Source organism: Occallatibacter sp. (assembly GCF_035317045.1).
Lineage (GTDB): Bacteria > Acidobacteriota > Terriglobia > Terriglobales > Acidobacteriaceae > Telmatobacter.
In genome coordinates this window covers 403,699-461,369 of sequence record NZ_DATHHT010000011.1, presented here as the reverse complement: position 1 = coordinate 461,369, position 57,671 = coordinate 403,699, and the positions used below count along the sequence as shown (strand labels likewise).

At 57.1% G+C, this 57,671-nt stretch carries 40 protein-coding genes (1 of these 40 running past the window's edge); 19 read left to right on the top strand and 21 right to left on the bottom strand.

Features of this window, described 5'->3' with window-relative positions:
• Positions 1 to 72: 72 nt before the first annotated feature.
• Positions 73 to 303, bottom strand: coding sequence for a hypothetical protein (locus VK574_RS05075; protein ID WP_472798722.1), 231 nt, complete (start codon positions 301 to 303; stop codon positions 73 to 75).
• A 76-nt stretch (positions 304 to 379) separates the two neighbouring features.
• Here VK574_RS05075 and VK574_RS05070 point away from each other — a divergent pair, with 76 nt between their 5' ends.
• The 8 genes from VK574_RS05070 to VK574_RS05035 all read left to right on the top strand — a co-directional run bounded on the left by VK574_RS05070 (position 380) and on the right by VK574_RS05035 (position 8,429).
• Complete coding sequence (locus VK574_RS05070; RefSeq protein ID WP_472798721.1) at positions 380 to 625, top strand: hypothetical protein; 246 nt, start codon at positions 380 to 382, stop codon at positions 623 to 625.
• Positions 626 to 754: 129 nt separating this feature from the next.
• On the top strand, positions 755 to 1,783 hold the full coding sequence (locus tag VK574_RS05065) for a hypothetical protein (protein ID WP_472798720.1): 1,029 nt from the start codon (positions 755 to 757) through the stop codon (positions 1,781 to 1,783).
• A 12-nt stretch (positions 1,784 to 1,795) separates the two neighbouring features.
• On the top strand, positions 1,796 to 2,101 hold the full coding sequence (locus tag VK574_RS05060; RefSeq protein WP_472798719.1) for a DUF3467 domain-containing protein: 306 nt from the start codon (positions 1,796 to 1,798) through the stop codon (positions 2,099 to 2,101).
• Between the two features lie 86 nt (positions 2,102 to 2,187).
• The gene (locus VK574_RS05055) at positions 2,188 to 3,807 is read left to right on the top strand and encodes an ArnT family glycosyltransferase (protein WP_472798718.1); all 1,620 of its coding nucleotides are present in this window, start codon (positions 2,188 to 2,190) and stop codon (positions 3,805 to 3,807) included.
• A gap of 100 nt (positions 3,808 to 3,907) precedes the next feature.
• On the top strand, positions 3,908 to 5,497 hold the full coding sequence (locus VK574_RS05050) for a tetratricopeptide repeat protein (RefSeq protein ID WP_472798717.1): 1,590 nt from the start codon (positions 3,908 to 3,910) through the stop codon (positions 5,495 to 5,497).
• A gap of 15 nt (positions 5,498 to 5,512) precedes the next feature.
• Complete coding sequence (locus tag VK574_RS05045; RefSeq protein WP_472798716.1) at positions 5,513 to 6,847, top strand: NfeD family protein; 1,335 nt, start codon at positions 5,513 to 5,515, stop codon at positions 6,845 to 6,847.
• A 42-nt stretch (positions 6,848 to 6,889) separates the two neighbouring features.
• Entirely contained in the window at positions 6,890 to 7,675 is a 786-nt protein-coding gene (locus VK574_RS05040) for a slipin family protein (protein WP_472798715.1), read from the top strand.
• A gap of 52 nt (positions 7,676 to 7,727) precedes the next feature.
• The gene (locus VK574_RS05035) at positions 7,728 to 8,429 is read left to right on the top strand and encodes an SPOR domain-containing protein (RefSeq protein WP_472798714.1); all 702 of its coding nucleotides are present in this window, start codon (positions 7,728 to 7,730) and stop codon (positions 8,427 to 8,429) included.
• A 10-nt stretch (positions 8,430 to 8,439) separates the two neighbouring features.
• Here VK574_RS05035 and VK574_RS05030 read toward each other — a convergent pair whose 3' ends face one another.
• The 10 genes from VK574_RS05030 to VK574_RS04985 form a co-directional block, all read right to left on the bottom strand.
• The gene (locus tag VK574_RS05030) at positions 8,440 to 9,150 is read right to left on the bottom strand and encodes a lysophospholipid acyltransferase family protein (RefSeq protein WP_472798713.1); all 711 of its coding nucleotides are present in this window, start codon (positions 9,148 to 9,150) and stop codon (positions 8,440 to 8,442) included.
• Positions 9,151 to 9,165: 15 nt separating this feature from the next.
• Complete coding sequence (mpl, locus tag VK574_RS05025) at positions 9,166 to 10,545, bottom strand: UDP-N-acetylmuramate:L-alanyl-gamma-D-glutamyl-meso-diaminopimelate ligase (protein WP_472798770.1); 1,380 nt, start codon at positions 10,543 to 10,545, stop codon at positions 9,166 to 9,168.
• Positions 10,546 to 10,592: 47 nt separating this feature from the next.
• Complete coding sequence (locus tag VK574_RS05020; protein ID WP_472798712.1) at positions 10,593 to 11,537, bottom strand: S66 peptidase family protein; 945 nt, start codon at positions 11,535 to 11,537, stop codon at positions 10,593 to 10,595.
• Positions 11,534 to 12,358, bottom strand: coding sequence for a diaminopimelate epimerase (dapF, locus tag VK574_RS05015; RefSeq protein ID WP_472798711.1), 825 nt, complete (start codon positions 12,356 to 12,358; stop codon positions 11,534 to 11,536). The genes VK574_RS05020 and dapF overlap by 4 nt, the downstream gene beginning before the upstream one ends.
• Entirely contained in the window at positions 12,355 to 13,074 is a 720-nt protein-coding gene (locus VK574_RS05010) for an MgtC/SapB family protein (protein ID WP_472798710.1), read from the bottom strand. The genes dapF and VK574_RS05010 overlap by 4 nt, the downstream gene beginning before the upstream one ends.
• Positions 13,075 to 13,097: 23 nt before the next feature.
• Positions 13,098 to 14,729 carry a hypothetical protein gene (locus VK574_RS05005; RefSeq protein ID WP_472798709.1) on the bottom strand — a complete coding sequence of 544 codons (1,632 nt, stop codon included), beginning with the start codon at positions 14,727 to 14,729 and terminating at the stop codon, positions 13,098 to 13,100.
• Complete coding sequence (locus VK574_RS05000; protein ID WP_472798708.1) at positions 14,722 to 15,645, bottom strand: PfkB family carbohydrate kinase; 924 nt, start codon at positions 15,643 to 15,645, stop codon at positions 14,722 to 14,724. Before VK574_RS05000 ends, VK574_RS05005 begins: the two co-directional genes overlap by 8 nt.
• A gap of 41 nt (positions 15,646 to 15,686) precedes the next feature.
• Positions 15,687 to 16,553: an S-methyl-5'-thioadenosine phosphorylase gene (mtnP, locus tag VK574_RS04995; protein WP_472798707.1), complete on the bottom strand. Its 867-nt coding sequence runs from the start codon at positions 16,551 to 16,553 to the stop codon at positions 15,687 to 15,689.
• A 117-nt stretch (positions 16,554 to 16,670) separates the two neighbouring features.
• Positions 16,671 to 18,044 (bottom strand): siroheme synthase CysG, encoded by a 1,374-nt coding sequence (gene cysG / locus VK574_RS04990; protein WP_472798706.1) that lies wholly within the window; start codon positions 18,042 to 18,044, stop codon positions 16,671 to 16,673.
• A gap of 7 nt (positions 18,045 to 18,051) precedes the next feature.
• Positions 18,052 to 19,752, bottom strand: a complete 1,701-nt coding sequence (locus tag VK574_RS04985) for a nitrite/sulfite reductase (RefSeq protein WP_472798705.1) — start codon at positions 19,750 to 19,752, stop codon at positions 18,052 to 18,054.
• A 433-nt stretch (positions 19,753 to 20,185) separates the two neighbouring features.
• Here VK574_RS04985 and VK574_RS04980 point away from each other — a divergent pair, with 433 nt between their 5' ends.
• Both VK574_RS04980 and VK574_RS04975 read left to right on the top strand, forming a co-directional pair.
• Positions 20,186 to 21,259 carry a glycosyltransferase family 4 protein gene (locus tag VK574_RS04980; RefSeq protein ID WP_472798704.1) on the top strand — a complete coding sequence of 358 codons (1,074 nt, stop codon included), beginning with the start codon at positions 20,186 to 20,188 and terminating at the stop codon, positions 21,257 to 21,259.
• An 18-nt stretch (positions 21,260 to 21,277) separates the two neighbouring features.
• Positions 21,278 to 23,473 (top strand): amylo-alpha-1,6-glucosidase, encoded by a 2,196-nt coding sequence (locus VK574_RS04975; protein ID WP_472798703.1) that lies wholly within the window; start codon positions 21,278 to 21,280, stop codon positions 23,471 to 23,473.
• Positions 23,474 to 23,546: 73 nt separating this feature from the next.
• On the opposite strand, the gene VK574_RS04970 is transcribed toward VK574_RS04975, so the two are convergent.
• The gene (locus VK574_RS04970) at positions 23,547 to 25,499 is read right to left on the bottom strand and encodes a beta-N-acetylhexosaminidase (protein WP_472798702.1); all 1,953 of its coding nucleotides are present in this window, start codon (positions 25,497 to 25,499) and stop codon (positions 23,547 to 23,549) included.
• Between the two features lie 519 nt (positions 25,500 to 26,018).
• Between VK574_RS04970 and VK574_RS04965 the strand changes: the two genes are divergently transcribed.
• Both VK574_RS04965 and VK574_RS04960 read left to right on the top strand, forming a co-directional pair.
• Positions 26,019 to 26,804, top strand: a complete 786-nt coding sequence (locus VK574_RS04965) for a DeoR/GlpR family DNA-binding transcription regulator (protein ID WP_472798701.1) — start codon at positions 26,019 to 26,021, stop codon at positions 26,802 to 26,804.
• An 819-nt stretch (positions 26,805 to 27,623) separates the two neighbouring features.
• Positions 27,624 to 30,998: an outer membrane beta-barrel protein gene (locus VK574_RS04960; RefSeq protein ID WP_472798700.1), complete on the top strand. Its 3,375-nt coding sequence runs from the start codon at positions 27,624 to 27,626 to the stop codon at positions 30,996 to 30,998.
• A 459-nt stretch (positions 30,999 to 31,457) separates the two neighbouring features.
• Here the strand turns inward: VK574_RS04960 and VK574_RS04955 are convergent, their stop codons facing one another.
• The 3 genes from VK574_RS04955 to VK574_RS04945 all read right to left on the bottom strand — a co-directional run bounded on the left by VK574_RS04955 (position 31,458) and on the right by VK574_RS04945 (position 38,329).
• Positions 31,458 to 32,606, bottom strand: a complete 1,149-nt coding sequence (locus VK574_RS04955; protein WP_472798699.1) for a tetratricopeptide repeat protein — start codon at positions 32,604 to 32,606, stop codon at positions 31,458 to 31,460.
• 135 nt (positions 32,607 to 32,741) lie between these two features.
• Positions 32,742 to 35,630 carry a WD40/YVTN/BNR-like repeat-containing protein gene (locus tag VK574_RS04950; protein ID WP_472798698.1) on the bottom strand — a complete coding sequence of 963 codons (2,889 nt, stop codon included), beginning with the start codon at positions 35,628 to 35,630 and terminating at the stop codon, positions 32,742 to 32,744.
• 134 nt (positions 35,631 to 35,764) lie between these two features.
• Positions 35,765 to 38,329 (bottom strand): M1 family metallopeptidase, encoded by a 2,565-nt coding sequence (locus VK574_RS04945; protein ID WP_472798697.1) that lies wholly within the window; start codon positions 38,327 to 38,329, stop codon positions 35,765 to 35,767.
• Between the two features lie 350 nt (positions 38,330 to 38,679).
• On the opposite strand from VK574_RS04945, the gene VK574_RS04940 reads away from it, so the two are divergent.
• Positions 38,680 to 39,846 (top strand): VWA domain-containing protein, encoded by a 1,167-nt coding sequence (locus tag VK574_RS04940; protein WP_472798696.1) that lies wholly within the window; start codon positions 38,680 to 38,682, stop codon positions 39,844 to 39,846.
• A gap of 341 nt (positions 39,847 to 40,187) precedes the next feature.
• On the opposite strand, the gene VK574_RS04935 is transcribed toward VK574_RS04940, so the two are convergent.
• The 3 genes from VK574_RS04935 to VK574_RS04925 all read right to left on the bottom strand — a co-directional run bounded on the left by VK574_RS04935 (position 40,188) and on the right by VK574_RS04925 (position 43,685).
• The gene (locus VK574_RS04935) at positions 40,188 to 40,898 is read right to left on the bottom strand and encodes an energy transducer TonB (protein ID WP_472798695.1); all 711 of its coding nucleotides are present in this window, start codon (positions 40,896 to 40,898) and stop codon (positions 40,188 to 40,190) included.
• Positions 40,899 to 41,355: 457 nt separating this feature from the next.
• The gene (locus VK574_RS04930; RefSeq protein WP_472798694.1) at positions 41,356 to 42,471 is read right to left on the bottom strand and encodes a hypothetical protein; all 1,116 of its coding nucleotides are present in this window, start codon (positions 42,469 to 42,471) and stop codon (positions 41,356 to 41,358) included.
• A gap of 14 nt (positions 42,472 to 42,485) precedes the next feature.
• Positions 42,486 to 43,685, bottom strand: coding sequence for a tetratricopeptide repeat protein (locus tag VK574_RS04925; RefSeq protein WP_472798693.1), 1,200 nt, complete (start codon positions 43,683 to 43,685; stop codon positions 42,486 to 42,488).
• Between the two features lie 199 nt (positions 43,686 to 43,884).
• On the opposite strand from VK574_RS04925, the gene VK574_RS04920 reads away from it, so the two are divergent.
• Entirely contained in the window at positions 43,885 to 44,757 is an 873-nt protein-coding gene (locus tag VK574_RS04920) for a hypothetical protein (RefSeq protein ID WP_472798692.1), read from the top strand.
• Positions 44,758 to 44,789: 32 nt separating this feature from the next.
• Here the strand turns inward: VK574_RS04920 and VK574_RS04915 are convergent, their stop codons facing one another.
• From VK574_RS04915 to VK574_RS04905, 3 genes are all read right to left on the bottom strand, one after another.
• Positions 44,790 to 46,916, bottom strand: a complete 2,127-nt coding sequence (locus VK574_RS04915; protein WP_472798691.1) for an alkaline phosphatase family protein — start codon at positions 46,914 to 46,916, stop codon at positions 44,790 to 44,792.
• 369 nt (positions 46,917 to 47,285) lie between these two features.
• Positions 47,286 to 48,716, bottom strand: coding sequence for a glycosyltransferase (locus VK574_RS04910; protein WP_472798690.1), 1,431 nt, complete (start codon positions 48,714 to 48,716; stop codon positions 47,286 to 47,288).
• Between the two features lie 12 nt (positions 48,717 to 48,728).
• On the bottom strand, positions 48,729 to 52,925 hold the full coding sequence (locus tag VK574_RS04905; protein WP_472798689.1) for a tetratricopeptide repeat protein: 4,197 nt from the start codon (positions 52,923 to 52,925) through the stop codon (positions 48,729 to 48,731).
• A gap of 390 nt (positions 52,926 to 53,315) precedes the next feature.
• Here VK574_RS04905 and VK574_RS04900 point away from each other — a divergent pair, with 390 nt between their 5' ends.
• From VK574_RS04900 to VK574_RS04880, 5 genes are all read left to right on the top strand, one after another.
• Entirely contained in the window at positions 53,316 to 54,995 is a 1,680-nt protein-coding gene (locus tag VK574_RS04900) for a hypothetical protein (protein WP_472798688.1), read from the top strand.
• Positions 54,992 to 56,119 (top strand): hypothetical protein, encoded by a 1,128-nt coding sequence (locus tag VK574_RS04895; RefSeq protein WP_472798687.1) that lies wholly within the window; start codon positions 54,992 to 54,994, stop codon positions 56,117 to 56,119. The genes VK574_RS04900 and VK574_RS04895 overlap by 4 nt, the downstream gene beginning before the upstream one ends.
• Positions 56,116 to 56,982 (top strand): hypothetical protein, encoded by an 867-nt coding sequence (locus tag VK574_RS04890; RefSeq protein WP_472798686.1) that lies wholly within the window; start codon positions 56,116 to 56,118, stop codon positions 56,980 to 56,982. The genes VK574_RS04895 and VK574_RS04890 overlap by 4 nt, the downstream gene beginning before the upstream one ends.
• Positions 56,979 to 57,482, top strand: a complete 504-nt coding sequence (locus VK574_RS04885) for a hypothetical protein (protein ID WP_472798685.1) — start codon at positions 56,979 to 56,981, stop codon at positions 57,480 to 57,482. The genes VK574_RS04890 and VK574_RS04885 overlap by 4 nt, the downstream gene beginning before the upstream one ends.
• A 130-nt stretch (positions 57,483 to 57,612) precedes the next feature.
• Positions 57,613 to 57,671 carry the beginning of a glycosyltransferase family 2 protein gene (locus VK574_RS04880; protein ID WP_472798684.1) on the top strand. The gene runs 967 nt beyond the window's last position, so only the first 59 of its 1,026 coding nucleotides appear in the window; it begins with the start codon at positions 57,613 to 57,615; its stop codon lies beyond the right edge, outside the window.

The window sequence follows — 57,671 nt, the reverse complement described above, 5'->3', positions numbered from 1 at the left end:
ATGCTTTGCCGCGGAACCGTGTACTTTGCCTACGGGCCTGGCAATGTCCAGGTGATCGTCGAAAAGACATACCTAATCCAGTTCCCTGGATACTTTCTTTTCAATCGAACAGCCGGAATAGAACGGAATGGCGAGAAGATAAGCCGGCCAGCCTGCCGCCACACCGGTGGGCACCGAACTGGACGGCGTCAATGCCGAGGAGGTTTGAACATCGAATGGGCCAGCCGTCGACGAGACCCGGAGACCGCTCTCCAGCCTCGCCGCCGTCTGGCCAGTTCTGGGATTCGCTGTCAGCAAGGCCATTCGTGAGCGCGCGGATTGGAGAGTTAGGGCACTGGCGCTCTGGATAGTTCCGGGGTCGCTGTTTTTTGTGCTGGTGATGATCACCGATCCTGTTTATCTGAACTTTCTCACCCCGGCAATCCTGCTTCTGGCCGTGAGCGCGCAGCGTGCCATGATCCTCACCGCGGTGTGGAACCTGATCCTCTTCGCAGCGCTCAGTCCGATTCCATCTTCAAACGTCGTCGTGGATGTGGCTGATAGTTACGTGCTGCAGTACACCAGGTACGGAGTGCAGCACCATACTTTGCTGCGTCTGCCCGAGTTGCTGAAGGTGAGAAAATAAAGAACCGGCAAGTCACCGGAGGCGAAACTCGCAGCCGATTTAGGCTGGATTGGTGATGGTTTCTGATCGATATTTGTGCCTCAACTGTGTTCCAAAAAACAAAACCGCAAGTCCTGAAGGAGATATATTGTGGGCCCTGCGCTCAGGCATCGAGTCACACTCTGGGCGCTGTTCTTCCTCATTTGTATAGGCCTGGGATACCCCACCCTCAATCGCTACGACCCGCGAAGCGCTCCCGGAGTTACGGATTCCGAAGGATATTACTCGATCGTGCTCGGCGGCACGGATGCCGGTGACGAATCGCACCGAGTGCTTGTCCCGTACCTGGCAAAACCAATCTATTGGATAGTTAACCATCACCTCCACACTTGGAATCCTGTTTTCTTTGCGCTCCTGGTAGTCAACTCTTTCCTCATCGCAACCAGCGCATCCCTGTTGGTCGTTGTCGGTTATCGGGTCGTCGGTGACAATGCCACAGCCATGCTGGCCGCGTTCATTTACCTTGCGGACTTCGCGGTCTCGAACTTTAATCTCTCAGGGATGGTGGACTCCGCCGTCAACTGTCTGCTCATGGCGATTGTCTGGGCATTGCTGACAGAGCGCTGGTGGCTTCTGCCGGTATTGGGCATTCTGGGTACGCTTGCGAAGGAGACTTTCGTTCCTCTTTCGTTCGTGCTTGCATTCGGCTGGTGGCTTGCAGTTTCTCGGCGTGGTGCAGTACGACGATCGCAACTGGCATGGATAGCAGCAATTCCGCTGTTTGGATTCGTTGCGTTGAAGTTCCTGATGTCTATGGGCCCGAATCCGTATTCTCCCTTGAGCTTCGCCGCTTCGCGATGGGCCAGGTCTGGTTCCAGCTTTCTCTATCTGCCGGGTCTTTATCGGTGTCTCATCGCCCGGGAGTTCATCTATACATTTGCCTGGCTGTTTCCGTTAGGGATATGGCGGCTGGGGTACCTGCCCAGGGCATGGGTAATTGGGTCGACTTGCGCGGCGCTGGCTGCCCTTGCCATGGGAGCCTATGACGATGCGGGAGGAAATGCGACCAGGGCGGTCTTCAGCGCCGCCGGTCCACTCCTCAGCTTGTCCGTTGCGATCTTCCTCGTCGAGACCGCATGGCAGGACCCGACGACGCGGATAACCGCCCGGACAGGTTAATCTGAAGAAACTATGAGCCCAACTCCGCAACAGCCCCAGATGAATGTCGTTCAGACTCCGGACTACCGCGAGTCCTACGCCAACAGCGTGCAGGTGCGCGTAAGCGTGTGGGACTTCTCGCTGGTCTTCGGCCTTGCCTCAAGCGAAAGCCCCGACCAGGTCACAATCCGCAACCACCAAGCCATCTTTCTCAGTCCGCAACAAGCGAAGGCCCTCTGGAACGTGCTGGGGCAAAACCTTTCGCAGTACGAACAGGCCTTCGGCGCGCTCAATCTCGAACCACAGAATATGAACTTCCCGCAGGGGCCGGTCAATTAGCGATGTCGGAGTGTAGCGGCGGCGCTCTCCGAGCGTGCCGCGAATGGGACGCCGGCAGCAAACGCCAGCGCTCAGAAGCCAAATTCATGAGCAAGCGATTGCGTCTGAGAACGATCCTCGAGCCACGCATAGACGCGCCATTCGCGCTCTGGCTGGTGTTTCCCGTTATCTTTGCAGCGCTTTACGTCAGTCACTTTTCGTTGTTGCGCCTGCCCTACTATTGGGACGAGGCCGGCTATTACATTCCCGCTGCGTGGGACTTTTTCCGCACCGGTTCGCTGATCCCCTCCACCACAATGTCGAATGCGCATCCACCGCTTCCCAGCGTGTACCTTGCGCTGTGGTGGAAACTTTCCGGGTTCTACCCGGAGGTGACGCGGCAAGCCGTATTGATGATTGCCTCCATCGGCCTTCTCGCGGTGTGGAGACTCGCGCATCGAATCGCTGGCTCTGGCCAAGTCGCCTTCTGGACAGTGGTGCTGACGGCGTTGTACCCCATCTGGTTTGCACAGAGCACTCTCGCCCAGGCCGACATCTTTGCTGCCGCCTTCGCCCTGTGGGGGTTGGTTTATGCACTGCCCGACGGCAATCGGCGATCATGGGTCGCCGCCTTGTGGTTTACCGCTGCCGTGCTTTCAAAAGAGAGCGCCATCGTGATTCCGATGACTCTGGCGGTGATGGCACTGGTGGATGGATTTCGTTCAGGGCCGCCGGATAGGAAGAAGCGCTGGGCTGATGCCGGCTGGTTCGCAAGTTGCGTTGTTCCGCTCATCGCATGGTATGGCTGGCACTTCGCCAAAACCGGATTTGTCTTCGGCAATCCCGCATTTCTCAAGTACAACGCCCAGGCCAACTTCGAACCGGCACGTTTTCTGGCGGCATTCGGTCACCGCCTTCTCCATCTTACGGCGCACATGAATATGTTTGTGCCGTCGCTGCTGACCATCGCCGCTTTGATGCTGAGCCCACGCCCTGATGTTGAAGTTCGCGAGCGGCCTCGCGTCAGTGCTGCGGTTTTGTGGCGAATCTTTTTTATCCTCGTCGCGAACGCCGCGTTTTTCAGCATTCTCGGAGGCGCTCTTCTCACTCGCTACCTGCTGCCGATGTATCCGCTGGTCTTGCTCGTCGCCGTCTCTACATTCTCGCGACGCGTACCGTTTTGGCAGGCGCTGGCACTTTTCTCGGCTTCGGCATTTGTCGCAGGCCTCTTTATCAACCCGCCCTACCGCTTTGCACCCGAGGACAACCTGGAATATGCTCGCGTAATTCGCTTGCATATGGCCGGCATCGCGCAGCTCAACAAGCGCTACGCCGGATCCACCGTTCTCTCCGCGTGGCCCGTTACCGATGAACTCACCAAGCCGGAACTGGGCTACGTAAAGACGCCCTACCAGGTCTATCGCCTCGAGGACTTCACCTCAGAACAGATCGATCGCGCCGCGGATGACCCCGGCGGCTACTCGACAGCCCTGGTTTTTTCGACCAAATACGATCCTCCCTCGCTGCTATTGAGCCTCGGACCGAAGAGCGAAGCCCTCGACGAGAAGTACTTTGGCTTGCATCACGACCTGCCGCCCGAAGAAATTGCCATGCGCCTGCATGGGACGTTGAACTGGGAGCGCCAGGACCACGCCCAGTGGATCGCACTGATCCGATTCAATCGACAGTTCGAAGCCAGCGTCGAGTTGCCGCGCCCCGCACGCTGACCGCACGACACCTTCGAGATACTGCGGTGAACAAGCCAAAACACCTATAATCAAGCCTATTGTGGTCATTCTGATTCGATTTCGCGGATGGATGCGGCCGATGCTTCGATGCGCCGGATTGCTGTCGCTCGCGGGCCTGATGTTGAATGCCAACGCAAATGCCCAGGCGGCCGCAGCTGACGCCGGAAACGCCGGGAAAAACCGGATTCTGCTGGTCTTGCCTTTCGACAATGGAACAGGGCAGCCGAACCTCGAATGGATTCGCGAAGCTGCACCCGAGATTCTGGATGCGCGGTTTGCGTCCGCCGGCTTCGCTCCGATGCGTCGCGAGGACCGCATGTACGCGCTCGACCATCTTGGCCTGCCACAGCAGTTTCAGCCCTCGCGGGCCAGTGCCCTCAAGCTGTCGCAGACGCTGGATGTCGACTCCATCATCGTGGGAAGCTATCGCATGGAGGGGACCGGCATCGTGGCCGAAGCGCGCGTTCTTGACGTTCCCCATCTGCGCATGAGCGACGCGGTGATGGCGCGTGGTGAGATGCGCGACCTGATTGCTGTATTTGATTCGCTCGCGTGGCGCTTGACCCGCATCATGGATCCGGGATTCAGCGTTGCGCAGGATACATTTCTTGCCGCTGGAGCCGCGCTCCGTCTCGACTCGTTCGAACAGTACATTCGCGGTATCTCAGAGCCGGACCAGCAGGAGCGCGAGCGTCACTTGAAGCAGGCCGTTACGCTCAGCCCTAATTTCAGCCCGGCATGGATAGCGCTTGGACGCGAGGACTTCAACGGACAGCAATATGATGAAGCTGCCTCATCGTTTGCAAAGGTGAGTCCTAACGACCCGGATGTTCTGGAAGCAGGCTTCTACCGTGGGCTTTCCCTGCTCTATTCTGGTTCTTATAAGCAGGCAGAGGATGCCTTTGCGGGGGTGGCGCGCGAGTTGCCGCTTGGCGAAGTGCTGAACAACGAGGGTGTCGCTGTTAGCCGCCAGGATCACGACGGCACCGGCTTATTTGTGCAGGCTGCCGCTGCTGACCCGAATAATGCCGACTACCACTTCAACCTCGCTGTGAGCCTCAAGCACCACGGTTCCGACGCCAGTGCTTTGAACGAGCTGAACCAGTGTCTGAAGCTTCGGCCAAGCGACACAGAGGCTCAACAAGTGCTTGGGGCGTGGAAGGCCCCCAAGTCGGCGGATGGCGATGATCCGGGTGAACCGCTCGAGCGCATCGTGCGTACCTTCGATGCGGTTGCATTCAAGCAGGCGGCGATGGTGATGGACCAAATGGAGGCAACCCGGCTGGCAGCGCTTCCAGCTCACGACCGGGCTGTGAAACTGGCCGCCCGTGCCAAAGACTATTTCAATCGCGGGCTGCTGCTCGAAGCCGAGCGGTTGTATCAGACAGCGGAGACGGACGATGGCTCGCTCGCCGAAGCTCATGCCGGGTTGGCAGCAGTTCGGGAGCGCACCGGAGACTTGAATGCTGCGCGCAAAGAAGCGAATGAGGCATTGAAGATCTCGCCCTCGCTGGATGCGTACCTGGTGCTGGGAAGGCTCGATTTGGCGGCAAATCACATGGACGAGGCAAGCCGCGATGTTGGAGAGGCTCTGAAAATGGATCCCGGCAGCGCAGTAGCAAAGGAACTAAACCGGGAAATCGAGGCGAGGTCCGGAAAGAAACCGTAGCGATTGGAGCAAGCCATGCTTCGGCACGTGGGTGGATTCAAGTTCCGCGAACTCTTCAGCCTGATCGCAATGATCGGGCTGGCATGCGCGGGAGCGGTGCGCGCACAGCAGCCGGTGGTTGACAAACTTGTTCTCGACGACACCATTCAGTCAGTGAGCGCCGGCCTGCTGGAGCGCGCCATCGCGCACGCGAATAGCCAGGGGGCCGCCGCTCTGCTGATCGAGATCAATACGCCTGGGGGCCTGGTCGATTCCATGCGAAGTATGGCAGGCGCGATCCTCAGTTCCCGCGTACCTGTCATTGTCTATGTTGCTCCTGCAGGCGCGCGCGCCGGCTCTGCGGGATTCTTTCTGTTGGAGGCGGCCGATATCGCCGCGATGGCGCCTGGAACCAATGCGGGCGCAGCGCACGTCGTCTTCGAGGGTGGAAAGCCCGATGAGGTTCTGAGCCAGAAGGTGGAGAACGACGCAGAAGCATTTCTGCGGTCGTACGTCACTAAACACAATCGCAACAGCGAAGCTGCGATCGCCGCGGTTGCATCATCGCACTCGTACACTGCGGAAGAGGCGCTGGACAAGCACCTGATCGACGTGATCGCGCCCAATGACGGGCAACTGCTCGATACGATCGACGGGCGGCAGATTACGCTGATGGACGGCTCGAAGCTGACCCTCCATACGAAAAACGCACAAATCGAAGTTGTGCAGCCCACCATGCGCGAGAATCTCCTCGGTTGGCTAGTAAACCCCAACATCGCGCTTCTGCTGCTGGTGGGTGGAGCCCTGCTGATTTATCTCGAATTCAACACGCCGGGAACGATCGTACCGGGAGCCCTGGGAACGTTGATGGTGCTGCTGGGGGTCTTCGCTCTCGACCTGCTGCCTATTCGATTTACGGCAGTTTTATTGCTGATTGCGGCATTTGCCCTGATGTTTCTGGAAGCGAAGTTTGGCGGCCACGGCGCGCTCGCATTGACGGGGATTGTGTGTCTGACATTTGGGATGCTGACCCTGATTGCCGCGCCGATCCCGGAGCTGCAGATTCGCCCATGGGTTGCGATTGCCGTGAGTGTCGGGTTTGGGGGCATCACCGTCTTTCTGGTGCGCCTGGCGTGGCGTGCACGTCGACTGAAAGCTCGTCTGGGAGCCGATGCACTGATAGGGAGCACGGCCTCGGCGATGGAAGCGCTTGCACCGGAAGGGCACGTACTGGTGGAAGGCGAGATCTGGAACGCGGTGGCGAGCGAACCGGTTCCCGTTGGTTCACGATTGCGCGTGGTGGGGCACGAACAATACATGTTGAGGGTTGCACCCCTCGAACAGCCCAAACCCCCGCAAACCGCTGCGTAGAGCACGCGAGAGTACAATCCGTGCTGAGTGAGGGAAGTGGAAATGCTAACTCCGATTCTGATTGTCGTCGCGATTTTTGCCTTGTATCTCGTCAATTCAATCAAGATTCTCCGCGACTATGAACGCGCGGTTATTTTTCGCTTTGGTCGAGCTTTGACGCCTCCGAAAGGCCCGGGAATCATTGCGGTTTTCCGGCCCATGGATCAGATGGTGCGCATTTCGCTAAGGCAGGAAGTGCTGGAAGTTCCAGCCCAGGATGTAATCACGCGCGACAACGTGACGCTCAAGGTGAATGCGGTCGTGACCTTGTACGTCGTCGACCCCAATGCTGCAGCCATCAAGGTGGCGAACTACGTCTACCAGACCTCGCAATTTGCGCAGACAACGCTGCGTTCGGTCCTGGGCGAAGTGGAATTGGACGAGCTTCTCAGTCATCGCGACAAGCTGAATTTGAAGATCCAGACCATCATCGATCAGCGCACGGAGCCGTTCGGGGTCAAGGTGATCTCAGTCGAAGTCAAGCAGGTGGATCTGCCGGAGCAGATGCTGCGCGCCATGGCCAAGCAGGCTGAGGCAGCGCGCGAAGCCCGCGCGAAGGTTCTTCACTCACAGGGCGAGTTCGACGCAGCGCAGAAACTCGTGGACGCGGCCGCCCTGCTGGCGACACAGCCTCTTACGCTACAGCTTCGCTATCTGCAGACGCTCACCGAAATCGGCGTCGAAAAGAACACAACGATCGTGTTCCCGTTGCCTATTGAACTGATGCAAATGCTGAACAAGCTGACACCGGCCTCAATGCCTCCGAAGTCCGCGAGTGACAACTCGTAGAACCGAGTTCGCGAGAACTTATCCAGTGATTTCCTGATTCCAAGGGCGAAGAATGATTCGAGACTTCAGCAAGGATGAACTGGAAGCTGCAGAGAAAGGCCAGGACGCCGAACTCACCATTGGGGGCGGCATGTTCTTCGCTCTCTGCTGCGGTCTTCTGGTTCTCTGCACTGTCTGTTTCAGCATCGGATACTTTGTTGGCCATCGATCTTCGTCGGAGTCGGCGGCAGTGTCTTCGCCATCCCGAGACTCCAAGCCTCTCCCAGCTCCAACGGGCTCGGGTTCCAAGCCCGGAGCGGCAGGGCAGCCACCGGCGCGGCCACAGGCGATTGCAAGGGCTGATAGCTCTACCGATACATCGGGCAGCGTTAGACCGCCAATCGCGACACAGACCGCTGTCGTGGCAGGGAATCCAGGCACGCCGCAGGCTCAGGTAAGGCCGGCAATTGATTCCCAGGTGCATCCTGCGCTTGTGGGGCAAACCAACGGGTCGCAACCCGCTTCTGTTCTTCAGGTGCAACCGGCGATGACGCAGGTCCAGGGCTGGATGGTGCAGATTGCAGCGGTGTCGCATCCCGAGGATGCGGAAGTGCTTGTGAATGCGCTGCGCAAGCGGGGCTACGCAGCTACAGCCCGCCGCGAAGTCGGCGACAACCTTATCCACGTGCAGACCGGTCCATTTGCGAATCGCAACGACGCAAATGCGACGCGCCAAAAGTTGCTGAACGACGGCTATAACGCCATCGTCGAATAGCGTGAGGAATCTAGGTACGCATCCACTCGGGCAGGCCTGAAGCGATTGCAGTGCGTACGGCAGCCATCAGGTCTTCTCTTGATGCATAATCGGCCGGAAAAATGGGCGGATGAAACGTGACGTGCGCGGTGCCGGGGCGAATCCGCATGCTGCCCTTCGACATCATCGTTTCGGTTCCCCAGATGGAAACCGGGATGCAAGGCGCCCCGGTCTCCTGCGCAAGGTAGAAGGGGCCCTTCTTGAAGGGGAGCATGCGGCCATCCTTTGACCGTGTTCCTTCCACAAACGTCGTGATGTGCACACCTTTCGAAAGTACTAGACGCGCAGCGGCGATGCTCTCTTGGGCGCTTTCCTTGCGGCCGTCGCGATCGACGGGGATGAACTCGCCTTGCCGAAATCCCCAGCCAAGCACCGGAACGTGCATGAGCGAGCGTTTGAGAAACGCGGACGTGCGTCCAGGAATATTTGGAATCAGCGCAGGCGGGTCGAGGTTCGAAACGTGGTTTGCCATGAAGATGCAGGCAGTGTTTGCCGGGACGTTTTCGCGGCCCTTCACCTCGATATGGATGCGCGCAAGAAAGTATCCGCTCCTGACAATCATCTGCGTCGCGTTGTATAGCGGCAGAACATTGCCGGTGATGATGGACCATGGAATGAAAATGATTGCGGTGGGAATTCCCAGAATGACGAACGTGATGAGGAGGAGCAGTGAAGCGATCATGGCGGGCTTTCGCGATCAGTCCTGACGAGTTCTGAGTCGCGCAGGAAGTTTCTCATAGATGTCGTCGAAGCCGCCATTGGAGAGGATGGCGACCACATCGCCGGATTGCAGTCGAGGTGCGATACTCGCGATGATCTCGGTTGCATCCGGATGCAGTTCGGCCGGCGTTCCCGCAGCACTCAGCGCGTCGACAACGTCCTCGGGATGAAGCCGCTCCGCGTCCGGAATGCGCTGCTGCTGATAGACACCTGTCATCATTACGCGATCTGCCAGGCGCAGGCTCTCAATCAGATCGTTCTCCAGCACCTTGCGCCGCAGCGTGTTTGAGCGCGGTTCCAGAACCGCCCAAATGCGCGCATCTGGGTACACCGATCGCAGCGCGCGCAGGGTTTCACGAATCGCAGTGGGATGATGCGCGAAATCATCGATGATGGTAATGCCGCGGATAACATCGCGAACTTCGAGCCGTCGCTTTACACTTTTGAAGCTTGCCAGGGCTGAGCGGATTGCGTCTTTGCGAATGCCCTGACCGGAAGCCAATGCGACCGCCGCTGTGGCATTCAGCGCATTGTGTTCGCCTGCAAGTTGCATTGCGAGTTCTGACCAAAGCCCGCCATGGTGCCAAACTTCCCATTTTGTTTTGCCGTCTGCGTAGCGCAGGTTGCGAATCTGCCAGTCGGATTCAGCTTTGAATCCATAGCGCTCCACGCGACAGAAGGCCTTGCTGATGCACTCGTCAACATTCGGGCTGCCGTCAAACGCAACCAGCAGGCCACGACGCGGCACAAGGTTCACGAGCCGCTTGAATGCGATCTTCACCGCTTCGAGATCGGCGTAAATGTCTGCGTGGTCAAACTCCACGTGCGTGAGGATGAGCGCGTCAGGGAAGTAGTGGAGAAACTTGGGCCCCTTGTCGAAGAACGCTGTATCGTATTCGTCGCCTTCAATGATGAAGGTGTGCGTGGGGCGAAGCTGAAAACTGGTTCCGAAGTTTTCTGCGACGCCGCCGATCAGGAATGACGGCTCGAGCGCGGCGTTTTCATGCGATGCGGCCTGATAAATCCATGACAACATGCTCGTCGTCGTCGTTTTGCCATGTGTTCCGGCCACGACTAGCGATTCGCGTCCTTTCAGGAATTCCTCGCGCACCAGTGCCGCCATGGAGGTGAAGGGCATTCGCTCATCTAGCACGCGTTCTACTTCGGGATTGCCGCGGGAAAGCGCGTTTCCAATGACGACGAGGTCAGGCGCAGGATCGAGGTTCGATTCGGAATACGGTTCGAGTATCGGAATTCCAAGTGAATGCAACAAATCGCTCATGGGCGGATAAGCGGCTTTGTCTGAACCCGAAATGCGATGACCCTCGAGTTGAAGAAGGCCGGCCAGCGAGGCCATTGCCGTGCCGCAGATGCCGGTGAGATGAATGTGCTTGCGTGTCGGAGTCAAGATCGCACCGCCGGTTCAACTAGCGTGAGTTGAGCCTCGTCGTCGGCGTGTAGTTCGGCCTCGATGCCGAAGATCAATGTGACGTTCTGACGCGAGACGTGTCCGCTGCGTAACCCGAATGCGATGGGGACCTCGATTCCGTTGAGCGCGGAGAGGATCGCGTCGTCCAGCAGATTCTCAGGCGCGCCTGGCGAGGTGCAATTGAGCATTTCCCCGAAGACGATGCCACGCACGTCGTCGAGCTTTCCTGCCTGACGCAATTGCCAGAGCATGCGGTCAACCTGGTACGGCTTTGCCCCAACATCCTCGATAAACAGAAGCTTGTTTTCCGTTGCCGGCTCCCAGGGTGTTCCAATCAAGGCGGCCAAAATGCTGAGGCATCCGCCGTAGAGCGTGCCGCGCGCTGAACCAGGCTTGAGAGTGCGCATTCCTTCCGTGGTTCCGACAGAATAGGGCCGGCCCGCGAGCGCTGCCTGAAAGCTTTCGAGATGCACGCCATCCTCAACGTAGAAATCTGCAGCAACCATCGGGCCGTGAAATGCAGGAAGCCCAAGTTTGTCCAGGAGCCAAAGCTGCAGGCCGGTCATGTCGCTGTAGGCAAAGAAAGGCTTCGGATGATCGGCGATGAGCTTAAGATCCACTGCTTCCAGCAAGTAGCCCGACCCGTAGCCGCCCCGGACGGCTGCTACGAAACTCGTTTCAGGATCAGCAAATGCCGCGTGCATGTCTGCGATGCGCTCTTCCGAGGTTCCGGCGAAGAACAGCGGGCCGCGCGCCTGCGTATTTGGTCCAAGACGCGGCGCGTATCCGAGCTTCTGAAGCCGTTCCATGCCGAGGTCGACCCGTGCCGGAATTGCGAACGACGCGGGCGAGATGACATTGACGCCGGCGCCGGATTGAATCGGGCCGAGGGGCATGAGCGGCTTTGATCCGGTCGTCATCCGCACCAAGCCTCGCCGCGCGCAATCAAGGTTGCGGGCCCGGTCAGTTCCAATTCGCTACCCACCCCTCGCCAACTCACCGTCTGCGCTCCTCCCAGCGAAACGACGCGCAAGGGAGAGGTGCAGGCATGAAATGCAATCGCAGCGGTTGCAGAGGCGGAAGTCCCGGTTCCCGAAGAAGTCGTGGGGCCAACGCCGCGCTCGAAGATGCGGATTTCAATTTCTCCCGGACCTATGATGCGCATAAATTCAACATTGGTCTGGTGCAGAAAATCAGAGTGGGCGCAAATCTCTGCGCCAATTGCCTGCCACGCATTCCCGGCGACTGCGAAGTCCGGGTTATCGACGGCGATCACAAAATGTGGATTGCCAGTGGAGACCGCGATTCCTTCCACGGGACGGCCGTTCGCCAGCGTCACAATCTTGCGCGCGGCACTGGGAATTCCCATGCCTGTCGTGACTTCGACCGCGTAGCCGTCCTCTGCGAGCACGTTGTTGATCCGGCAGATGCGAAGGCCGGCATCCGTCTCAATGCGCAACTCGTCGCCAGCCTTTGCGCCGATCATCGCGCTCATCCAGGCGGCAACGCAACGGGTTCCGTTACCGCTGATCTCCGCAATCGAGCCGTCTGCGTTGTGAAGCCGGACTCGTCCGGACTTGGAGCCAGTCCAGGCAAAGAACTCGATACCGTCCGCGCCGACACCTGTGTTGCGCGCGCAGAGGTGACGCGTCAGTTCTGCCCAGTCGCGCCTGGCTGCTGAATCTTCGGTCACAATCAGAAAATCATTGCCGCACGCGTGTGCCTTGGCGAAGGGAATCAATCTTCCTCCGGATCGCGGAAATTGAGCAGCTCGTTGATCGCCGCCTCCGAGAGAAGCCTGCCGTGCAGACGTTCATGCTGTTTCTTGGTAGCGGTTATGGTGAAGGTCACGCGCTGCAGATCGCCTATCGCATTTGTCGCAAAGTCGGCCAACCGCTCGCCGGCTTTATCCATCGCGTCGAGAATCGAGCGAAGCATAGCCGTCTGATCGTCTCCGCGGGCTTCATAGATGAGCGAATAGATTTTGATGCTGGCCCGGCGCTCAAGAAAGCCGACCAATTCGAGAGCGACTACCACGATTACGGTGGCCACAGCAGCGGCGGCGAGCAAACCCGCGCCACACGCCATGCCGATGGATGCGACTACCCAGACGCTGGCGGCACTGGTCAGTCCGCTGATGCGGCTGCGGTTGTGAATGATCAATCCCGCGCCAAGGAATCCAATGCCTTGAACGATGTTTGACGCTACCTGACCTTTGTTTGGGCTTCCATCTCCCGCCAGCACTGCCGAGAGCAGCGTGAAGAATGCCGCGCCGAGACAGATAAGAAGGTTCGTGCGCACACCGGCAGATCGGCGCTTGTACTCGCGCTCCAGACCGATGAGAGCGCCCAACAGTGACGCAACGATCAGCCGCGGAATGGCGCCGTTGAAAACGTCGACCTGCTGCAGCCAGCTGAAGCCGAAAGGCGTCGAAATGTTGGCCAATGTCGTGCACATGGCTGCCACCTTGGCTGATGCTATCACCGCTCCGCAGCTTTCGTGACTGGCGGGGTATCGGAGACGTAAACTGTGCCGGATTTCTGCCCGTGACAATTAAAACGCCGCACAAATCTGAGCCCATCAGGATGAGCCTTTACCGCGCGATCGATATCGTCGTCATCGAACGCAACCACGATTGCGGCATGCGTGGCGGGAGCAGCCAGCGCATCGGAGAAATACTCCTTGTCACTCTCGTTGATCGTCTGTCGCAACGGGATCCCGGTAAACGCCACCAGATTCGGATATACCGACGTCCCCATCAGAACCGGCGCATCAGGCCGCGTCGCCAGCAGCGCGCGTAACACGGGGGGTATTTCGACTTCGAAGGCGCGGCGCGACTCAATGTTCTTGGTGCCTTCAACGTAGGTCAAAGGATGATCGCGAAGAACTGCCCACGCATTGACGCCTACGATCGCGTAGATTGCGGTGGCGGCGAAGGGTACCAAGCTTCGCTTGAATTCGCGGAAAACCGCAATCACGAATTGCGCCACAAACCCCAATCCGAGAGCGAAGGCCGGGAGCATTTCCATCCCATAGCGCGTGTTGTACCAGGAGTGCGGCCACCATACGGGAAGAAAGATCGGCACAGAACCAAATGCGATCGAATACGCGTAGAAGGGAATTGGCAGCCACAGGAACAGCGTCCACTGGAATGCCCGTCGACGCGTCGTAAGCCATCCCCACGCGGCGCCAAGAAGCGCAAGCGTCAGCGTGAAGTTGCCCCATGATTCCGGCGCGACGTCCATCTTGGCGCACTTGACGAAAAATAGGAGCGATACCCACGGGTTGTGCCAACCCGGATGCGGGGGGCCTGATCCGGGTGTTGCGGTGCGTATTTCGATTGCTGCCGCAGAGTACGGACCGCGCGCGAAGTCGAGCCAGTCTCCGAAGACGACTGCGTTGTACGTGAACCAAACCAATGGAGCCGCAACCACGACAGCACTCGCGATCCAGAAGGTTCGCGAGCGGAGGGTGCTGATGCGAAGCTGCACGATACCGACGGAAGTCCACGCCAGAAGGGCCAGGATCCAGCCGTCATACCGTGTAAAAACTGCCGCCACGAGAACCAGCGCGATGCCGCATAATAAGCGCGCCGCGCGAGGTGGATCGTTATTGAGGGCTCCGCGCCACTCCACCAGCCACACTGCGAGCCAGATCATTTCGCAGAGAAATAATGGCTCCGTCATGGCCGTGGTCTGGAGGTAAAGCAGGTTCGCGTTCAGCGCGAAAAAAGCGAGAGCCACAATTGCCGCGGATGGGCGCAGCCAGTGACGCGCAAGACGATACACCCCTGCGCATCCGGCAATATAGGCCAGTGCCGAAGGGATCATCCCCGCAATTCCGTTGGCCCACCACGCATAGACCGCAACAAAGGGGATCATCAGCAGATGCGGCAGTGGAAGCCAGACTGAGCCAAGTTGCGACAGGCCGGGCCGATGCGAATCAATGACGCGTCGTGCAATGTGCAGGTGCGCTACGGCGTCTCCATAATTGAGCATCGCGCCGTGACGCCAACTCCACAGGCTTGCAAGCGCAGACATGATCGCCGTAGACGCCACCACCACCAGCCACTCATTGCGGCTGATGGGGCGGCGAATCGGCTCTTCAGTCAAGGTGCGTCAACTCGCGGAACAGGTTGAAGCGGTGGTCGATCTCTTCGCGCGTCAATTGCTGCAGGCGCTCGGTTCCAAATCGCTCCACGGTGAACGAGCCCATGACAGAGCCATAGAACATGGCGCGCCGGAAGACGCCGGGCGTGAGTTCGCGCTGCGAGGCGAGATAGCCGAAGAATCCGCCGCCGAAGCTGTCGCCCGCGCCCGTGGGGTCAGTGACTTGCTCAAGAGGGAAGGCGGGAGTTTTGAAGGTGCGTGAATCGGGGGCGCCGGGAATTGCCTTGTGGAAGAGCGTTGCACCGTATTCTCCATGCTTGACAACGAGCATGCGCGGGCCCATCTCCATCACGGCGCGCGCTGCGAGGACGAGATTGCTGTTGCCGGCGAGCATGCGTGTTTCGGTGTCGTTGATGAGGAGGATGTCGAGGCCTTTGAGCACTTCGAGCAGTGCGGGCTTGTGGTCCTTGATCCAGTAATTCATTGTGTCGCCGGCAACCAATTTCGCGTGGGGCGTGGCCTCACGAACACGGCGTTGAAGAACAGGATCGATGTTTGCGAGGAAGAGGAACTGCGAATCGCGATACGCGTCGGGGATTTTGGGTTCGAAGCCGGCAAAGACATTGAGATCGGTTTGGAGCGTCCGGGCCTCGTTGAGATTCTCAAGATACGAGCCTTGCCAGAAGAAGGTTTTGCCGGGCGCATGCTGGATGCCTGTGGTGTCGATCTCGCGGGCATCGAAGACGGCTTGCTCGCTCGCGCCGAAATCTTCGCCGACGACTGCGATGACGCGGACATCCGTGAAAAAGCTTGCGGCGAGGGAAAAGTAAGTGGCGGCGCCGGCGAGGCAGCGCTCTTTGCGTCCCGACGGTGTCTCGACAGTGTCAAAGGCGACGCTGCCTACAACAGTAATTGCCATGCAAAATCCTCTCTGGGTTTGATGAATAGATGAATCTGGTGCTACCAGCCGTGATACTTGCCGAAAAGTAGTTTCAGCCGCTCCTTGGCGGCGGCTGGAATTGCATCTGGCTGCGTGAGTACGGCAAACTTTGCTGCCGATGCGCACGCGCAGGTCCGGTCTGCCGGCATTGCGGCAACCGCGGCCTTCACCATCTTGCAGGCGTTCTCGGCGTTCTGGTGCAATACGGCGACGATCTCTTCAATCGTCACCGCATCGTGACCCTCTCGCCAGCAGTCGTAGTCGGTGACCATGGCGACGGTGGCATAGCAGATCTCCGCTTCGCGGGCGAGCTTTGCTTCCTGCAGGTTGGTCATGCCGATTACGTCGGCGCCCCAGCTGCGGTAGAGATTCGATTCGGCCTTGGTGGAGAACTGCGGGCCTTCCATGCAAACGTACGTTCCGCCCAGTTTGCCGACGACACCGACGCTCGTGCATCCCGTTTCTGCTGCCATGGCAACGACGGAGCACACAGGGTCGCCGAACGCTACATGGCCGACGATGCCATCGCCAAAAAACGTGGAGATGCGGTGAAATGTGCGATCGATGAACTGGTCGGGAATCACAAAATCCGTCGGCTTGTGCTCTTCCTTAAGCGATCCGACAGCCGAGACCGAGAGAATCCGCTCTACCCCAAGCTTCTTGAATGCGTAGATGTTGGCGCGGAAGTTCAGTTCGGAGGGCAAAATCCGGTGGCCGCGCCCATGGCGGGCAAGGAAAGCTACCTTGCGTCCCTCCAGTTCGCCGAGCACGAACGGGTCGGACGGTTCGCCAAAGGGTGTTTCAACCTGTTCTTCGTGGACGTTGGTAAATCCGGGCATCGAGTAAAGCCCGCTGCCGCCAATAATCCCGATCTCTGCCTGAGGCAATGTCGCTCCCATCAACAGGCAATAGGACCGCCTGCCTGATTGATTCAACAAACACTTCAGTATAAAGGTCGAGAGTGCCTCGGACTGAATGCGAACCTGGCAGGTGGGCGGTCGAAATTACGCGATAACGGCTCGGCCGGCGGCCTTGCGAATGCGATTGTCTGCCATGTCGCGCACTCCCCAACCGGCAATCAGCAGGCTGGGCGACTGGGTTGGGTGCACCTTACCCAACTCGCCAAGAGTGGTTCGCTGCACCTGCTGCCCCGGTTGCGCGGCGTGGGACACAATGGCGCACGGAAAATCGGCTGGCAGGCCTTCCTCAAGCCATTCAAGAGCCAGCAGGGTGAGATCGCGGCCCGGCATGTAAACCACGCGGGTGGCATCTTCGATTTCTGGTATGGATGCGTGATTGTGCGATTGTGCGTGATGGCCGGTCGAGAAGATCACGTTTGAAGCCGCATTGCGATCGGTCAGCGAGCAGGGAATTGCCGCAGCAGCCGCGAAAGCAGCCGTGATTCCGGGTACGACTTCGAAGGCTACTCCAGCATCCGTCAGCGCTTTCATTTCTTCAGCCGCGCGACCAAAAATCAGAGGATCCCCGCACTTCAGTCTCACTACGCGTCGCCCGGTCGAGGCATGCGCAATCATCAGGGCATGAATTTCCTCCTGCGTAATGTTCTTCGTGCCGCAGCGCTTGCCGACGTTTAGGACTTCGGCGGACGGCGCAGCCAGCTCCAGAATCGCCGGGGGGACAAGATCGTCATGCAGGATGACATCGGCGGACTGAATGAGCCGCTGCGCTTTCACGGTAAGCAGATCCGGGTCGCCCGGCCCTGCGCCGACAAGAAACACTTTGTCTTCCGCACTCTCTTCGGATTGGCTCGGGGTGAAGTTTTCCGAGAGGCCCGATGGCGTCGAGCTTGAATCGAAAAACTGCCGCTCCGCCATTTCATGCAGCAAAGCCTTGCGGTCGTCGCCTGGCGGAAGGGTCGCCAGAACTTCGCGCCTGAACTCGCCGAGATTTTTGAGCCATGGCCCGATATCCGCTGACAACCGCGCATCAATTTCGCGCCGAAGGCGCTGAGCAACGGCGGGGCTTTCCCCTGCCGTCGAGATTGCGATCTGCAGATCGCCTCGCCGCACCACCGATCCGAAATAGAAGTCACAGTGCGGGGGATCATCTACGCTGTTCACCAAAATTCCCCGGCGAACTGCTTCGCGATAGACCGTCGAATTCACTTCGGGATCATCGGTCGCGGCAATCACCACGAAGTTGCCGTCCAGGTCGGTCGGATCAAAGCGACGCTGAATCCACTCCAGCCGGTTCTCGCGGGCAAGTTGCTGAATCTCCGGCTTTGCCTCCGGCGCAATCACGCGCAGGCGCAGTCCCGTTATCAGCAGGCTGTTGATCTTTTCGAGCGCCACGTTGCCCGCGCCCAGCAGCAACCCCGGCTGTCCATCGAGTTTTAAAAAAATCGGAAGTAAGCTCATGGAAACCTCAGTCTGCAACGGCGTGGGGCACGCGGCCCGTGGGTAAATCGCGCTCCACCGGCGCGAGGATTTCTCCAGCAAGGTAGCCGCGCAACTCGTCGTTCGTGTGGCGTGCGAACCATGCACGCAGATTCTCCTCACCATCGCGCGTCGCCAGATATTTGCGCAGCAGGCGCGCGATCGCTTCGGGAACATGGAAGGCAGGTGTGCGATAGCCCACTGGCCGCGCGATGCCCGCGTGCTGCCCCACCGACCCGCCAAGGCAGAAGTAGTAGGCATCCACCAGCTTGCCCTCGTGCTTGATCTTCTTGCCCTCGATGCCTATGTCGGCAATCCAGTGCTGACCGCATCCATTGGGGCAGCCGGTTACGTGCAGTCGCAACTGCTGATCAAAGTCCGGAACGAGTTCCTCAAGTTCGTCTACCAGCCAGCGCGTGAACCCTTTTGTTTCAGTGATGGCGAGCTTGCAGAATTCTGTGCCCGTGCAGGCGACAGCGCCGCGCCAGAACGCTGAGCCTTCCACGTGAAGACCAATGGCGCCAAGTTCGCGCACAAGGTCCGCAGCCTTGTCGGTCGGCACGTCGATGAACAGCAGGTTCTGCGAAACAGTTGCGCGCAGGGCGCCGCTGCCATACTTGTCGGCCAGGTCGGCGGCTGCTTCCAGTTGTTCTCCGGTCAGACGGCCGCGCAGAACGGATGCTCCCACATAGCTCAATCCAGGCTGGCGTTGGCGATGAATGCCCACGTGATCGCGAAGCGTCTCATCTGGCACCTCCTCATCGACACCGGGGGCCAGCGCAAAGTCCAGACGCGATCGCAACTCGGCGAGGAAACTCTCCGGCGTCCAGCCCTCTTTCATGAAGAGATATTTCATCCGTGCCCGGTCGCGGCTCTCACGCAAAACCTGCTGATCGCGAAAGATCTCCGTGATCGCCTTCACTACGGGCACCGCCTGCTCAGGAAGAACGAACGCATCGAGCCGGACTGCAAGGTGCGGCTCGTTGGAGAGTCCTCCGCCAACGCGCACCGTGAAACCGACCTGGCCGTCACGCTTCACGGGAGTCAGGGCAATGTCATTAATCTCGGGATAGGAGCACCAGGTCGGGCAGCCCGTCACGCAAATCTTGAACTTGCGGGGCAGATTGTAGAAATCAGGATTCGCGGTGAGCAAGTGCGCAATCTCGATGGCGATCGGCGAGGCGTCAATCAACTCATCGTGATCGACTCCAGCCAGCGGACAGCCGGTTACGTTGCGCACCACATCGCCGCAAGCCCCCTTAGGCGAAAGGCCAATCGCGTCGAGCGCATCCACCACTTCGGGCAAGGTCTCAATCGTGAGCCAGTGCAACTGGATGTTCTGACGGACCGTAATGTCGGCCAGATTGCGCGCATACTTCCGCGTGATCCCGCCGATGGTCCGCAGCTGGCTCGACGAGATGATTCCGTTCGGGATGCCGATGCGCATCATGAAATGGTCAGAAGCAAGCCCCTCGCCACCTTTGCCTCCGGTGGCGCCCACACCGTCACCCTGCGTATAGATGCCCCACCACTTGAAGTACATGCCGGCCCACTCCGGGACAACGCTGGAGCGTCCCTCGCGCGCAAAGGCCCGCACTTCGTCAAACGCTTCCCAGGGGTTCTTGGCGCGCTTCAGGCGTTCGGTGCGTTGGGCCTTTGTCTCTTTCGGTGGAACGACTTCAGTAGTCATATGACCTCTTGGGGGAATTCGGATGAGCTAAAAACAGAAAGCCCGCGACAGCTAAGGCTGCGTCGCGGACAATCAGGAAACCTTTGGAGAGATGGTAGCTTTAACGGACCATGGTCACCTGTGCGCGCGAGGCGTCATACAGCGGCGACAACAGGTCCGAAGATCCATGCATTGATATTCTCAGGATGTACGCGAAATTGCAACTGTTGCGTGGCAGGTCTTAGCCGGTTGCTCTCTTCAACACTGGCTTTCCGGTCGCAAAATCCTCGTGAATCTCCTTTTGATTGAGCAAGGTTTCCGGTCGATCCCCTCGCCATGATTCTTCATTGTTGACCGGTTTTCGCCCCCCTCAGACCACGTGGGCTTGGGCTCTCCGCATCAAACCAAACCAGAATGACCCGCAGGGCACGAACGGGCTGGGGACCGTACCACCATGAAAATCGCGCAGGTTGCGCCTCTATACGAAAGTGTGCCCCCCAAGCTTTATGGCGGGACCGAACGGGTGGTCTCATATATTACGGAAGAACTTGTAGCCTTGGGACATGACATAACGCTGTACGCGAGTGGTGACTCGCGAACTTCGGCGAGCTTGCGATCCGTATCCGAACGGGCGCTACGGCTCGACGGAGGAAAGTTGCTTTCGCCGCTGGCTCATCATTTGAATCTCATCGAAACCATTGCACAGGAAGCGGATGAATTCGATGTAGTTCACTTTCACCTCGACTATTTGCCCTTCTCGCAGATTCGAAGGCTTGAAATTCCAGCGGTTACCACCCTTCATGGCCGCCTCGATATTCCCGATCTCTATCCACTCTTCAGGGAATTCAACGACATGCGCCTGATTTCCATCTCCGATGCCCAGCGCGCCCCAATGCCGTGGGCAAGTTGGCTGACTACGGTTCACCATGGAATTCCGGAGGAACTCTATCAGCCGCGTTTCTCACCGGGAGATTATCTGGCTTTTCTGGGACGAATCTCGCCGGAAAAGCGGGTCGATCGGGCAATTGAGATTGCCCGCCAGGTGGGAATGCCGTTGCGGGTTGCGGCCAAGATTGACGACGCCGACCGCAACTACTTCGAAGCAGAGATCAGCGATCTTCTGGCAGATTCCGATGTCGAATTTGTTGGCGAGATCGGCGAACAGGACAAGGCTGAATTTCTTGGCAACGCCTCTGCGCTGCTCTTTCCCATCGACTGGCCTGAACCCTTCGGGCTCGTCATGATTGAGTCCATGGCATGTGGCACGCCCGTCGTGGCCTTTCGCGGCGGATCGGTAGCGGAGATAATTGACGAAGGAGTAACGGGATTCATCGTGGAAAGCGTCGAAGAAGCCGTAGAGGCCGTCGAACGAATTCCGTCGGTCGATCGCCGGGCTTGCCATCAGCGTTTTCTGGAGCGCTTCACCGCACGACGCATGTGTGAACAATATCTGACTGCGTACGAACGTGGAATTTGCGAAAAGAAACGTGCCGCACGCGGCAAACGTGGACTCACACTTACTCTCTAAGGCAGGAGTCGTCTATTGATGATGCCAACCTGGCAGCGTGAACACAATCGCGACGTCATTGAGGTCGATCAGCAATTCTACATTCGGGCTTCGTCGGCCCTTGCTGACGATCGAACCAGGGTTCTGCTGAATGGCGATACTTTCGCCGTCTTCGATCGCGGAGGAGACATTCAGCCAGTCGGATTCGGCCAGCAAGGTATTTTCCACAACGAGACGCGCCACCTCTCGCGCCTGGAAATGCTCCTTTGCGGATTTCGGCCGTTGCTGTTGAGTTCGACGATTCGCGAAGACAATGTTCTCCTCGGAATCGACTTCACGAATCCTGACATTCAGCTTGAATCTGGTGCGTCGCTGCCTCGAGGCACGGTGCACATCTACCGCACCAAGTTCCTGACCGAATTAGTCTGCTACGACCAGATCACAGTGAACAACTACGGCGATACGGCGATCGATGTCGAACTCTCCTTCGACTTCGAAGCGGATTTCGCAGACATCTTTGAAGTGCGCGGCGAGAAGCGGAAGCGCCGCGGTGAGAAGTTTCCTCAAGAGATTGGCCGCTCATCTGTGACTCTCGCCTATGAGGGTCTTGATCAAATCCGGCGTACCACGCGTGTCGTGTGCTCGGCACCCTCCTGTGAACCGCGCAGCGGCGGCATCTCGGTTCCACTTCAAATCGAACCTCATGGCGAGACAAGTTTCACGGTCAATGTCGTGTGTGAGCACGAGGGAAACAGTCAGGTCGCTTTCAGCAGTTACAGTGAATCGCTGCAGGCGATGAACCACAAGCGTATGACCGGACCATTGGCAGCTGTGGAAATTCAAACTTCCAATGAGCAGTTCAATAACTGGATCAACCGGTCTTGTTCCGACCTCGCCATGATGGTTACGCAGACGCCGCATGGGCTTTATCCCTACGCAGGCGTGCCGTGGTTCAGCACCGTGTTTGGTCGAGACGGAATCATCACAGCGCTCGAGTTGCTGTGGCTGGTGCCCTCGGTCGCCAAGGGCGTGCTGTCCTACCTGGCCGCCACTCAGGCGACAAGTTCCGATGCCGCGCGCGATGCAGATCCGGGCAAGATTCTGCACGAAATGCGCAAGGGAGAGATGGCTCGCCTGGGCGAAATACCCTTCGGCCGCTACTACGGCACTGTTGACGGCACACCGCTGTTCGTCCTGCTTGCCGCCGCCTACTACGAGCGCACAGTTGATAGAGAATTCCTGCTCGAGATCTGGCCGAACGTTCTCGCTGCCCTTGAATGGATCGATGTCTACGGCGATCCTGATCACGACGGATTCGTCGAATACGCGCGCCAGACCGATCACGGCCTGGTGCAGCAGGGATGGAAGGATTCAGGTGACTCCGTCTTTTATAGCGATGGACGTCTGGCCGTAGGTCCGATTGCGCTCTGTGAGGTGCAAGCCTACGTCTATGCGGCCAAGAATGGCATTGCAACCGTTGCTGCCGACCTTGGGTTCAAAGACCTTGCCGACCGGCTTCGTACGCAGGCGACCGAACTGCGTGCGAAGTTCCAATCCATGTTCTGGTCAGACGAACTCGGCATGTTTGCATTGGCGCTGGATGGCGAAAAAAAGCAATGCCGCGTGCGCAGTTCCAATGCGGGCCAGTGTCTGTTTTCCGGGATCGCCAGCGACGCACAATTCCGATCCATCAGCGACGCGCTTCTCTCGCCCGCTTTCTTCTCTGGATGGGGGGTGCGCACTCTCGTCCGCGGTGAGCACCGATATAACCCCATGTCCTATCACAACGGGTCGATGTGGCCGCATGACAACGCTCTCATTGCTCTCGGCTCACTGCGCAGAAGCGACAAAGACCTTGCCTTGCGGATTACCTCCGGATTGCTTGATCTCTCGTCTGAGGTGATGTTCCATCGTCTTCCAGAATTGATCTGCGGCTTTGGCCGCCGTCCGGGAAAAGGGCCGACGCTCTACCCGGTCGCTTGCTCGCCTCAGGCTTGGGCCGCCGGATCGGTCTTCATGTTGTTGCAGGCCAGTCTCGGGATCGAAATTCGCGCGAGTGAGTCGCGGATTTATATGCATCACTCCGCTCTGCCGGAGAAACTGCAACAAATTCGCATTCGCAACCTCAAGGTCGGAAACGGCAGCGTTGATCTCTCCTGCGAACGCTATACAGACTCAGTGAGCGTTAACATCCTGCGCCGCAGCGGCAACGTCGAAATCGTATCGATACGCTAGTTCCAGTGAACGCGGCTCTGATTCCCGAGAGTGACGATCACCACATCCGGTAAAGCACTGCGATCGTGCCCGATTATGGCTTTTGCGCTCCTGCTGCCTGCACAAGCATTTCCACCGGCTCTACCACCATATCGCGCAGCACAGCCTGCGGTTTCTCCGCCGCTTTCAAAGTCTGTGTGTCTGCTTGCGTAGTGCCTGCATCAGCGAGACGATGATTCTCAAGATCATCGAGCGCTCTCAGCCCGATCGCTGAGACCTGCGCCAGGGTTTGGGAGACGGGCGTCAACTCTGCAGTGATCTCGGAGTTCTTCAGCGAAGGCTGCAGTTTTGCGTCGTTGTCTCGCCACAGAGTCAGCCACTCCTTTGCTTTTTGAAGCTGGTCGGGAGAAGCATTGCCCGCGACAATCGCGCTCACAAGGTTTTTGAATTTACGTGCCATTTCGCTCTCAGGCGGAACCGCGTCCACTAAGTGATTCAGTGGCGAATACCAGTCATATTTCTTCAGTTCTTCCCTCTGATATCCCATTGGCGGCTGGACTACACCTGCCAGTACCGCAAGGTATTTTGGATCAGTCTGTCCAGTCATCCGCTGCAGCATGGGGCGCGTGAATGACTGATGCTTGAGACCGCAGGATTCGAGTTTGTCCGATATAACCGACAACCGCGCATACATCGAATTCACATCGCGGACAGCCTGCACCGACCACAAGCGTTCGGCAATCGCAGCGGTGCGCGGCCAGATGCGGCTGTCGATGATTTCCGAAGGCGTGAACTCGCTCCACATTGCTGCCTCGCCGCCCAGGACGCGCTTCTTCTCCTCTGACGTCAGTGTGGATGAGTCGCCCGCAAGCGGGTCTACAAGATAGTGTTCGGCCGCCGACTGGTTCAAATCGACGTAGTATCCCGCCGACAAAAGCCCGCGATTTCCTTGGCGCGCCGCAATCGCCAGGGACTTTGGCCCGCGCCAGGAGTGGATCACGACATCCTTGGGAGTATTGGGTTGCAGCACTTCATCCCAGCCCTCCATGATCCTGTGGTGTGCGGTCACAAGCTTCTGGACTCTCGCCGTGAAGTACGATTGGAGCGCCGCATTATCCTTCATGCCGTGTGTGCGCATGAATGCCTTGACCCTCGGATTTGCGTCCCACTCCTTCCCGTCGCATTCATCGCCGCCGACGTGGAAGTAGGCATCCGGAAATATTGTCGTCATCTCTGCGATGAATTTGTCGAGGAATTCAAAGGTGCTCTCGCGCGTTGGATCCATCGCCGGATCGAAGACTCCCCACTGCTTCTCAATTGTGTAGGGTCCTTTGCCACTCGCCAAATCCGGATAGCCCACAAACCACGCCGTGGTGTGGCATGGCATGTCAAATTCAGGCACGACACGGATACCGCGATCGCGAGCATATCCCACCACATCGCGCATCTGGGCCTGCGTGTAATACCGGCCATTCGAACCCTTGCCGGTCAAAAGCGGGTACACCTTGCTTTCGGCGCGAAATCCCTGGTCATCCGACAGGTGCCAGTGGAAGACATTCAGCTTCACCATTTCCATGCCGTCGAGGTTGCGCTCAAGCACATCCAGTGGCTGAAAGTGACGTCCTGTGTCGATCATCAACCCGCGCCACGGAAAGCGTGGTTCATCGTCGATCGTTATCGCCGGTGTGCTGAATCCCTCGGGAGTGATCGCCACAAGTTGCAGAAATGTTTGCAGCCCATGCATCGCGCCCAGCGGATTGGGCGCCGTGAGCAGCGCATGGGTCGACGTCACTTCCAGTCGGTACGACTCGTTCTCACCGAGTTCCAGCGCCGCATTGTCAACCCCCGCGGTCTTGACGGTGAGAACCGCTGGTCCGCTCGTCACTTCGTCGTGATAGGGAATCCCAGTCTCGCGGGAAAGGGTGTTCAGGAATCGTTTGCGCGCCGACTCAAGCCTCGCATCCGTGTACCCCTCAAGAGCGATGGTGAAGTTGGCGTCAATCTTCAACTGCCCTTCTGCCTGAACAACGTGCTGCGGCATGGGCATTAGAGCGGGAGTTCCCTGAGTCTCGGAATGGATTGGCGAAGCAGAAAATGCTGCCAGAGAAATGCCAAATATCAGAGTTGCGCAGCTACGACCGCAGGATTTCGTCACAATCACCCCCAAGTAGGAACCAAGCTAGCGAGTTGAAGATATTGAATTTCGCGATCACGATTTTTGATCGTTTAGCCTTCGATTGATCATTATAAGGCAGCAAAGGGAATTGTCTCTGTATTGAAATACTGCAAATTCCATCAGCGGCGCATGTTAGGTGTCAGGGGCTTGTCCTGAGACATCGGGACGTTGCGGCTTTAGTCGAATCCCGACCGCAGGAAACGCATCCTAAGTGTTCTATTTCGGTGCTTCTTGCGTCAATCCTTGGAGCCAATCCCATGAGCGACATGATCGTAAGTGTCCAATTCATTCACTACATTGAAATATAGCGCCCATTTTACCGGGAAATTGACAAAAAATCTGCAAAGCGGATGCATGCTCATCCATTGCGCGTGTAGAATCGTTCCCGTCATGCCAGAGACATTGAACGAACGCTGTGAACTTATCATTAAGTTTTTGCTCCGCTCAGGTTCAGCCAGTATCGAAGAAATCCTCGCCGTCGCCGGTTCGTCGGCTCCCAGTATTCGTCGAGACCTGGCGCGCCTCGAAAATCGGGGACTGATTCGTCGCACGCATGGCGGCGCAACCCTGGTCGAGCCACTCCTTTACGAGCCATTCCGTTACGACAGTTCATTTCTCGCGCGCGAACAGAAGTTCGCCGTTGAAAAGCGCCGCATCGGCCTTGCGGCCGCTGAACTTGTTCAGCCCAATGAGACGATCGGGCTCACCGCTGGCACGACCACGACTCACATTGGCCGGAGTCTTCGACATCGCGAGAAGATCCAGGTCATTACCAACGCAATCAACATAGGCATGGAACTCTGCAATCAGCCCGGTGTTCGCACCTATTTGACCGGTGGCGTCATTCCGTGGGCGTGGTCGTTTTCGCTCACCGGAAATGCAGCTCTTGAATTCCTCGACGATGTGTACATGGACAAAGTCTTCCTCAGCGTTACCGGTCTGGATGCTGAACGGGGCGCCACCACATTGGAATCCGACGAGGCACTCGTCTACCGGAAGATGCTCAAACAATCCAAACAGGTCATCGTGGTCACAGACGCAAGCAAATTCGGCAATGTGAGTCCCGCATTTATCTGCCCGGCAGGCGAAATCCATACCATCATCACCAATGTTGGGGCATCTCCCGAGGCTCTCGCTCCCTTTGAGCGCCAGGGTACTCGCATCATCCGAGCCTGAATCTAACCGGCACGTCTCCACTGGATCAACGGACACACGCTTCCAAATATGTGAGCAGATTGCTCGCAAACAACAGAAACTGCGTCGGATCCACGCCATCCAGGATTTCGGTTTACGTGTCGATTCAAAAATTAACTGTTGTAAATTATTCATATAATTAAGGTTAAGCGCATAAACCGCTGGATGATTTTGCCGGCCACATTCACAGTGATTTCGCATTCCATCGCATCGTCGTTCCCGACAACTAAAGTGAATTCGATCAAAGATCAATAGAAAATCGATTAGTCGTCGCCAATAATACGGTGGCGGTGATTGTTTAAGTCGCATTCGATCATTTTGTTGTTGAAATTGACGCAAGAACGTCGTATCTTCATCCCCAACGAGTAAACGTCCTTTAAAGCTTCGTATCGATTCTTTGCAGTAAGTCCTTCGGGTTTCGGTAACGGGGCAAGGCCGGCGAGAATTTCAAGTTTTACCGTCGGTCCGATCTGCAGCACCTTGGGAGGCGTAGTGCCAGTACCGAAAAGCCCATCAGCGAGCCAGCAACCTGAACCACGTGCAGCGAGACTCGCAGCACTGGGACAACTGTTTTGGCGGCCGGTCTCTTTCAGGAAATCCCAGGGCGAATTCGTTCAAGCGCAATCCGTGTCAACGCTCTTGAATTCACCCGTCCATACGCGGATGCGTATCGACACCACGAGATCTCATAGGAAAGGTGTGATGGCAATGATTGACCTGAATCGGGTTTTCAATCAAAGTCTTTCATTGGTGCGTTCCAACCCTGGCCCAGGACGCTCCACAAACGGCGGGGGCCCGAACATGCGGCGAGTCATGGTGGGTCTCGTTGCGGTCTTGTTCCTCATCTGCCCGTTCGTTACGCGTGCGCAGGAACTCACTGCAACGCTGAGCGGCATCGTAACGGATACAACCGGAGCGGTCATTCCCAATGCGACCATCACCATTGCGCTCAATGGCGTTGGCGGCGCATCGCGCGTGGTCCAAGCCGACGGTACGGGATTCTATAAAGCCACGAATCTCACCAACGGAACGTACACGGTCACAGTAGTCGCGACCGGCTTTGACACCTTCAATGCAAAGGGCGTCGTTCTCGACGTTGCGGAGAAGCACTCGCTTAACGTTCAGATGAAGACTGGTTCCGTCAGCACCACGGTCACGGTGGAAGACAATCCGGTCTCCATCGACACGGAAAGCAGCGCGCAGGCCGGCACCATCTCGGGAGAGCAAGTACGCGAGCTCGAGTTGAGCAGCCGTAGCTTTGAGCAGTTAGTTACTCTGCAACCCGGCGTAGTGAACGGGCTAGGAGACGATGTTTCCGCGGGCGCAACGGCCCTGGCTGTCAATGGAGCTCGCACGACTGCGAACAACTGGACGGTCGATGGCGCTGACATCAACGACAGCGGTTCCAACGGAACCATCACCAATGAGCCCAGCATCGATGCGATCCAGGAATTCACACTGCAGAGAGGCAGCTACGACGCGGGGTATGGTCGCTCAGGCGGCGGCCAGATTCTGGTGGCCACTAAAAACGGCACGTCGAGTTTCCATGGCGACGCGTACGAGTTTGTGCGCAATACGGCTCTCGATGCCAACGCCTACTTCAACAAGATCAACACGCCATTTACGCCGCGGAACGTGTACCACTACAACGATTACGGTTTCACGATCGGTGGCCCGATCTTCATTCCCAGGGCGTACAACACCGACAGGAGGAAGACCTTCTTCTTCTGGTCGGAGGAGTGGAAAAAGGATACAGCTCCCGGCAGTCAGAGCATGGCGGTAGCGACAGCGGCCGAACTCGGTGGCGTTGTGCCGGGCAACTTCACTCCTGCCGGCCCGAACGGCGCCGGTTGCACAACCTACGATCCATCGAGCAACACCACGAAGATCAATCCTAGTTGCTACAGTGCAAATTCCAGCGTCTATTTGACCAATGTCTTCGACAAGTTCCCGGCCAACACCGGCGGAAACTATGCCTTCTCTTACTCGGCCAAGAATAATCTGCACGAGGATATCGTCCGTGTCGATCATTACTTCAACGACAAAGTTCATTTCTACGCACGCGGCATGAACGACGATATGCCCGTCAACGCCCCCATGGGGCTATGGGCCGGTCCGAACTACCCCGGTCTCGTGAACACCCTGGTTGATTCGCCGGGCAAAAACGTAGTCGGGAACCTGACGTGGAGCATCTCGCCCAAAATCGTCAACGAGGTCGAGTTTGTCTACGCCCAGGGTACCTATAACTCGACAATCGCCTCCGGACAATTCGCAACTTCTTCCACTGTCAACGGCCAGCTCACCAATAATTGGGCTTACAACGATCCGTACGGCCGTGTTCCCGCTGTCTCCATTACGGGGGTGCAAGGATTCTCTCCGGGTTCCGCACCATGGAAAGAGCGCAACCTCGATCGAACCTACTTTGACAATCTCGCCATGAGCTTCGGAAAACATACCGTTCGCACAGGATTCCAGTTCCAGCAGATGATCAAGACTGAGAACGCGGTCTCCGGTGGTCCGGGCTTCTCGTTCAATACCTGGGGTGATTTCCTTCTCGGCAACGTGCGTACCTACTCGCAGGGAAGCCGCGATATCATTCCCGATCTCCACTACATCAACAGCGAGGCATACGTTCAGGATGATTGGAAGATTTCGAGGAAGATTACCATCAACCTCGGCGTTCGCTGGAGCGCGTTCCCGTCGCCGTCCGACGTAAGAAACACGCTCAACAACTTCGATCCTCAGATATACAGCTCCACGAAGGCGCCAGTCATCAATCCAGGGACAGGCAACTTCGACCCGACCGTGACATCGTTGATTCCGGCCACCTACGCCAACGGCATCATCTTCCCAAAGGGCGGTGCATGTACAGCGGCGCAGGCAATTTCCGCTCAGGTAACCTGCTCGCCCTTTGGCAACAACATCAACCCGAATAAGAACTCCAACTTCGGGCCGCGCCTCGGCTTTGCGTATAACCCCGATGGCCGCGGGCTGACTTCGATACGTGGCGGCTTTGGAATTTTCTATGACCGCTTGCTCAATGGAATCTGGGAGCAGAACGCGTTCCAGGATCCACCTCTGTTGCAAACCACGACCATCAACAACACTTCGTTCGACAGTCCGTCCGGACAGAACGCCGTCTCGTATGGTCCCAACGCGCTCACTGTGACGGGAACACCCACGTTTCGCGCCCCCAACTATGCGAACTACAATCTGTCAGTGCAGCGGCAACTGCTGCCCACTACGACCATCGAAGTCGCATATGTTGGAAATTTGGCGCGCCATCTGCTTGGCGAGTTCGATCTGAATCAACCAACCGTCTCTGCCAGAACGAACAATCCAAACGCCGATGTCAACGCGATCCGCCCCTACCTTGGGTACGGATACATGCACGACAGGGCTCCGCTCTTCACCAACAACTACAACTCGCTGCAGGTCTCGCTCAGCCATCGCTCTTCGCGGGGTCTCACCGTGGGCGTTGCTTACACGTGGTCGAAAGATCTCACCACAAATTCGAACGATCGCGGCACTTCCGCAACCAGCAGCTACGACTTCACAAGGGATTACGGTCCATCTTCTACGAATACGCCGCAAATCCTGGAAGTCAACTACATCTACGAGTTGCCGTTCTTCAAGGCTCAACATGGCTTTGAAGGTCACATTCTGGGTGGCTGGGAAATTTCCGGTGTCTCATCGTTTGTCTCCGGGTCGTCCTTTACCGTCACGCAGCAGGTCGATCCGTTTGCGTGCATCGTAACGGCTGGCGTCTGTGCGGCAGGCAGTGCACCTGGAACGGGAATCAATGGCCTGGGCTTCATTCAAAATGGAGACATCGCGATTCGCCCGAACCAGACAGGCAAAATTCAGAAAACCAAAACGAGGGCAGAATGGTTCTCTAGGTCATCCTTCGCCGAGGCAAACGCCACCGGAAATTTCGGCAATGAGCGCGTTGGTTCGTTGCTTGGGCCCGGTGTACAAAAGTGGGACATCGCAACCATGAAAAACGTGAACATTGGTGACCACCTCAGGTTCCAATTGCGCGGAGAATACTTCAACGCGTTCAACCATACTAATTTCAGTGCCGTTGATTCCTCGCTGGAAGACGGCAGCTTCGGACAGGTCACAACGGCACACGAGCCGCGGATCATCCAGATCGGTGCAAAGCTTAACTTCTAAGGGGTGTCACTTTCCTGAAAAAGGCCGGAGCGCTAGCTCCGGCCTATTTTTTTGTTCTGAATTCGATAGGAGATAGCAGACCGTCGATCGCAATCTTGTTCCAGCAATCTCATGCAACCGTTGAAGCAGAAGTTTGCATCTACGCGAGAAATCGGAATGTACCGGGAATCGGTAGGAGAGGAAGGAAATGCGCTCTACTAGAAAGCATTCTTTAGTCCCACAGGCGCTGGTAATCCTGGTTGCCGGGCTCAGCTCTGGTTGCACAGTTCACGCCGGATACAATGACCCCTATTACCATGATCGCCATCCCTGGGGCGGTGAGACGGTGTACTACGAGCAGTGAGGAACGAATACCCACCGCCATCATGAAGACTTCAAAAAACGAAACAAGGACGAACAAAAGGAATACTGGGACTGACGCCATCACCAGAACCAATGATGCCATTGCCGGATTTTGGCCTAGTGATCCGGCGACAGTTTCGTAGCTCCGGGTGCGCCCTTCGTTGACGGCACCGTTGACATAATCTTCAGCAGTCGCTCGTCCTCTGCCTTATTCAGGCCGCTTGTCTTATCAAACTCAACCTTAGCCTGTGCCGCTAATCCCATGGAACGGTATAGCCGCGCCAGCTGGTAGTGCGCATTCACGTTCTTTGGCGCAAGCTTCACTGCCATTTCCAACTCACTCCTCGCATCCGGTTTGCGATCTTCATCAGCAAACAAGATGCCGAGGTCGAGGTGTTGCATCGCGATATTCGGATCTGCCTTCTCGATCTCTTCCAGCAGCAGCCTCGCTGCATCCATCTGGTTCATCTTCATTCGGGCGTCAGCCATGTAGAGCTTCGCCTGTAGATGATGCGGATCATTCGCAAGCTCCGCCTGAAACTCCTGCGCCGCCTCCGGATATTGTCCTTTCGTCCAGAGCAGATAGCCCAATCCAAAGTGGACGTTCGGCTCTTTGGGATTGGCTGCAACTGCGGCGCGAAATTCCCTCACCGCTCCCTCGGGGTCTTTCATCTCATCCAGGGCCTCGCCGACAAGCATGTCGGCCTCCGCCGACTCCGCATTCAACGAGATCAGTCGATGATAGGCATCGAGCACACACGGGTACTGATGCGACAGCAGGCAGCTGTGTGCCAGAGTCAGCAAGAGCGTAAGGTTCTGTGGATCCTGTTCTGAACCTCGCTTCAAAAGCGGCGATGCTTCGGCAAAATGCTCGAGCCCATACTGAGACATGCCAATCAGAATTGTCAGCCTCTGATCATCGGGTTGCGCCTTCAACAGCGGATCGAGATCCGCAATCGTCTCGCGGTATTCGCCGGCCTTGAAAAGCGCGATTCCCAGGTTCAGCCGCAATCCCGGCATCCGCGGGTTCAGCGACATCGCCTTTTGATAAATTTTGATCGCTTCCGGATAGTGCTCCTGTTTCGATTCGATCAGTCCCATATGAGCCAGTGGCTCCGGATTCGTTGGGTACTGCTTCGCCAACGCGCTCCATGCCGCCTCCGCTTCGGCCAGCTTGCCCTCGCGTTCAAGGGAAAAGGCAACCTTGCCGGGATCGGTCTGAGCTACAGCCGCCGCAGTTCCAAGCGAAACGATTAGTGCTGCCATCCCCAGGAGCGTCGTCTGTTTTCGATGATGTTCCACAATGACTGAATCTTAATCGCTCTCGCCTTGTTGAGACGAGGCGCACGATTTTTTCTTGCGCGAAGTAACGGCACGCGTTGAGATCGGCCTTATTATCCTTTACTGGTCATCATTGTCATCGTCCGGAGAAGCATCCGCGCCTTTAGGCAGGGGACGTGGATCGGGTTTGACAGTGACAGGTTGTGTCAAAGTCTGACCATCCACCGTGAGGCGAACGGTGTAGTTCCCGGGTTGCAGGCCCGATGCGATTCGGCCCCGACGCATCGGCGCCGTCTCGGATTTAGGTGCTGCGGCTCCCGTTGGATGACAAGCATCCACGGGCGGCGTAGGCGCTGCCTTGCGCCCACCGAATCCGAAGGCGCGTTGAGCGACAACGTTAAGTGCCACGCGATGCATACCGGGTTCCGTGGATGGTGGTGGCGTTGGTTCGAGCCAGTAGGCCTGCACATTGATTGCCTCGGTGTCGACCGACTTCACCGGCGTATCGCTCGCGACACAAACATCCACCCTGCCTTTCGCATCCACAAGCTCCAGTTTCAGCGGGCCGCTGGGCGCGCCCTTCAACCAGTAATAAGCGACGACGCCTGCCGGTGGGTTCGACTCCTGCGGCTCTTCGTGCGGCAAGGGAGTTCCGTTCTGTCCGCCCTGGTGAATTGCGATCGTCTCACCGGGAGCATACAGAAATGCCGGGGAACCCGCGATGTCGTTGCCGTGCGCTGCAATTTGACGCAACGCCGCCATCTGGTCCAGTACCCAGAACCCGCGGCCAAACGTTCCAACTGCCAGATCGTCGCCATGAACAACAATGTCGCGAATCGATGTGACCGGCATATTCAGTTGCAACGGCTGCCAGTGATCACCGTCATCGAACGATGTGTAGACACGCAATTCCGTAGCTGCGTAGAGCAGGCTCTTCTGCTTCGTGTCCTCCTTCACGGAGTTCACAAATGCGCCAGCGGGGATGCCTTCTATGACGTTCTTCCAGGTCTTTCCGCCGTCGTGTGTCCGATAGATATAGGGGCGGTCGTCAGCTAACCGATGGCGGTCGACTGATGCGTATGCCGTCTCCGGGTCGAAGTGTCCAGCCTCAATTTGCGACACCTTGCTCCAAGTGTTCATCTCCGGAGGGGTCACGTTCTTCCACGTCGCGCCATCATCGCGCGTCAGGTGAATCAGGCCGTCGTCGGTGCCCACCCAAACCGTCTTCGCATCGAGCGGCGATGGTCCGATGCTGTACACCACGCCAAAGCGATCTGTCATTGACTCGTCGATGTCCTTCGCGGTGAGCGCATCGAGCGTCTTCGGCAATTCTGGATGCAGGCGGGTGAGGTCTGGGCTTATCTTTGCCCATGTCTTGCCCCGGTCGCGCGTGCGGAAGACAAATTGATTGGCATAATAGAGGGCTTTGTCGGCCATGGAAAACACCTGCGGCAGCGTCCATGTTCTGCGGTTGGGATCGTTGGGGTCGGCTGCGGGTAATGCGCCACCGGCGGGGGCAGGCAAGTTCAGCTGTTGATTGCAGCGCTGATCTCCGTTGCCATACAGCAGGTTGCCGTCATCGGGATCCGGCACCACCGTGCTGCTCTCTCCTGCTTCACAAATCGCCTCCCAATTGTGGTAATCGAGAATGCCCATGCGTGACCACGTGCTGACGCCAACCGCGCCCGAATCCTGTTGCGCGCCATAGAGCCAGTAAGGGAAACGATTGTCGGCCGCAATGTGATAGATCTGCGCGGTCGGCTGGTTGTACCACGTGCTCCACGTCTTCGCGCCGTCAACCGAGATGACCGTTCCCTGATCGCTCGAAAGAACCATCCGGTTCCGATCCTTCGGATTGATCCAAAGCTGGTGATAGTCGTCTCCACCCGGTGCGCCTTTCACGGGGACCCACGTCTTGCCCGCATCGAGCGTCATGTAGGTCGCAGTGTTGATGTCATACGCGCGATCAGGATTGGCGGGGTCCACACTGATCTGGCCGAAATACCACCCACGGCCCCAAAGGCGCTGTTCGTTGTTCACCAGCTTCCACGTTGCGCCCGCGTCGTCGGATATATAAATACCCCCGGAAGGTTTCGGCTCCGGCCCGTTCTCGCCGGTGGTGCTGGTTCGAATGGGCCTTGCGATCGCCGTTCCCAGATCATCGACCACCGCGTACAAGCGGTTTGAATTGCTGGGGGCAATTGCAATGCCGATCTTGCCTACATAATCGTCGGCGGGAAGACCACCGGATAGTTGACTCCATGAGTCGCCGCCATCGGTGGATTTGTAGAGTCCTCCGCCAGGCATGTTCGACGGTGCATACACTGCCCACGGTGGCCGTCTCGTCGCCCAGAGCGAGGCATAGAGAGTGCGAGGGACACTTGGATCGAGAGCGAGATCGACAGCGCCCACATTGTCAGGGTCCTTCGTGTTGATCAGGACCTTTTTCCAATGTGCTCCGCCGTCAAGCGAGCGATAAACTCCTCGATCGGGGTTCGCCTCGTAGACGTGCCCGAGCGCAGCGACATAAACCCGATTCGGATCGGTTGGATCGACAACAATCTTCCCAATCTGGCGGGTCTCTCCAAGTCCGATCGAGTGCCACGTCTTACCTGCGTCTTCCGATTTGAAGAGCCCAATACCGTAGGAATGCTGGCTGCGAATATCCGGCTCACCAGTGCCCACGTAAATAATGCTGGGATCGGAAGGAGCCACCGCAATTGCGCCAATCGAACCAATCGGAATTCCGGTCACAGGATCATCGGCGATCGGAAACCAGGTACGGCCGGAGTTCTCTGTCTTCCAGACGCCGCCGCCGACCGAGCCCATATAAAAGGTGTCGGGCTGCGTCGCATTTCCGGCCACAGCGTACGTGCGACCACCGCGCATCGGCCCTACATCGCGCCAGTGAAGCCCCGAGAGCATGGTGGCGGGATATTGCTGTGCTCCAAGCGAAATCGCAGAAACGAAACAAAGTGACGCGGCAAAACGACGGCGGCCGGCAAACATGGTGGGCTCCAAAACAAACAGGATTTTGTTCTACGGCGGGGAAAACAATCAGAATCGATTGAGTGGGATTGTAAAGGAAATTGGCGCATGATGGAGCAGTTTCGGCAGCGGCCAGAGATCTGATCGCGACGAAATCAGTTTGGATAGGTCTTGCGAATTAAGCCTGTCCGATTGAGCGCATCCGCCGCTTCGAGAATCTTGCGCCGCAGGTCTGGATCGATCTGGTGCGTCGTCAACCACGTCTGTACTGCGGTCTTCGCATTCACACTGTTCTCGAGGGTGTCCTGCCCACCAATGAAGGCCCCCAGCCATGCACCGAGAAAGAAAATCTTTCGATGCTGTTTGATTTTCTCGAGTTCGTCGAGCGCCTGCACCAGGTATTGCTGTGTGAGCCAGGCCTGGTTCCACGCATTGAATGGACGCAGGCTTTGCGTGATCCAGTCTTCCTGGATCGTTGGCGAGTGAAGGTATTCGTTGAAATAGCGCTCCTTCACCTCGGCGGATGGGGTTGCTGCCTCGGCGGCATATGCATATTTCAGGCCTTCGCCGCTTTGGTCATGCGCCTTTTCCGCCTCGTAGATTGCTTTTGCCTCCGGATCGCTCATCGCGACCAGATGGCCGACCAGGTTCCAGCGGTCGAGCCGCTTTAACTCCATGCCCGGCACTCCAACTTTTCCCGCAAGAAGTTCTTTCACTTTCTGCAGGCGATCGGGTGTTTCAGAAATCGATGTGAACGTGCGGAAACTGACGATACGCATGCCAAGCGTCGGCGCATTGAACATGCGATCGGCAATCACCGACTCCACGTGCGGCAGGACCGCTTTGCGCGCGTCCTCGCTCATCCAGGAGTGAAGAGCTGTCGAGATCCTGCCGCCCTGAACGCGCGCCATTGCATCATCGACCTCGTCCGGGAGTGACTTGACCGCCAGTTCGACATAGCCCCTCGGCGGCGATTTCGCGAGGTGCACATTGTCCCAGAGCGCACCCCAAAGCATTGCGCGGAGCAGAGGCTCCTGCTTGTCCAGCGGTACCGAAACAATCTGTCTTGATGCTTCCGCTTCGCTCGCGCTATCAAGCGGAAATCTTCCATAAGCTTCGTCCCCGGCGTTGGCAAACACGAAGGCAGGACAAGCTTGTCCGAGAGCCTGAGATACTTTGATCGCTGCCGTGCTCCAATCAACGCGAAACAGGCGATTCGGTTTGTCCTCCGGTCCGTAGTTCAACATCACCTGGGTCGAGATAGGCCACGCAAACCCATCCGGCAAAACATCATGCTGCGAGAGCGTGAGCCGATCGACCTTGCCATTTCTGCAGGACCAGTCCACGTCAATCTGCGGCATTCCGCGTCGTTTGATCCAAGCGGCCGCCCATGCATCGAGATCGGGCACCTTCTTGCTTGTTGCCGATGGGTCCCTGTCTGTCGCGATCGCCTGACCAAATGCGGCAATCAAGTCGCTCCATTCTGCATTCCCGTACGCGTGCTTACTGAGGTACGTTCGAAGGCCCGCGCGAAACGCATCGCTGCCAATTCGAAACTCGAGTTGCTTCAGAATCGCGGGCGCCTTCTGATACACGATCGCCCCATACGCGGACTTCGCATCCTTCAGATTTGGGATGTCCTGGTAGATGGGCGTAGTGCCCAGCGTCTCATCAATCCCGTACGCGAGCGGCTTCACGTCATCATAGAAGTGCTTCCATGGGTTCGACGCGGGCTCTAACGACGCCAGTCCCTTGTACGCCATGTATTGCGCAAAGCCTTCCTTGAGCCACAGGTCGTCAAACCATCGCATGGTTACCAGATCGCCAAACCACTGATGGCAGGTCTCGTGCAGCACGAGAGTGTTGCGCCGGAAGAAGTCGCTTGGCGTGGGCATCGAGCGAAAGAGGATTCCGTCCTCATTCAGAAACGTTGCGCCCGCATGCTCCATTCCGCCAAAAGGGAATCCGGGGATTAGAACAAGGTCATACTTGGGGAAGGGAAACGGTTGCGCAAAGAACTCTGAGAAGTAGCCGATGCCGCGCGCCGCCATCTGCTGCACCTGGGGTGCCTCTTGCTCTGCTCGCGCCATCTGTGACTTGCGCACATAGACGGTCGGCTCCGCTGCATTTTTTGAGCGCACTGCCTCAAACGGGCCCGCCGCAAACGCGAACAGGTATGTGCTGATAGGGCGCGTCTCTTCGAAGCTCGTATGCGTTTCGTCCGTCAGTGTTGCAGCTGTATTCCCGATCACCGTCCAATGTGCAGGATGCTCGACATCGAGACGAAAGTTAGCCTTCAGGTCCGGCTGATCGAAGCATGGAAAGGCCATACTCGCATCCATCGGTACAAATAGTGTGTAGAAATATTCGCTGCCGTCGTCCTTGTCCTCATACCGCGTAATCGCTTTGCCCGCGGCCGCAGCATTGCTGGTAAATACCAGCTTTACTTTGTTCTTTCCGGTGCTCGCCGGCAACTTCAGATGTCCGTTCTCGATCTGGGGCGAAATTGGCCGACCGTTCAATTCTGCCGAATGCAGAATGCCGTCGCGATAGTCGATCAACAAGTCGCCGTCGGTCTTGCTGTCGAAGGAGAGAGACTCCGTCCCGTCAACGGCGGCCTCATGCTCCCTGATTGCGAAAGAGAGTTGATAATGGATCTTCGATAGTCGCCCTGCACGGTCGATTGCCAGGGTGCGGGATACACCCGGTTCTGAAGGCATCAAGGCTGATGCAGTCGACGCGGCAAAGAACATTGCGGCTCCAGCACAAATGTGTAACCGGATTCCTGCCGTAAGCGCCATGACGTATCAGCCATCCTATAAGATCTCGCGACCTGGCTAAACACCGAAACGCGGGAGCGCCTTCCACGGCCACTCTCCTCGAGTTCCCGCGCTTAGGATGAATTCGTTTCAGACTTGGCATTGAAATCGCTAAAGTTAGGCGAAGCCGGGCCAAAATTTAGCTCCCCATAGCCTGAATGCAGTGGACGGGATCGCCCCGCCGCGCATCTAACTACCAGATGCGATTTCGCAGTTTAGAGAGTGGTGTTATGCCGGGGTTGCACCGTATATTGGCGAGACCATCCCGATGGACGAGCCTGTCTGTATCTGCAATTGTGCTGCTGCCGGGCATGTTTTTGGCCGCGCAGGTAACATCACCGCAACAGTCGGCTTCCGGCCCACGGGCCGCGAACGTTCCGCTCAATTCAACCGATCCGAGGCGGGCGGAAATCCAGCCCAGCCTGTCGGTTGATCGCGATCCGGTGCCTTCCCCCGATATCGAGACCCCCGAATTACCTGCGGCATCTTCCAACGTGCCGGCTCACGGACCTGACCTTGAAAAGGGCAAGGACGGCATTTATACCCTTCACCAGAACGTGGATGAAGTGCTTCTCAGTTGCACCGTGGTCGACGAAAAAGGGCGTCCTGTCGAAGACCTCACACAAAGCGATTTTCGTATCTGGGAAGATAGTGTGCCGCAGCGCACCAGTTCCTTCAGGCATCAGGATCTTCCGGTTTCCATGGGGATCCTGGTAGACAACTCCGGCTCCATGCGCGACAAGCGCACCGCCGTGAATGGGGCTGCGATGAACTTGCTGCAGGAATCAAACCGCAAGGACGCAGCATTTATCGTTAATTTCAACGATCGCGCCTATCTCGATCAGGGTTTCACCTCGGACCTGGTTGCGCTTCATCGGGGCCTTGCCCATTTTGATACGCGTGGAACCACCGCCCTGTATGACGCAGTGGCTGCTTCCGCCGACGAGTTGTCAAAACATGCAAAGCTTGAGAAGCAAGTGCTGCTCATCGTTTCGGACGGTGCGGATAATGCATCGAGGCTAAACGAACAGGAGGCCGTCCGGCGCGTGCAGAATCTCGGGGGACCAGTGGTCTACACCATTGGGCTGCTCTACGACTCCGGTCCAAAGGAGTATGAACGCGCCCGCGAATCGCTCCAGTCGCTCTCCGACGATACCGGCGGCATCGCCTATTTCCCGCGCTCGCTCGATGAAGTCAACAAGATCGCGTCGGAAGTGGCCGAGGACATCCGTAACCAATACACAGTCGGATATCACTCCACGAAGGCCGCCAGCCTGGGCGGTTATCGGGTCGTGCACGTTGAAGTCTATTCTCCCCATCACGGCAAACTTACCGTTAGAACACGCCGTGGTTACTACGCGAAACCCGCGGTGGTCAATCAAACCGCACAGGGTGCTACCCCGCCTTCGAATCCATAGCCATCTGCAATTTGCAAAATTCGCAGAGTATGCCCCGGAGTTCCGACTTTCAAAGGCCTGGGGACTCGCTGTCAAGGATGCGAGATCCAGTGCCAAGCTAACTGAGATCTCGTCTATTGCAGAATGGTCCTCGGTTATTCCAGTTTCTACTCCCCAGAACGCTCACATTGGATTTGAATCGCATGAGTGTAACGACGATGGGCATGTCGAATAGGTGGCCGATTGGAGAGGGCAACCGTTGGAAGGCAACAACTGCTCAAAGGGCACGGCGTGTGCCGTGCCCAATCAGTTCATGAGACGCGCGAATTTTTGCGACGGACGACTTCCGGTTTTAACTCTCTCTAGTGGAGATGAAAATCGATGTCCACCACGATCTGAACAGCGACCGGGCGCCCCTGATACATGGCCGGCCTGAATTTGTATTGCCGCACTGCCTCCATCGCTTTTTCATCCAGGCCCATTCCAAGATGGCGGGTAACACGGATGTTTTGGGGATTCCCTTCAGCATCGACAATAAGTTGAAGAGCAACAGTGCCCTGGAGACTTGCCGACCGCGCCTGTTCTGAGAATTCGGGCTCGACCGAATGAATCACAGCCGGTGCGCTCACCCCACCGCCTACGTTCATCAAGCCGCCACCGTATCCGCCGCCGCTTCCTGGCCCGGCGCCGATTCCGTGTCCCGAGCCGAGACCACCGCCCAACCCGCTTCCAAATCCTGAGCCGCTGCCGTTGCCCTGCGAGGCGAGTGCGATCTGCGGTGAATTGCTGATGCCTATATTCAGCATCTTGGGATTGTCGGGAATTTTTACCTGCTCCGTCGGTTCAACCGCAAGCTTCGGCCGTTCGAGCCGAACCAGTTGTGGCGCATTCATCTGAACCTTGGCAACCTCAGGCGCTTTGCCTCTCGTCGGCGGAATCGGCTGATGGTCACCGCCGCCTCCACCACCGCCTGCTTTCGCCGCCACGGGCAAAATCTTCGGTGGAGGCGGGGGCGCAAAAAGCTTGAAGTCCACATGCGTCATCGTGGCCTCATGCACGATGACTGGATGCACCCTCGTTCCGAGCCAAAGCACAAGGCCGATCGCTACAGTATGAAAAATTGCCGACGCGATCCGCGACCTCGGACTGCGCTCTTGAAGCGCGGTGTCGAGGTTGCCGAATGTCGGTACTGCGACCGGAACAGCTAGCCTCGGCACCGGACGCGCATGCACAAGGTAAAGAGGATGTATTTCTTCAGCGTCGTGGTCCAGCAGGTCAACAGCCAGCGACGATGAGTTGTATAAATCTGCTTGCCGTGTCGCGCTGCCTAGACTGCTTGAGAACGGCTTGAGTCTTGAGCCCGATTTTCGTGTTCTTGGTTCAAAGTCACCCATAATCTATGCCGGTGTAATGAGGCCTCCGGCCCCCCTCTCTCTGATTGGTCGAACCAAAGAATCGCTTTCACCTTCAAAACGGCCTCACAACTCCGGCGCTTCTCTCACTTAGCCCGAGGTGAAGACATATCACCAATCACCAAATACCTTTATCGCTTCCCGTGATCTTCTGTCCTACAAGAGCCGCGGTTGCGAGCCACGGCAAGAGACTCAAACGAGCTCCGCTTTCGAATTGTCGACGCCGAATTACCCTCGCCAATTGCGAACCGTAAAGCTTGGCAGACTGCGGCAGGATCGGTACCCGCAGGAAGTCTTTGGCAAAGTAGACTTCGGTCCCGCGGAAACGGGCTCCTGCGATCACCCAGTTGGGAATGTCGAGTGGAGCGCCACGATAACGGTGTACGTAGTCCGAAACAATTGCGAGATAGGTCGTAACACCTTCCCAGATTCCGGCGGTGGTGGCGGCCACGCAAAGATCGTCGTAGTCGATACTGCCCGTCTCGACCAACGACGCGCTGTCGACAATGTCGCAGAGACGAAAATAGAAATGGCGATACATGCGCTGCAGCGTCGAAACCATCAGCCGATCGGAGATTGACGGCACGCGAAATAGCAACTCTCCGATGGAGATGCAACGCGTCCGGTCCAGCAATGAATCGGCGATGGCGAACTGCTCGCCCGTCTGTCCAAGCCGGCCAATGTGGATTTCAACAAGTTCCGGCAACCTTGGAACAATGAAATTCCATTTGCAGGCCAGCCGGTCGCCCCAGCTTCGCGATGCAGGGCTCGCCCCGAATTCCTTTTCCATAAGCCGGATGACTTCTTCCGGCTTCGCATTGGTGTAAAGATCAAGGTCGCTGCCGAGGTCAGGCAAGTGATCCAGGGACTTGATCACCGCGATGCGGAGTTGATTGCGCGTAAATGCATCGCAAATCTGCGAAAGATAGGAAAGCGCCAGGTTGATGCGTGCCCGCTCCGCAGAAAGGCAAACATCGGCCCATGAAGTCCGAATCGCATCTCCCGCTTGAAGAGTGATCTCTCTGAAGGCACCGAGCCCGCGCACGAGAACATGATTGGTTTCAGCCAACGCCACCAGGCAGTCGAATTCAGGTCGTGAAAGCCCAACAACCTCGTTCTTCAACTCCGCTGAGAAGGGGTTGTCGGCGACGTCTGACTGCTTCGCTGATAGCAGAAGGCGAGAGAGAAGTTTCAGCGACTTATCGGCAAGAGATTGCGTGCAATTCTTTGTCATTGGCGAAGGCTCGTTTAATGTGGTTGAGGTGCTTGTTGCCGCGGCTGCTGCGGCGCCGCTGAAGGCGATGAGGAGGGCGCGGCTTTCGGCGTCTCCGTAGGCTGGTTGGGAATCGCACCGGAGTCACCGCGCGGAGTCAGCTCGACCGGGCCGGTTTGCCGCCGTCTCTGCTGGCTGTAGATCTCAAGGGCACCATCGACCTTGTCATTGCTGTCGGTTGCAACTGCGTTGAGGCTTCTGCCCTCTGCCGAGAGCTGACTCGCAAAGCCAACGCGTGATCCCGCATTGTCGGCGCGTTGGGCTTTTTCGTAATAAAACTGCGCCGATTCCAGGTCGCCGTCCTTTTCCGAAACGTACCCGAGATTGTTCAGCGTGAAGGCGCTGGTGGGGTCGAGCGAGTAGGCGCGAAGAAAATCCTTGCGTGCCGAGGCCCAGTCGTTCTGGTTCAGCTCGAAAACTCCATGGATGGTATACATCTCCGCTTGCGCCTGGACCGGGCCGCCGTTGCGAATGCGCCTTTCAAGACGCCTCGCGCTCGCGGCTGCCATTTCGCTCACGGACTTGTCGCGCCACGACTGGTCGAGAGTTACCGTGGCAGGTTCGGTAGAGTTCAATGCAGCTGCCGCACGATAGTAGCGAAGTGCGCCGTCCAGGTCGCCAGTCGCTTCGCTGGCTACGCCGAGGTTATTGAGCGTGAACGCGTTTCGCGGATCAATAGGCAGAATCTGTTTGAGCACGGCAATGGCGTCAAAACCCCGATTCTGCGCGAGCATTCGCATCGCCTGAATGTTGGTGCGATTCACGCGGATCTGCGCATCCTGCAGGTTGATCAAGGCATCGCGCATCGGCTTGCCCTCAAGGTGCTTTGCACTGCTCAAATCGATGCTCGCGTTTGACCCTTGCTCCGATGCCAGTTGATAGAACTGGCTGGCGCGATCAAGGTCGCCTTCCAATTCAGACACATAGCCAAGATTGTTCAGTGTGAACGGGTCGGCTGGATCGTACAGGTACGCTTTGTAAAAAAGCGCTTCAGCATTCTTATAGTCATGCTTCTCGATTGCCTTGACGCCGTCGCGATTCAGACGCTGTACCGGCGTCAACTCGCTGCGCATCGGAATCTTGATTACTTTGCCCTCGCCCGCCCACAACAGAGAGAACCCCGGCGCGGCGGCAAGAGCAATACAGGCAAATATCTTGGAATATGAATATTGCAACGAACTCTCCTGCGGGGCTTTAGACGTCAATCCGGATCGGGTCGGAATGCACCTGCACATTTGGTTAGATGCCCAATCGTCGTCCGTGTTGCTCTGCCGTGCCGAGGGATTTTGGGGTCGAGACCACGAATCAGGCCAAAGTCTCATCCAATCAACTGACTGGTAAATCTGGAAACCTAAACCCAATAGGTGTTCGACAATGAAGAGAGTTTGTGAATTCGCTCTTGCGAGTCTGTTTGCCCTTGCGTCCGCGGGCAAAATCTATCCTCAAGCGGCCGGCGCCATCGCCGTAGAGTCGGACCTGAACGCGGCCAATGCACACGACGATGTGTCGGCAATGCCACCTCTGCCCAGCGGGAAAAGCACGATTCTGGGCGGAGCTATCCACGATGTCGACCCTGTGCTTGATCGCTTTACGCTGCGCATCGTTGGGGAAAAGCCGATCAGGATCCTGTTTGACGAGAGAACGCAGATCTTTCTCGATGGCAAGAAGATCCCTTTGCGCGATCTGCGCCCCAGCAGCCATGCGTCAGTGCAGACCATCCTGGACGGCACCGCGGTATTCGCCCTGAGTGTGCACATCCTCTCCCAGCTGCAGCCGGGTGCCTATCGCGGCGAAGTCGCGAGCTATAACCCCTCAACGGGAGACCTCGAACTTGTTAGCGGCCAGGGTGGACAACCAATCCGTCTCAGAGTTTCCAATGATGCGTCATTTGCTCGCAAAGGGCAGGAAAACTTTGTCGCATCGCAGTCGGGTCCTTCTGACCTGCAAAAGGGAACCATGGTGTCTGTCGACTTCGAGCCCGACGGCAAGGGCCGCGGCACCATCACGAAGGTCACGGTTCTGGCGATCCCGGGCTCGCAATTCGTCTTCAGCGGAAATCTGATTGCTCTGGATATGCATACCGGCACCATGGTCGTGCTTGATCCAACAAACAATCAGAGCTATCAGATCAACTTCAATTCCAGCAGCATCGCCTCCATGCCGGATGTTCGCCCCGGCCAGCACGTACGCGTGGCGGCGGAATACGATGGAACGCGCTATCTCGCGCACAATGTAACCCCGTACTAAGTAGCTATGGAGCGGTTCTGAATCGTTCCATATCATTGCTGGGCGTTACCGCCCTTGTCAGCTGAAGAGGCTGGCGGCGCGAAACTAGTCGGCGTGCAAGGATCGCTCGCGAAGGAACCCGACGAAACCGGAGCGGGTGGTGTGGGCGGTGTCTGCCACGGAACCTTGTTGAAGTCGAAAAACTCCAATAGATTTGGCTGCGCGGCATCTCGCGCGGTCAGGTGTGCAGAACTGTCGATGAATCGGTTCTCGACGAATTTGATGATCGCCGTGTGATCCATGGGTGTGTGGGACACGTAATGCCGCCGCGTGAATGGCGAGATGATGAAGTTGGGTAGCCGAAATCCCAGTTGCGCAGCAAAACCCTGGGATGCTGCGGCATCTGCGGGGTTCGCGCCGGGGTCCGTAGCGGAAAGGTCGCAATGGGTTGTCGGCGTGCCTCCGCCCGGCACGCACGGATTGTACTGATCAGGATTGACGGAAATTTGCGATATATCGGCAATCGATCCAAGCGTCGTATCAGTGAAATCGTTCGAGTGGCCGGGCACGGGCGGCACGTGATCGTAGGGTCCGCCGCCCTCGTCGTAACTGAAGAAGAAAACGGAATCGGTCCAGGACGAACTGGCCATGAATGAGTTAATGATGTTCGCCACCTCGGCTTGCCCCGTCAGGATCGATTGCCCGGAACCGGGATGTTCGTCGTTGTTGCCGTAGCCCGCCTCAATAAAGGCAAAACTCGGAAGCGTGCCGTTCGTGAGATCTGTGAAATACGTCGAGACTGGAGCGATGTGATTTGTGTCGATGCAAAAGGAATTCGTCGTGTCGCCAACCACGCTCGAAGCCTGCAGTGGCGGAGTGCAGGCAGCCCCTGTCGGATTCTCGTATACGAATTGGGTCGAATAGCTCAAAGTCGTGAAATCGGTTGCAGGGAAATTGGCGTTTGCAGATCCGACGCAGTCATCACCATCCAGGCAAAGACCCTGGGTGACCGTGTAATAGATCTTCCACGAGACATTCGCCTGCTGAAGCTCCTGAAAGATTGTGGCAATGTCCAGCTGCGGCAGGTGATCGTTGCCTCCGGGATCCTTGACCAGGCCCTGCGTCGTGCCGCCCGTGAACGTGGCGATGCGGTTGCCAATGCTTTTAGTCGCTACCGGTGAGAACCACCGATCCGATACTGCGAATTGGGAGGCGATGTAGTAGTAGTAGTTCAGAAAAGTCTGGTCGTAGTAACCCATGGTGCGCTGACCGGTGAGATCGGTGAAGGTCCCTGAACAAGTCGCGCCTAACACCGAACAACTCTTCGCATACCCTTCGCCATTGTGCACGAACCCGTCCATCAGGATCGGGCGCGTCGTAGTGAAATTGAATCGATTGACGTCGCCAAAACTTGAAAGCCAATCTGAGCTTTCATCGTCGACGCAGGTGCTCGTAAATTTGAAGATTGGGAATACGTCGCCTTCGTCATCTGTGTTGCTGATGGAGCCCAGCTTGTCGTCGATGCCATCCACTTCGTAGTCGACACCGTCATCGCCGAGATTCCATCCGTTGGCTTTCCGGTAAGGATTCAGCATGCCGAAGTAATTGTCGAAGGAGTGATTTTCCTGGAGCATGAAAATCACGTGCTTGATGGACTGAAGCGTAGCGGCGGGCTCAACCGTGACGGTGACTGTCGCGGTGACGGTGCCGCCGCCGCCTGTGGCTGTGGCTGTATAGGTGACGGTCGCCGTCGGACTTACCGACTGCGTTCCGCCGGTCGGCTGCAATGTATAGGAACTGCCATCCGTTCCGGTTACCGTCAATTGCGTCGCATTCGTTGCGGTGACGGTCAGAGTCGAAGAAGCGCCGTCGGTGATCGTCAGTGGGGTTGCGGTGATGTTTACTGTTGGCTCGGTCTGAGAGACGGTAACCGTCGCTGTCGCTGAAGCACTGCCCTTGCTGTTTGTGACAACCGCGGTGTACGTCGTGGTTGCTAAGGGCTTGACCGACTGGATTCCACCGCTCCTTCCAAGGTTGAACGACGAGCCGTCGCTTCCCGTGACGGTTAGCTGGGTAGCGTCGGTCGCGATAACGGTAAGTATCGCGGTCTGTCCAACGGCGACTGACGTGGGGTTCGCTGAAATTGTGATCGTTGGTACTTTCAGAATATTGCTTCCCACGAAAAGAGCGCATCCCGGGCAAAGAGCGCAAAAGACGGCGAGGATTGAGACAAGGCCAAGAGTGGAAAGTTGCCTGGTCGTGTGCTCAGTATGCAAGGTGCTCTCCATTTTTTTTCCGATGGCCTACATCAAGACCCAAGTACATCCCAGTTGCCGGGGTAGAAGACTCTCCGCGTCGGGATTCTCTCGTTCATGATTCATGCCGGGTTCTACGGTCGATACATATGCCGCAATATGTAGTCAATGGCTACAACTTAACGTGAAATTAGATGACCGTTTATCGACGTCAAGATGCCCGATCGACCAGAATATAAATGAGAAAAAAGGTCACGTCGTGACTCAGGGATCCATCAGACTGGCTGGTCCACCTTACAAATCGATCCCGTGCGAACCACTCCCGTCGATGCCAAATGAGGTCTCAGTCTCGTCGTCCATCAGGAATTCGTCCGTCTCTTGAGACACGAGATGAGGAACTGCGCCGTCTTCGTGCTGAAAAAACGGCCCAGGTCCGAGATTCCATCGAGGCGATCGCCCTCTGCCGAGATCTCCGTTCCTCCATGGAGTGCGCGTCCCGCTGGACGCGCGTTCTCCTGATATTGCTTTTTTCGCCTGATGGAGACGAAACCAGCGGAGATAGCTTCGAATCACATTGGTCATCGTCATTTGAACGCCCGCCGTGAAGTTCTGTCCCGCCATCCTGTGTTCCAACTCCGGCGAACGTAAGATGCGGGTGATTTGATCCGCGAGATCGCGGGCATTGCCGATCTTGTAAAAGCGCACCGCCATGCCCTCATCCGTGACCATTCCGCGAAAGTCCGCAATATCCGCACAGACGATGGGGACGCCGTACTCGCAGGCCTGATGTGCAGGACCGCTCGATCCCGTCGCCGAATCGTAAGGCAGCACAAGAACTGACGCCGACTGAAATAGTTCGGGAATGTCGTCTTCCGCGACGTAGCCGCGAAACTCGATCGGAAGATCCTTCGGTTGCAAATCACGAATAGACTCCCAGTAGCCGGCTCGAGTGTGGTGATTTGCGCCGGCCACGACGAGCTTTGCGTTCGGAGCTTTCTCAAGGATCATGGGGAACGCGTCCATCAGCGTCTCGAGCCGTTTGTACGTACCCCAATGTCCTATGGCCAGGATGCGTTGAGCGGGATTGCCCCGTTTGCTGAAATCTGGCGGAGTCGGGGCGGAGGCAAATGTGCCATGCGTGCCAAGCAGGACATTGTGCGCAGAATATTTCTTGACCAGAGTCTTGCGGTAGCCCGGTAGCAACACGGAAACGGAATTTGCGCGCAAGAGCGCACGTGTCGCGAAATCGGTACCTATGCGGTAAAGACGTTCGCGCCGCACCCCGGCTGCGGCAAAATCCACGTGCTCGATGATGTGGTGCAAAGTAATGTGCGTGTAAAAACCGGCGGCGCGGACCAGTGCCGGAGCACTGAGTCCAGCGAACGCAGCGAACGGCCTTTCCGGAGTAGCAAAGCTCGAGAAAACCAGGTTGAACCAAACGACATCCGGCTTCAGTCTGCGAATCGTGCTAAGAAGGCGCCAGGGCGTCGAAAGCGCGCCAAATTTCCAGCAGCGAATGACGTTAAAGCCAGGCAACTCGGCATGCGGATCGATCTTCAACGACTCGCCATTCTCGTCTGTGGCAAAGTCATAGGTTGTCAACTCGTCGGCCAGGATGGTCAGTTCGACATCCGCATGATTGTTGAGTTCCTTCGCGATGTGGAAGGCGTATTCATTCAACTGCCTGCCACTCGGTGGGAAGGTTGCAACGAGACAGATTCTCATCAATACCTGGCCTTAGAAAATGCTGATTTGTACAAACGGTCTAAACTGCTGATTCTGGCCGCCGCTAAAGTTGAAGAATGTTTCTTCCTGGAATCCCGCGGCAAATCGGATCGGATACTGCAGCACTACCGATCCGGAATCGTCGTGAAATTTGCGACGGAACGGACGTGCGTAAGAGATCGAAAAGCCGTTTTGAGTCGCATCGTAAACGTGATAGCTGCGCGTGCTTGAAAAAGCAGTCGACGCCTGGAAGTCCCAGTTTCGTCTCGGATTGAAATCAACAGAAAAAGCCGGGCGTACGTTCTGCGCAATGGCAGATGCGCCACCAACCACGCGCCACGCGCGAAGGTCTTCAATCATGCCTCTCAGCAGTAGACGCTCTGAGAAGCGATGCTCCAAACCGATGTACGACGAGGTGAGGAAGTCCTCATACTCTACGGGCGTGAATAGTTGGTCGTTGGCACCCCAACCGGTAATGAGAGCCGTCTTTCCCCAGGGAGCGCCTACTCTGAAGTCGATGGCCCCGGTAAGCCCGCGAGAATGTTCGTTCGTCTCGGTAAACGGGCCGCTCTCACGAATGAGATAACCGCTGGCAGAGATGGCGTTGAAGAACGAGCTCGTGTTCATGTAAATGAACGTGCGAAAAAGATTCTGATTCAGCTGGACCGGCGCCACGGAATCGCGGCGGATCGTTGTTTGAATGCCGCCACTGAACGTGATGACATTGGCTCCGAGATTCACTGTTGGGTTCAAGCCAAAGTTAAACGTGTAATCGGTCGTATCCCTGTTCACAATGGAGTTCGTGGCGGGCACTGAGATCTGACCGCGCATGTTTCGCACCTGGAAGAAGCCGCCGGGAGTCGGCAGGTTTCCCACATGGAGATGGAAAGCATTCGTCGATTCAGTCTGCAATGAAGAGCGCGGGGGCGGAAGGAGCGAAACATCCGAACTCGGAACGGAAAACGGCGCATCCAGCTTCGAATCGAGCACGTACACGGTCGTGTCCTCGAAAATGGGCTGAATTGAGAAATCGGACAGCACGCTCACCACGGGAGTGACTCGAAGCCCCTCGTTCGCACCCGCTTCAAGCAGACTGGCTGTGGCTGTTTGATCTTCGCCTTCGGCGTTGGAGGCCAAGGCAAACGAAGTGAGTGCCTGCGCATTGTGATGTTCCTGGCGATAGAGGTTTGCCTGGGCAAGCAGATACTGATAATCGGGAGCGCTGTCTGCCTCCACTTTGATGGCCGCAAGTTCGGCATTGGCCTTGGTCGTTTCTCCAAGCGCAAGGTAATTGTTCGCCAGTCCAATCCGCACTTGTGTATCGGGCGCGCCCGCCGTTTTCGCGTGCTGGATGTAGGTCTGTGACAGGCGATAGTCGTGGATTGAGCGGAAGATATCAGCGGCCTCGATGTATTGGCCGCCACTGGGTGGCAGCGCGTCGCCCGCAGTGGCCTCCATCAATGCGAGGGCAATCTCTCTTTGAGCATCGTCGTCATGCCCTTGCTGGGCCATCGCCTGCGCAATCGCGAGCCGCACGTCCACACGATTGCCTTGCGGCATTTGAAGCGCTTTGCGAAAACGCTCCATAGCAGATTTCTGATCGCCCATGGCGCTCAGAGCTTCACCGGTCGAGACCAGCGTAGAACTCTCAACCGATTCACCGAACGGACCCCGCGCCGGTGGTGCTGCCGCGGCTTGCTGTTCCGCGAGTTGCACGTAGTGATAAGTCTGGTCGCGATCGTCCAGGTTTGCATAGGAGCGTGCCAGCAACGCGGAGATGCTCGGATCTGACGGCGAGAACCGCTGAGCATTCTGCAGTTCATCGATGGCTTCGTGGTAGTGTCGTGCGGAAAAGAGTGTATTGGCGAGACCGAAATGAAGGGTAGGATCGTCCGGCGCAAACGCCAGTGCGGCCTTGTATTCCTGCGCTGCCTTCGCCAGCATGTCCTGGCGTCCGTAGGCCGTTGCGCAGATGACGTGAACATCCTTTGAGTCGCCCATCAACTGCTTTGCCGTGTCTGCGTGGCGAATGGCCGTCGCCGGCCTATGGAGGTCGAGATCGGAGTAGGCGAGTCCTAGATGAGCTTCGCCGTCTTTTGGGTCCCGCTTGAGCGCTGCTTCAAAGTCAGTTGCGGCCGCATCTGGTCGGTGCAGGTCGTTAAGCATGTAGCCGCGGTTTACGTACGCCGTCTCCACGTTGGGATCCCGCTTGAGCGCCTCAGTGAAATCCTCTTCAGCTTTCTGGGATTCGCCCTGGTGCTTGTGAACGTACCCCATCAAAAGCGGAATGTCCGGTTCTTGCGCCAATACGCTTTGGTATTGATTGGTCAATGCCAGCAGTTCGTCCCATTTTTGAAGGTGGAGCAGATCGTATCCGAGGTAGACAACCACATCGCGATCGCGAGGCAGCGCCTTCATCGCCTCCTGGCCGAGTTGTTCCGATTGCCGGTAATCGCCTTTGAATGAGAAGTAGCGCTCCTCTTCGCGAAGCAGCGTTGGCTCGTGCGCCATATCCGGAGTGGATCGACCCAGCCATTTCCCGGCTGTCTGCAGATCATGTGCCTCAATTGCCGCGTTCATGCCTCCGGCGACAACAAGCGCGTTCTTCGGATCCAACTCAAACGCCTTCTCATAGGCTGCCTGTGCGGGTTTGAAATGCCTTCGCGCCGTGTACAGGTCTCCGAGTGCCAGGTGAGGTACGTACAGGTTGGGGTCCACCTGGGCGAGGCGCTGAAAATACTTTTCCGCATCCGCGTCTCTTCCCGCCGCGCGCGATGCATACCCCAGGGAGGCAAGTGCAAACCGATTCTTCGAATCGATCTCCAGAATCTTCTTGTAGGTTGCGATGGCCTCTTCCGTGTGTCCGAGTTTCATCAGCACGTCACCGTTCAGTTGCAGGCCGTTCGGATTGTTCGCATCAATTCCAACTGCATCTTTCACGTCTGCAAGTGCGCCGTTGAAATCGCCCGATGCCAACTTGATCTGCGCACGGAGACGGAGAAATGGCGCCCGGCCGGGGCCCGAATCGTTGATTTTACCGATCTGTTCCTGCGCTATCTCGACCTCGTGCCGTGCCGCATCTCCATCACGCTGCGAGTGATAAAGCTCGGAAAGATCCATGTGAAGCTGAATCCCGTAAAGTGAGCCTTCCGCGGGTTCGGCCGGCAAATTGGCAATTGCCGCTTTGTATTCACTGACGGCGTCACTTGTCTTGTCTTGTATCCGTGCTATCTCGCCGCGAATTGCGTGCATCCGATACGAGTTGCCGTCAATCTCCTCCGCGCGTTTCAAATAAGATTGGGCTCGGTCGAGCGACCCCGCCCCTACCTGTGCCTGCGCAGCCGATAGCTGCAATCCCAGGTCTTTGGGCAGCTTGTCGGCTGCTTGTGCATATAAATCTGCAGATTCGCTGAGCTTGCCGTCGAGCTGGTAGGTGTACGCAAGCTCTGCGGTGATGTCAGGCTTTGGATTGCGAATCGACTTCAGAGCCGCAATGGCCTCTGGATATTTGCCGACCTGGCGAAAATATCCAGCCATGGACCGCTGTACTTCAGGATTGTCAGGAGCATGCTTTTTGGCGGCTTCAAGATATCGATTGGCCAGGTCCAGCTTTTTCTGGTGCTCGTAGCACATGGCCATCAGCAATTCTGAACGCGCGTCTGGATGAGCGCGCTCTGCACGGCCCAGCGCATCGAGGGCGGCGTCGTAATTTCCTGAACGCATGTAAAGATCGCCCAGCACAAGCGCATCGTTGGCACGCCGAGGATCGGCGGCAAGAACCTGCTTCAGCAACCGCTCCGCGTCGTCGTTTTTCCCAATCGCGGAATAAGTCTGCGCGAGACCTGAAAGACCTTCGAGAGAGGAGGGGCTCAGCTTCAAACCGTGCGAATACGCTTCGACAGACTGTGGGTACCGGGCATTTAGCCGTGCCGCATAACCGAGCAGAAACCACAACTGCGGATCGTTGGGTGCTGCCTGCGCGGCGCGCTGAGCGTATGCCAGAGCCTGAACTCGATCGCCGCGTTGGAGCGCTTGTTGCGCGGCGCGCGCAAGACGTGCATTCTCAATGCTCGATCCCCATCCTAATTCAGGTTGTGCATTGCTCTGTTGATGCGGTGAAGGTTTCGAAGTATCTGGACCAATGTCATACGTCTGCGCGTGCACCGCGCAACCCCCCGCAATGTATGCCGCGAGGCAAACAAATCTCAAACACTTATCGATATCTTTCAAGAGTTCACCCAGTCCGCTCTTTACTGCAGGAGTTCACACAGCCGCGAACTCACGGTGTTTCTTTTGATTCCGGAAAAGGCCGGAATGTTGGCTGGTTGTTGATTCTGAGGGTCTAGCCTGCCGAAAAAGCCCTGTCTCACATGCCAATATGCGGAGTGGAATGCAACCAGCGCTTGCAGTTTGTGAATCAAAGCCCCTGAACGGTTGCATATTCCGATGCTCGCGACCCCCGTTTGCATTTGCATGGGGACCACGCCAGTCAATATTTCCGAATCAACTCAATGCGGAGAGGAACCTGTGGAGACGTCCGAGTCGATTTCACAATCCAGACGGCCAATTCCATTAACGTTGGTTTTGCTGGCGGTGTTGATGGTTCATCTTCCGCTTCTGTTAATGAAGCTGCCACTTAAGTCCTTTGACACAAATCAACATATATTCTTTGCGTCGCACTATGTTCATCACTGGTTCGATCCGTGGAACCCAAAGTGGTACGCAGGCTTTTCGCAGGCGACCTATCCTCCGTTGCCTCAGCAATGGGTGGCGCTAGTCTCGCCCGTGTTCGGGCTTGACTTTGCCTACATGGCAATTCAGTTGCTTGCGGTCCTGCTCCTCGCTGTCGGGGTGTATCGCTTCTCACTGTTATGGGTCTCGCCGCGCGCCGCGTCCTTTGCGGCTCTCGCCAGTGTTTTTCTTGGGTCCGAAAGCTTTCTTGTGTATTCGGCAGGCCAATTGGGCACGACTGCGGCTGCCCCAATCTATTTGAATGCTCTTCCATTTCTGTATGAATGGATTCGCATGGGAAAATGGCGTGCCTTCATCAAGGCCAGCGCACTGTTCGCCGCTGCCGCAGCCGCACACCATGCAACGTTGCTGTTCGGATCTTTCTTCTTCGCTTTGCCCGTTGTGGCTCTTGCGGTAATGGATAGGCACGAAGGCGAGGAGTCGTCGACAGCCGCCGTGGTTGCCCGCACTATCGGCATCGTGGCCTTGGTGGCGGCTCTGATTGGCGTTGTGTTGTTGCCTTTCTGGATTGCACTCATTCACTATCCCGTGACACAGGCGCCGATCCCGCACGCGAGCCGCGCGAATTTCATCCTGAGTCCTCAGTTTGGGGTCAACTACTTCATCGTTCCTTATGGTGCGTTGGTTCTCGCTCTTCCGTTCATATTCTGGCGTGGAGCGGCTGTGACCAGGCTGCGACCGCTTCTGTTCGGATTCTGGATCGCATTCCTTGTGGGGCTCGGTGGAACAACACCGGTGGGGCACATTCTGCTGGGTCGCGCATATGAAGTGCTGACGATGGAGCGCTTCACTTACTGGGCTACGCTTCTTGCCCTGCCGTTCATCGGACTTCTCGCAGCGGAACTTGTTGAAAGGTTCAGGACTCCGGCCATTGTTGGCTTGACGGTACTGGCCGCATCGACATGCGCGCTTGCCGTGGGCTGGTCAACGTTTCACCCTGCGGATGCTGAGGACTTCAAAGTTGATTCAGCGGCGGCCTGGCTCAACCGTGACGGACATGATCAGTATCGATACATCACGCTCGGATTTGGAAACAAGATCGCTCGCCTTGCCATGTTGACCGATGCAGGCAGCGTGGATGGGGAATGGAACTCGGGGCGTATGCTTCCTGAACTGACGGCAAATGGAGCGGGTGCTCTCACGAGTTCGAAATACTTCGGCAAGAATGGCATTGATGCGCTGCGCGCGATCCTGGAACATGCGGATCACTACGGGTTGAAATGGGTTTTGGTTCGCGATCACTACTACGATCCGCTGTTGTCATTTGCAGGATGGCGTCCCGTAGACAATATTGAAGACAAGACGATCATCATCTGGAGCAAGGATGGAATTCCTCCGGCAACCCCGTTGAATGTCCCGCAAATCCCGCCCCATTGGCAGGGATTGATGTGGGGCATTCTCCCCTTTGGCAGCAGCATTCTTGCCCTGCTGGTTCTCCTCATTCCGGAAAAAAAACCACTGGAGAGCCGGATCTACGCTTACCCGGCAGAGGAAGATCTCGTGTCGGGGAGGAGGTTGGCTTCGTGAGCAAAGGACCCCTTCTTGCGGCTTCACTGGCAGGTGCCACGATCGCTCTCATTGCGATCGGCACCATCTGGCCCTCGGCTTCCGCCGCCGCGTATTCCAGCGGAGAGCACTTCACAGGATCGACATCGACGCCTGAAGCTGCGGTGCAGGGCCTTGGCGAAGAGATTCGGTCTCAGGCATGGGATCGGGCATACTCTGGACTTGCGAATAAGGCTGAGTTTTCTGAAGGTCAGTTTCGCCGCGACCTCACGAGCGCATATCCCGATCTTCTGACCTATGCGACCCTAAGCAGCTTTGAGGTGCAGCCGGAGCACGCAACTGCGACTGAAGCAAATGTCCAACTCAAGATGCAGTGGTCCACAGTCGTTGGGCCTTCGGTAACTACACGCGATCTTCATGTCGTAAAAAATGGCAACGATTGGCAAGTGGAATGGCCCATCCAGAAGACACCGGTTGTTCCTCCCCAGGTGGTGCCCGTGAACTATCTGCGCTGGGATGTTATTTACCGCACGGCAGGCGACGATTGGGGCGCGCAGGACGTTGAAGCTCCTCATGTCCGCATCGTCAATATGCATCCGGTTCAGAGAGCGGAAGGTCTTGTCCTCTTGGGCGAACTGCTCAATGAAGACGTTGTGCCAGCATATGTGTCGGTCTCGGCCACGCTGCTCTCAAAAGATCAGAAACCAATTGCTACCGAGGCCAGCTTCGACAAGATTTCGCACCAGCTCTTGCCAAAGCAGGTCACGCCCTTCCTCATTCGCTTTCCGAATGTGCCGCTCTCCGATGTCGGTAGCGTGCGGATGACACCTTTCTCAACGCTCATTTCCGCGTCCGCGGATCCTGTGATTGAGATCGAAAATGAAAAGCTGAATCCTGCGCCGGATGCGTCTCTTACTGGCCAACTCACCAACCAGAGCGGTCAGATCGCCAACGTGGCGCATGTTCTGGGAACGTTTTACGACAAATCAGGCCAGGTGATTTGGGTCGGAGATCAATACGTCGATCACGCGCTTCTGCCCCAGACGCCCGTTGCCTTCAACATCCACATCCCGGAAGACCTGGCTCGCAAAGTGAGCAGTGAACGAACGGTGGTCTCTACCTTCAGCTTCGGAGGTTCCGAGTGAAGCGGGGATTGCCAATTGTGCTCGCCAGCCTCTCGCTGGGAATTTCTGCTGTCTCGGCGCAAAGCGGCAGCCTGAGTGTCCCCGCGAGTATCGAAGCAGGCGCCGCATTTTCCATTCAATGCGCCGGCTCGGGAAAAGCCACACTCTATATCGTCGGTCCAGCGCAACTGATCAAGCGCGATGTGCAATTGGGTGAGGCTGCTTCGTTCCCCGCGGGATCGCTTGGGAACGCGGGCCACTACGTTGTGTTTCTTTCTGCGCCATCGGTGAACGAAACAGGCTCGCTTGAGGTTTTGCCTGCGGAGAAACCGGCAGACCTGACCTTCATTGCAAAGCCTTCACGGCTCCCGGTGGCGCTGCAGGGGGGGATTACCGGCGCGGCTTATGTATTTGACAGCTACGGCAATCTGATCACGAAGCCGCAATCGTTGTCATTCGAACTTTCCAATCCCTCTTCTCCCACGCAAACGCATGTCGTGCAGACACGTAATGGCGCCGCCTGGACCCAGATGGACTCATCGCCGCATGAGGGCAAGGACCAGTTTGTCGCCCGCGTTGGCGATGTCTCGAGCACCCGCATCGTCAACCAGGTGCCGGGCGATCCCTGCAGTTTGAAAATGAACGCAAAATCCGCGGGCGGCAAGGTTCAACTCCAGACTGATCCGGTGCGCGATTGCAGCGGAAACGCAGTTCCAGACGGCACGATCGTGACATTTACGGAGTCGTACAACGATACGAGATCGACTGTGGATGTGCCGTTGAAGCGAGGCGTGGCCAGCATCGAGATGCCCGCGCATCGCGGTGCAACCATCTCGGTCGCTAGTGGCGTGGTGTTAGGCAACCAGGTTCGGTGGGAACAATGAACTTGCTGAAGTCGATTACCCTGGCTTCCGCCCTGGGCGGCGCTGTTGCGGCATTCGCCGCAGACCAGCCGACCGTGCGCATCGAAGCTCCCAATCTTCAGGGGCCGCGTCAACTTCAGCAGCAGACGGCGAAGGCAGTAATTCAGGACTACCTCGATTCATGGGCGGTATTAGGCAAGGCCTTCTCTCAGAACCGGCCTGGGCTGCTCGATCAGGGCTTCATCGGTGACGCCCAAGACAAACTGGCCGGCACCATCAAACAGCAGCAATCGGCCGGCGTCCATACTATCTATCGCGATAAATCTCACGATGTGAAAATACTTTTCTACTCTCCAGACGGCTTGTCGATCGAATTGAGCGATGCGGTTCAATATGATGTGCAGCTCTACGATCACGACAAAGCAACCGGGACCGAACAGGTTCGCGCCCGATACATTGTCGTTCTTACCCCTACAGAAGTCCGTTGGCGAGTAAGAATTTTCCAGGCGCAACCTGAGTAATTGCCAGTTCCAGGCATCTAACTAATTTTGGAAGCCTGATGCTCCGGTACAGCTCAACTCAGGCAAGGGCCTAGAAAGTGAAAGTGAAAGGAGAACCACAAATCAAATGCGAATCTCCAGGAGCTGAACAATGGTCTCAATAGTCATCCCGATCTACAACGAACAGGAGTTGATTGAGCGGCTGAACGA

What these genes read in the sequence shown, in the direction of transcription:
- VK574_RS05075 (WP_472798722.1), bottom strand. Translation starts at nt 303, where the DNA reads ATGGCCTTGCTGACAGCGAATCCCAGAACTGGCCAGACGGCGGCGAGG.
- VK574_RS05070 (WP_472798721.1), top strand. Translation starts at nt 380, where the DNA reads ATGATCACCGATCCTGTTTATCTGAACTTTCTCACCCCGGCAATCCTG.
- VK574_RS05060 (WP_472798719.1), top strand. Translation starts at nt 1,796, where the DNA reads ATGAGCCCAACTCCGCAACAGCCCCAGATGAATGTCGTTCAGACTCCG.
- VK574_RS05055 (WP_472798718.1), top strand. Translation starts at nt 2,188, where the DNA reads ATGAGCAAGCGATTGCGTCTGAGAACGATCCTCGAGCCACGCATAGAC.
- VK574_RS05050 (WP_472798717.1), top strand. Translation starts at nt 3,908, where the DNA reads ATGCTTCGATGCGCCGGATTGCTGTCGCTCGCGGGCCTGATGTTGAAT.
- VK574_RS05045 (WP_472798716.1), top strand. Translation starts at nt 5,513, where the DNA reads ATGCTTCGGCACGTGGGTGGATTCAAGTTCCGCGAACTCTTCAGCCTG.
- VK574_RS05040 (WP_472798715.1), top strand. Translation starts at nt 6,890, where the DNA reads ATGCTAACTCCGATTCTGATTGTCGTCGCGATTTTTGCCTTGTATCTC.
- VK574_RS05035 (WP_472798714.1), top strand. Translation starts at nt 7,728, where the DNA reads ATGATTCGAGACTTCAGCAAGGATGAACTGGAAGCTGCAGAGAAAGGC.
- VK574_RS05030 (WP_472798713.1), bottom strand. Translation starts at nt 9,150, where the DNA reads ATGATCGCTTCACTGCTCCTCCTCATCACGTTCGTCATTCTGGGAATT.
- mpl (WP_472798770.1), bottom strand. Translation starts at nt 10,545, where the DNA reads ATGGCCTCGCTGGCCGGCCTTCTTCAACTCGAGGGTCATCGCATTTCG.
- VK574_RS05020 (WP_472798712.1), bottom strand. Translation starts at nt 11,537, where the DNA reads ATGACGACCGGATCAAAGCCGCTCATGCCCCTCGGCCCGATTCAATCC.
- VK574_RS05010 (WP_472798710.1), bottom strand. Translation starts at nt 13,074, where the DNA reads ATGTGCACGACATTGGCCAACATTTCGACGCCTTTCGGCTTCAGCTGG.
- VK574_RS05000 (WP_472798708.1), bottom strand. Translation starts at nt 15,645, where the DNA reads ATGGCAATTACTGTTGTAGGCAGCGTCGCCTTTGACACTGTCGAGACA.
- cysG (WP_472798706.1), bottom strand. Translation starts at nt 18,044, where the DNA reads ATGAGCTTACTTCCGATTTTTTTAAAACTCGATGGACAGCCGGGGTTG.
- VK574_RS04985 (WP_472798705.1), bottom strand. Translation starts at nt 19,752, where the DNA reads ATGACTACTGAAGTCGTTCCACCGAAAGAGACAAAGGCCCAACGCACC.
- VK574_RS04980 (WP_472798704.1), top strand. Translation starts at nt 20,186, where the DNA reads ATGAAAATCGCGCAGGTTGCGCCTCTATACGAAAGTGTGCCCCCCAAG.
- VK574_RS04975 (WP_472798703.1), top strand. Translation starts at nt 21,278, where the DNA reads ATGATGCCAACCTGGCAGCGTGAACACAATCGCGACGTCATTGAGGTC.
- VK574_RS04970 (WP_472798702.1), bottom strand. Translation starts at nt 25,499, where the DNA reads ATGCCCATGCCGCAGCACGTTGTTCAGGCAGAAGGGCAGTTGAAGATT.
- VK574_RS04965 (WP_472798701.1), top strand. Translation starts at nt 26,019, where the DNA reads ATGCCAGAGACATTGAACGAACGCTGTGAACTTATCATTAAGTTTTTG.
- VK574_RS04960 (WP_472798700.1), top strand. Translation starts at nt 27,624, where the DNA reads ATGCGGCGAGTCATGGTGGGTCTCGTTGCGGTCTTGTTCCTCATCTGC.
- VK574_RS04955 (WP_472798699.1), bottom strand. Translation starts at nt 32,606, where the DNA reads ATGGCAGCACTAATCGTTTCGCTTGGAACTGCGGCGGCTGTAGCTCAG.
- VK574_RS04950 (WP_472798698.1), bottom strand. Translation starts at nt 35,630, where the DNA reads ATGTTTGCCGGCCGCCGTCGTTTTGCCGCGTCACTTTGTTTCGTTTCT.
- VK574_RS04945 (WP_472798697.1), bottom strand. Translation starts at nt 38,329, where the DNA reads ATGCCTTCAGAACCGGGTGTATCCCGCACCCTGGCAATCGACCGTGCA.
- VK574_RS04930 (WP_472798694.1), bottom strand. Translation starts at nt 42,471, where the DNA reads ATGACAAAGAATTGCACGCAATCTCTTGCCGATAAGTCGCTGAAACTT.
- VK574_RS04920 (WP_472798692.1), top strand. Translation starts at nt 43,885, where the DNA reads ATGAAGAGAGTTTGTGAATTCGCTCTTGCGAGTCTGTTTGCCCTTGCG.
- VK574_RS04910 (WP_472798690.1), bottom strand. Translation starts at nt 48,716, where the DNA reads ATGAGAATCTGTCTCGTTGCAACCTTCCCACCGAGTGGCAGGCAGTTG.
- VK574_RS04900 (WP_472798688.1), top strand. Translation starts at nt 53,316, where the DNA reads ATGGTTCATCTTCCGCTTCTGTTAATGAAGCTGCCACTTAAGTCCTTT.
- VK574_RS04885 (WP_472798685.1), top strand. Translation starts at nt 56,979, where the DNA reads ATGAACTTGCTGAAGTCGATTACCCTGGCTTCCGCCCTGGGCGGCGCT.